At 71.7% G+C, this 56,385-nt stretch carries 52 protein-coding genes (2 of these 52 running past the window's edge); 24 read left to right on the top strand and 28 right to left on the bottom strand.

Annotated elements, in window-relative coordinates; all coding sequences use genetic code 11:
- The 4 genes from qcrB to F0U47_RS13650 form a co-directional block, all read right to left on the bottom strand.
- Positions 1–233, bottom strand: the 5' portion of a protein-coding gene (qcrB, locus tag F0U47_RS13665; protein ID WP_438362073.1) for a cytochrome bc1 complex cytochrome b subunit. 1,315 nt of this gene lie to the left of the window's left edge; the window shows 233 of its 1,548 coding nt (coding positions 1–233); it begins with the start codon at positions 231–233; its stop codon lies off the left edge, out of view.
- Between the two features lie 80 nt (positions 234–313).
- Complete coding sequence (arfB, locus tag F0U47_RS13660) at positions 314–712, bottom strand: alternative ribosome rescue aminoacyl-tRNA hydrolase ArfB (protein ID WP_246159621.1); 399 nt, start codon at positions 710–712, stop codon at positions 314–316.
- Positions 713–799: 87 nt separating this feature from the next.
- The gene (locus F0U47_RS13655; RefSeq protein ID WP_149751029.1) at positions 800–1,819 is read right to left on the bottom strand and encodes a 1-aminocyclopropane-1-carboxylate deaminase; all 1,020 of its coding nucleotides are present in this window, start codon (positions 1,817–1,819) and stop codon (positions 800–802) included.
- An 18-nt stretch (positions 1,820–1,837) separates the two neighbouring features.
- Positions 1,838–2,503, bottom strand: a complete 666-nt coding sequence (locus F0U47_RS13650; RefSeq protein WP_149751028.1) for a GntR family transcriptional regulator — start codon at positions 2,501–2,503, stop codon at positions 1,838–1,840.
- 173 nt (positions 2,504–2,676) lie between these two features.
- Between F0U47_RS13650 and F0U47_RS13645 the strand changes: the two genes are divergently transcribed.
- The 3 genes from F0U47_RS13645 (at position 2,677) to F0U47_RS13635 (ending at position 7,440) form a co-directional block, all read left to right on the top strand.
- Positions 2,677–5,547 (top strand): helix-turn-helix transcriptional regulator, encoded by a 2,871-nt coding sequence (locus F0U47_RS13645; protein ID WP_188111351.1) that lies wholly within the window; start codon positions 2,677–2,679, stop codon positions 5,545–5,547.
- Positions 5,548–5,635: 88 nt separating this feature from the next.
- Positions 5,636–6,406 carry an SDR family oxidoreductase gene (locus F0U47_RS13640; RefSeq protein WP_149751026.1) on the top strand — a complete coding sequence of 257 codons (771 nt, stop codon included), beginning with the start codon at positions 5,636–5,638 and terminating at the stop codon, positions 6,404–6,406.
- Positions 6,407–6,456: 50 nt separating this feature from the next.
- Positions 6,457–7,440 (top strand): methyltransferase, encoded by a 984-nt coding sequence (locus F0U47_RS13635; protein WP_149751025.1) that lies wholly within the window; start codon positions 6,457–6,459, stop codon positions 7,438–7,440.
- A gap of 133 nt (positions 7,441–7,573) precedes the next feature.
- On the opposite strand, the gene F0U47_RS13630 is transcribed toward F0U47_RS13635, so the two are convergent.
- Entirely contained in the window at positions 7,574–8,050 is a 477-nt protein-coding gene (locus F0U47_RS13630; RefSeq protein WP_188111350.1) for a cupin domain-containing protein, read from the bottom strand.
- 172 nt (positions 8,051–8,222) lie between these two features.
- On the opposite strand from F0U47_RS13630, the gene F0U47_RS13625 reads away from it, so the two are divergent.
- The 3 genes from F0U47_RS13625 to serA are packed head-to-tail and all read left to right on the top strand — an operon-like array spanning position 8,223 to position 11,424.
- Positions 8,223–9,518, top strand: a complete 1,296-nt coding sequence (locus tag F0U47_RS13625) for an AAA family ATPase (RefSeq protein WP_188111349.1) — start codon at positions 8,223–8,225, stop codon at positions 9,516–9,518.
- 42 nt (positions 9,519–9,560) lie between these two features.
- The gene (locus F0U47_RS13620) at positions 9,561–10,184 is read left to right on the top strand and encodes a methyltransferase domain-containing protein (protein WP_149751023.1); all 624 of its coding nucleotides are present in this window, start codon (positions 9,561–9,563) and stop codon (positions 10,182–10,184) included.
- A 46-nt stretch (positions 10,185–10,230) separates the two neighbouring features.
- Complete coding sequence (serA, locus tag F0U47_RS13615) at positions 10,231–11,424, top strand: phosphoglycerate dehydrogenase (protein ID WP_149751022.1); 1,194 nt, start codon at positions 10,231–10,233, stop codon at positions 11,422–11,424.
- A 10-nt stretch (positions 11,425–11,434) separates the two neighbouring features.
- On the opposite strand, the gene F0U47_RS13610 is transcribed toward serA, so the two are convergent.
- On the bottom strand, positions 11,435–12,667 hold the full coding sequence (locus tag F0U47_RS13610) for a nuclear transport factor 2 family protein (protein WP_223162772.1): 1,233 nt from the start codon (positions 12,665–12,667) through the stop codon (positions 11,435–11,437).
- Positions 12,668–12,751: 84 nt separating this feature from the next.
- Between F0U47_RS13610 and F0U47_RS13605 the strand changes: the two genes are divergently transcribed.
- Positions 12,752–13,651 carry a LysR family transcriptional regulator gene (locus F0U47_RS13605; protein ID WP_149751020.1) on the top strand — a complete coding sequence of 300 codons (900 nt, stop codon included), beginning with the start codon at positions 12,752–12,754 and terminating at the stop codon, positions 13,649–13,651.
- Between the two features lie 44 nt (positions 13,652–13,695).
- Here the strand turns inward: F0U47_RS13605 and F0U47_RS13600 are convergent, their stop codons facing one another.
- Positions 13,696–14,124, bottom strand: a complete 429-nt coding sequence (locus F0U47_RS13600) for a CBS domain-containing protein (protein ID WP_149751019.1) — start codon at positions 14,122–14,124, stop codon at positions 13,696–13,698.
- 99 nt (positions 14,125–14,223) lie between these two features.
- Here F0U47_RS13600 and F0U47_RS13595 point away from each other — a divergent pair, with 99 nt between their 5' ends.
- Positions 14,224–14,685, top strand: coding sequence for a nitroreductase family deazaflavin-dependent oxidoreductase (locus F0U47_RS13595; RefSeq protein ID WP_149751018.1), 462 nt, complete (start codon positions 14,224–14,226; stop codon positions 14,683–14,685).
- A 196-nt stretch (positions 14,686–14,881) separates the two neighbouring features.
- Positions 14,882–15,919 carry an AraC family transcriptional regulator gene (locus tag F0U47_RS13590; protein WP_223162771.1) on the top strand — a complete coding sequence of 346 codons (1,038 nt, stop codon included), beginning with the start codon at positions 14,882–14,884 and terminating at the stop codon, positions 15,917–15,919.
- Between the two features lie 13 nt (positions 15,920–15,932).
- Here the strand turns inward: F0U47_RS13590 and F0U47_RS13585 are convergent, their stop codons facing one another.
- Both F0U47_RS13585 and F0U47_RS13580 read right to left on the bottom strand, forming a co-directional pair.
- Entirely contained in the window at positions 15,933–16,508 is a 576-nt protein-coding gene (locus tag F0U47_RS13585) for a DUF6529 family protein (protein WP_149751017.1), read from the bottom strand.
- A 53-nt stretch (positions 16,509–16,561) separates the two neighbouring features.
- The gene (locus F0U47_RS13580) at positions 16,562–17,362 is read right to left on the bottom strand and encodes an isocitrate lyase/PEP mutase family protein (protein ID WP_149751016.1); all 801 of its coding nucleotides are present in this window, start codon (positions 17,360–17,362) and stop codon (positions 16,562–16,564) included.
- 186 nt (positions 17,363–17,548) lie between these two features.
- On the opposite strand from F0U47_RS13580, the gene F0U47_RS13575 reads away from it, so the two are divergent.
- Genes F0U47_RS13575 through F0U47_RS13565 form a run of 3 tightly spaced genes read left to right on the top strand, consistent with a single transcriptional unit; the run spans position 17,549 to position 19,794 of the window.
- Positions 17,549–18,229, top strand: coding sequence for a phosphodiesterase (locus F0U47_RS13575; RefSeq protein ID WP_149751015.1), 681 nt, complete (start codon positions 17,549–17,551; stop codon positions 18,227–18,229).
- A 36-nt stretch (positions 18,230–18,265) separates the two neighbouring features.
- Complete coding sequence (locus F0U47_RS13570; RefSeq protein WP_149751014.1) at positions 18,266–19,309, top strand: NAD-dependent epimerase/dehydratase family protein; 1,044 nt, start codon at positions 18,266–18,268, stop codon at positions 19,307–19,309.
- Positions 19,310–19,335: 26 nt separating this feature from the next.
- Positions 19,336–19,794, top strand: a complete 459-nt coding sequence (locus F0U47_RS13565) for an SRPBCC family protein (RefSeq protein WP_149751013.1) — start codon at positions 19,336–19,338, stop codon at positions 19,792–19,794.
- 8 nt (positions 19,795–19,802) lie between these two features.
- Here the strand turns inward: F0U47_RS13565 and F0U47_RS13560 are convergent, their stop codons facing one another.
- On the bottom strand, positions 19,803–20,681 hold the full coding sequence (locus tag F0U47_RS13560) for a Gfo/Idh/MocA family protein (protein WP_149751012.1): 879 nt from the start codon (positions 20,679–20,681) through the stop codon (positions 19,803–19,805).
- Positions 20,682–20,711: 30 nt separating this feature from the next.
- Positions 20,712–22,232 carry a fatty acid desaturase gene (locus F0U47_RS22120; RefSeq protein WP_149751011.1) on the bottom strand — a complete coding sequence of 507 codons (1,521 nt, stop codon included), beginning with the start codon at positions 22,230–22,232 and terminating at the stop codon, positions 20,712–20,714.
- Positions 22,233–22,413: 181 nt separating this feature from the next.
- Between F0U47_RS22120 and F0U47_RS13550 the strand changes: the two genes are divergently transcribed.
- Complete coding sequence (locus tag F0U47_RS13550; RefSeq protein ID WP_188111348.1) at positions 22,414–23,766, top strand: helix-turn-helix domain-containing protein; 1,353 nt, start codon at positions 22,414–22,416, stop codon at positions 23,764–23,766.
- Between the two features lie 7 nt (positions 23,767–23,773).
- On the opposite strand, the gene F0U47_RS22035 is transcribed toward F0U47_RS13550, so the two are convergent.
- From F0U47_RS22035 to F0U47_RS13530, 5 genes are all read right to left on the bottom strand, one after another.
- The gene (locus F0U47_RS22035) at positions 23,774–23,896 is read right to left on the bottom strand and encodes a hypothetical protein (RefSeq protein ID WP_281290995.1); all 123 of its coding nucleotides are present in this window, start codon (positions 23,894–23,896) and stop codon (positions 23,774–23,776) included.
- 279 nt (positions 23,897–24,175) lie between these two features.
- Entirely contained in the window at positions 24,176–24,733 is a 558-nt protein-coding gene (locus tag F0U47_RS13545; RefSeq protein WP_149751009.1) for a manganese efflux pump MntP, read from the bottom strand.
- A 141-nt stretch (positions 24,734–24,874) separates the two neighbouring features.
- Entirely contained in the window at positions 24,875–27,850 is a 2,976-nt protein-coding gene (locus F0U47_RS13540; protein ID WP_149751008.1) for a bifunctional [glutamine synthetase] adenylyltransferase/[glutamine synthetase]-adenylyl-L-tyrosine phosphorylase, read from the bottom strand.
- Between the two features lie 25 nt (positions 27,851–27,875).
- Positions 27,876–29,213: a glutamine synthetase family protein gene (locus F0U47_RS13535; protein WP_149751007.1), complete on the bottom strand. Its 1,338-nt coding sequence runs from the start codon at positions 29,211–29,213 to the stop codon at positions 27,876–27,878.
- Between the two features lie 9 nt (positions 29,214–29,222).
- Complete coding sequence (locus tag F0U47_RS13530; RefSeq protein ID WP_149751006.1) at positions 29,223–29,906, bottom strand: helix-turn-helix transcriptional regulator; 684 nt, start codon at positions 29,904–29,906, stop codon at positions 29,223–29,225.
- A 115-nt stretch (positions 29,907–30,021) separates the two neighbouring features.
- On the opposite strand from F0U47_RS13530, the gene F0U47_RS13525 reads away from it, so the two are divergent.
- On the top strand, positions 30,022–30,492 hold the full coding sequence (locus F0U47_RS13525) for a hypothetical protein (protein ID WP_149751005.1): 471 nt from the start codon (positions 30,022–30,024) through the stop codon (positions 30,490–30,492).
- Here the strand turns inward: F0U47_RS13525 and F0U47_RS13520 are convergent.
- Positions 30,485–32,548: an NAD(+) synthase gene (locus tag F0U47_RS13520; protein ID WP_149751004.1), complete on the bottom strand. Its 2,064-nt coding sequence runs from the start codon at positions 32,546–32,548 to the stop codon at positions 30,485–30,487. The genes F0U47_RS13525 and F0U47_RS13520 overlap by 8 nt on opposite strands.
- A 61-nt stretch (positions 32,549–32,609) precedes the next feature.
- Here F0U47_RS13520 and F0U47_RS13515 point away from each other — a divergent pair, with 61 nt between their 5' ends.
- The 3 genes from F0U47_RS13515 (at position 32,610) to F0U47_RS13505 (ending at position 35,296) form a co-directional block, all read left to right on the top strand.
- Entirely contained in the window at positions 32,610–33,113 is a 504-nt protein-coding gene (locus F0U47_RS13515) for a VOC family protein (protein WP_149751003.1), read from the top strand.
- A 112-nt stretch (positions 33,114–33,225) separates the two neighbouring features.
- Positions 33,226–34,053 carry a 3-methyl-2-oxobutanoate hydroxymethyltransferase gene (panB, locus tag F0U47_RS13510; RefSeq protein WP_149751002.1) on the top strand — a complete coding sequence of 276 codons (828 nt, stop codon included), beginning with the start codon at positions 33,226–33,228 and terminating at the stop codon, positions 34,051–34,053.
- A gap of 43 nt (positions 34,054–34,096) precedes the next feature.
- Complete coding sequence (locus F0U47_RS13505) at positions 34,097–35,296, top strand: PQQ-dependent sugar dehydrogenase (RefSeq protein WP_149751001.1); 1,200 nt, start codon at positions 34,097–34,099, stop codon at positions 35,294–35,296.
- A gap of 1 nt (position 35,297) precedes the next feature.
- Here F0U47_RS13505 and F0U47_RS13500 read toward each other — a convergent pair whose 3' ends face one another.
- The 10 genes from F0U47_RS13500 to F0U47_RS13455 all read right to left on the bottom strand — a co-directional run bounded on the left by F0U47_RS13500 (position 35,298) and on the right by F0U47_RS13455 (position 47,433).
- Positions 35,298–37,322, bottom strand: a complete 2,025-nt coding sequence (locus tag F0U47_RS13500; RefSeq protein WP_149751000.1) for a M3 family metallopeptidase — start codon at positions 37,320–37,322, stop codon at positions 35,298–35,300.
- A 21-nt stretch (positions 37,323–37,343) separates the two neighbouring features.
- Complete coding sequence (locus tag F0U47_RS13495; RefSeq protein ID WP_149750999.1) at positions 37,344–38,516, bottom strand: hydroxymethylglutaryl-CoA reductase; 1,173 nt, start codon at positions 38,514–38,516, stop codon at positions 37,344–37,346.
- 19 nt (positions 38,517–38,535) lie between these two features.
- Positions 38,536–39,189, bottom strand: a complete 654-nt coding sequence (locus F0U47_RS13490) for a thymidine kinase (protein WP_149750998.1) — start codon at positions 39,187–39,189, stop codon at positions 38,536–38,538.
- An 18-nt stretch (positions 39,190–39,207) separates the two neighbouring features.
- Positions 39,208–40,407 carry a hypothetical protein gene (locus F0U47_RS13485; protein WP_149750997.1) on the bottom strand — a complete coding sequence of 400 codons (1,200 nt, stop codon included), beginning with the start codon at positions 40,405–40,407 and terminating at the stop codon, positions 39,208–39,210.
- Positions 40,404–40,937, bottom strand: a complete 534-nt coding sequence (locus F0U47_RS13480; RefSeq protein ID WP_149750996.1) for a SigE family RNA polymerase sigma factor — start codon at positions 40,935–40,937, stop codon at positions 40,404–40,406. Before F0U47_RS13480 ends, F0U47_RS13485 begins: the two co-directional genes overlap by 4 nt.
- An 82-nt stretch (positions 40,938–41,019) precedes the next feature.
- Positions 41,020–42,156, bottom strand: coding sequence for an alkaline phosphatase family protein (locus F0U47_RS13475; RefSeq protein ID WP_149750995.1), 1,137 nt, complete (start codon positions 42,154–42,156; stop codon positions 41,020–41,022).
- Positions 42,153–42,746: a DUF5998 family protein gene (locus tag F0U47_RS13470; RefSeq protein WP_149750994.1), complete on the bottom strand. Its 594-nt coding sequence runs from the start codon at positions 42,744–42,746 to the stop codon at positions 42,153–42,155. The genes F0U47_RS13475 and F0U47_RS13470 overlap by 4 nt, the downstream gene beginning before the upstream one ends.
- A gap of 51 nt (positions 42,747–42,797) precedes the next feature.
- Positions 42,798–45,506, bottom strand: coding sequence for a bifunctional acetate--CoA ligase family protein/GNAT family N-acetyltransferase (locus tag F0U47_RS13465; RefSeq protein WP_149750993.1), 2,709 nt, complete (start codon positions 45,504–45,506; stop codon positions 42,798–42,800).
- A gap of 167 nt (positions 45,507–45,673) precedes the next feature.
- Positions 45,674–46,336: a response regulator gene (locus F0U47_RS13460; protein WP_149750992.1), complete on the bottom strand. Its 663-nt coding sequence runs from the start codon at positions 46,334–46,336 to the stop codon at positions 45,674–45,676.
- Complete coding sequence (locus tag F0U47_RS13455; protein ID WP_188111347.1) at positions 46,333–47,433, bottom strand: sensor histidine kinase; 1,101 nt, start codon at positions 47,431–47,433, stop codon at positions 46,333–46,335. Before F0U47_RS13455 ends, F0U47_RS13460 begins: the two co-directional genes overlap by 4 nt.
- A 107-nt stretch (positions 47,434–47,540) precedes the next feature.
- Between F0U47_RS13455 and F0U47_RS13450 the strand changes: the two genes are divergently transcribed.
- The 5 genes from F0U47_RS13450 (at position 47,541) to F0U47_RS13430 (ending at position 53,647) form a co-directional block, all read left to right on the top strand.
- A complete protein-coding gene (locus tag F0U47_RS13450; protein ID WP_149750990.1) occupies positions 47,541–47,981 on the top strand; it encodes a hypothetical protein in 441 nt (146 codons plus the stop codon).
- A 128-nt stretch (positions 47,982–48,109) separates the two neighbouring features.
- Positions 48,110–50,599, top strand: a complete 2,490-nt coding sequence (locus tag F0U47_RS13445; RefSeq protein ID WP_149750989.1) for a DNA gyrase/topoisomerase IV subunit A — start codon at positions 48,110–48,112, stop codon at positions 50,597–50,599.
- A gap of 4 nt (positions 50,600–50,603) precedes the next feature.
- Positions 50,604–51,392, top strand: a complete 789-nt coding sequence (locus tag F0U47_RS13440; RefSeq protein ID WP_149750988.1) for an LppX_LprAFG lipoprotein — start codon at positions 50,604–50,606, stop codon at positions 51,390–51,392.
- A gap of 8 nt (positions 51,393–51,400) precedes the next feature.
- On the top strand, positions 51,401–53,146 hold the full coding sequence (locus F0U47_RS13435; RefSeq protein WP_246159619.1) for an MFS transporter: 1,746 nt from the start codon (positions 51,401–51,403) through the stop codon (positions 53,144–53,146).
- A 9-nt stretch (positions 53,147–53,155) separates the two neighbouring features.
- Positions 53,156–53,647 carry a beta-class carbonic anhydrase gene (locus F0U47_RS13430; protein ID WP_149750986.1) on the top strand — a complete coding sequence of 164 codons (492 nt, stop codon included), beginning with the start codon at positions 53,156–53,158 and terminating at the stop codon, positions 53,645–53,647.
- Between the two features lie 13 nt (positions 53,648–53,660).
- Here F0U47_RS13430 and F0U47_RS13425 read toward each other — a convergent pair whose 3' ends face one another.
- Positions 53,661–55,778 carry a DNA gyrase/topoisomerase IV subunit B gene (locus tag F0U47_RS13425; protein ID WP_188111346.1) on the bottom strand — a complete coding sequence of 706 codons (2,118 nt, stop codon included), beginning with the start codon at positions 55,776–55,778 and terminating at the stop codon, positions 53,661–53,663.
- 216 nt (positions 55,779–55,994) lie between these two features.
- Here F0U47_RS13425 and F0U47_RS13420 point away from each other — a divergent pair, with 216 nt between their 5' ends.
- Positions 55,995–56,225, top strand: a complete 231-nt coding sequence (locus F0U47_RS13420) for a DUF7455 domain-containing protein (protein WP_149750985.1) — start codon at positions 55,995–55,997, stop codon at positions 56,223–56,225.
- A gap of 76 nt (positions 56,226–56,301) precedes the next feature.
- Positions 56,302–56,385: the start of an EamA family transporter gene (locus tag F0U47_RS13415; RefSeq protein WP_149750984.1), read on the top strand. It continues 774 nt past the right edge of the window; 84 of the gene's 858 nt are visible here — the first part of the coding sequence; the start codon lies at positions 56,302–56,304; its stop codon lies off the right edge, out of view.

Here is a 56,385-nt window from a genome sequence, read left to right as displayed (position 1 = left end):
AGGAAGACACCCGTGATCAGCAGGACCACGAAGCTCCACAGCGCGACCTCGCCCAGCATGAACGACCAGTGGTCCGGGAAGACCTTGCGCAACGACATGAGCCTCGGCAGCTTGGCCAGGCCCAGCCGGTCGTCGGCCCAGCTGGCGACAGCACCGGCCCTGCTCGGCCGGCTCGGCACGGCGGGTCCGCGGTTGCGCTGAGCGACCCCGGCGAGGTCGGGTCGAGCAGTCACGGCGTCTCCTTGAGGTCGTCTTCATCACCTGGCATGCATGAGACGAGATCGAGACGCGATTTGTGACATGACCCGCGCAGTCAGTCCTCCGGTCGCCCGCGCAGCCGCTTGGTCTCGCTGCGCCTCCTCTTCTGCCGGATGCGTCGCTGCTGGGATCCCTTCGACGGCTTGGTCGGAACCCGCCGCGGCGGCGGCGGCTTCATCGCCTCCTCGAGCAGCTCCGCGAGGCGGTCCTCGGCAGCGCGGCGGTTGCGCAGCTGGGAACGGTGCTCGGCCGCGACGACCACGACCTGGTCGCCGAGACGGGCGAGCATCCGCTGCTTGAGCCGGTCGGGGAAGGCGTCCGAGCCGGCGAGGTCGAAGGACAGCTGCACCCGGGTGTCGGTGGTGTTGACGTTCTGGCCGCCCGGTCCCGAGGAGCGGGAGAAGCGCCAGGTCAGGTCGGCGTCCGAGATGACGTGGTGGCGGACGGTGATCACCGCGGCTCCCACCGCGTCCTTGCGCCGGTGACCTCCCGCGGCACCTGGTCGCGGTTGGAGAGGGTCACGAACCCATCATGCCTGCGCTCAGCCGAAGATCCCGCTGTAGGCGTTGAGCGCCGGCTGCCCGCCGAGGTGCGCGTAGAGGACGTTCGAGGCCGCGGTGATCTCGCCTGAGGTGGTCAGGTCGATGAGCCCGGCCATCGACTTCCCCTCGTAGACGGGGTCGATGATCATGCCCTCGAGGCGACCGGACAGGCGGATCGCCTCGATCGTCGACTCGACGGGGATCCCGTAGAGATCACCGGCCCATCCCTCGAGGACGGTGATCTCGTCGTCCCGCAGATCCCGGTCGAGGCCGATGAGCCCGGCGGTGTGCCGTGCGATGCGCGCCACCTGGTCGCGCGTCTTGTCGAGGGTCGCCGACGCGTCGATCCCGAGCACCCGCCGGGGTCGACCTCCGGCGTCCTCGAGCGCGGCGAAGCCGGCGACCATCCCGGCGTGGGTCGAGCCGGTGACCGTGCAGACGACGATGGTGTCGAAGAAGACGCCGAGTGTCCGCTCCTGCTCCGCGACCTCGTAGGCCCAGTTGGCGAAGCCGAGGCCACCGAGGTGGTGCTCCGAGGCGCCGGCAGGGATCCCGTACGGCTTGCCGCCCGCCTTCTCGACGTCCGTGATCGCCTCGTCCCACGAGGAGCGGATCCCGATGTCGAAGCCGGAAGGGTCGAGGCGTACGTCGGCGCCCATGATCCGCGACAGCAGGATGTTGCCGACCTTGTCGTTGACCGGGTCGTCCCAGTCGACCCACTTCTCCTGGACGAGACGGCACCTGAGGCCGAGCTTCGCGGCGACGGCAGCGACCTGGCGGGTGTGGTTGGACTGGATGCCGCCGATCGAAACGAGCGTGTCCGCACCCTGGGCGAGGACGTCGGGAACGATGTACTCGAGCTTGCGCGTCTTGTTGCCCCCGAAGGCGAGGCCGCTGTTGCAGTCCTCCCGCTTCGCCCAGATCCGGGCACCACCGAGGTGCTGGGTGAGGCGCTCCAGGGGGTGGATCGGGCTGGGCCCGAACGTGAGCGGGTAACGCTCGAAGTCATGGATGGGCATCGGGCTCTCCTTGCGGGGTCAGGTCGTCGGCTCGGGGGCGTCGGCGAGGCTCGCGAGGAGGGGCTTCAGCGTCTCCCAGGTCGCGTGCGAGACGGCGGCCGCACCCTCCACGTCACCCGCCTCGCACAGGTCGACCAGGTCGTCGTGCAGCCGCACCGAGCCGCGGCCGCCCAGGGACGCGAAGCGGAGCCGTTCGAGCCGGCGCAGCACCGGTGTGTACTGCTCCAGGACGCTCTCGAGCGCGGTGTTCGCGGCAGTGCGCACAGGGATGCCGTGGAACTCGTCGTCCGCGGCGATGGCGCCCTCCGCATCTCCGCGCCGCAGCGCTGCGGCGAACCGCTTGTTGGCCTCCCGCATCGCAGCCAGGTCCTCGGCCTGCAGCTGCGGCACCGCCTGCTCGACAGCCAGCCGGTGCATGGCCGCGACCACGGCCTGCGCGTCGTGGATGACGCGAGCGTCCAGCGTCGCGACCGTCGTCGACCGGCCCGGCGCAGCACGGACCAAGCCGGCCTGGCCGAGCTTGAGGAGGGCCTCGCGGACCGGGGTGCGACTCACGCCAAGCCACGTCGCGAGGTCGTGGTCGCGCAGTCGCTCTCCCGGCAAGAGCGTCCCGTCCACGATCGCGTCGCGCAGCCGCGCGTAGACGTCGTCGCGGAGGAGCGACCGTGGCGCCGGAACGGGCATGCAATATATTGCACATCGCGCGCGGGTCGGCCGTCAAGTCGGCGAGGCATTCGCGCATTTTCTGCGGGACCGACCCGCCAGGCCGAACGGGGGGATACTCACAAGGTCCGGACGAGAGGTCTGTGGCACCCAGATCGTCGGCTTGGAGGCCGCGGGTGGTTCGAACAGAGCTGGTGGGACGAGACCGTGAGCTCGCGCTGCTCGACGGCTGGCTGGACGAAGCCCTGGCCGGCAACCCCCGGGTGGTGCTGTGCAGTGGTGAGCCAGGGATCGGGAAGACCCGTCTGGCGGAGGAGCTGGCCCAGCTGGCGCGGGCGAGACGGGTCCCGGCGGCGTGGGGGCGGGGTGTCGAGTCCGAGGGGGCGCCGCCGTACTGGCCCTGGCAGGAGGTGATCAGGAGCACCGCGGAATTCGTCGACGTCGTCGACCTGGCCGACGGGAGCCTGCTGACCGACCACGTCCGCCACCTCCTGCCCGGACGGCTCCCGGCCGGCAGCGGCACCGCCGACGCCGGCTCCTCGGAGGTCCGGTTCGCGCAGTTCGACGGCGTCAGTCGGCTCTTGCGCCAGGTCGCCGGCCGCACTCCCCTGGTGGTCGTCCTCGACGACGCCCAATGGGCAGACCAGCCGTCGCTGCTGCTGCTCCAGCACGTCGTGCGCACGCTGTCGGACGAGCGACTTCTCGTGCTGGTGAACCACCGCGACACCGAGAACGGTCACTCGGCGCTGCTGACCGGGATGCTCCGGGACGGGCCGACCCGCGCGATCCGCCTGTCCGGACTCGGCGAGGCAGAGGTCGGCCGGCAGCTCGCCCTGGCCCTGAGCCACGACGTCGACAGCGCCCAGGCGGCGAAGATACGAGCGCTCACGGGCGGCAATCCGTTCTTCGTCGGCGAGATCGCCAGGGCGATGGACGACGCGCACGCCCCGAACCGAGGATCAGTCGTCACCGTGAGCGTTCGCGACGCGATCGCGACCCGCCTCCGACGGCTGTCGCCCGGCTGCGTCGAGCTGCTCCAGGCAGCCTCGATCATCGGTCGGGAGGTCTCCGCTCCTCTTCTCGCCGCGGTGGCCGACCTCCCCGTCGCCACCTGTCTCGGCCGGATCGACGAGGCGGTCGACGCCGGCCTTCTCGTCACCGGCGCGACGCCCGCCAGGCACCAGTTCGTGCACGCGCTGGTCCGGGACGCGATCGAGGCCGGGCTGCCGACCCCCGAGCGGGTCCGGCTGCACCACAGGGCGGCGCTCGCCATCGAGGAGGTGTACGCCGGGCAGCTCGAGCTGCACCTGTTCGACCTCGCTCGACACTGGGCGGTGGCAGCAGTGCAAGGCGATGCCAGCACCGCGGTCACCTGGATCCGACGGGCGGCGGAGGAGGCGCTGAACCAGCTCGCGTTCGAGGAGGCGGCCCGGTTGTTCCGCCTGGCGCTCGACGTCGGAGGAGGCGCGGTCAGCGACGACGACCGGTGTCGGATGCTGCTGGCACTCGCCGGAGCCCTGGGCGCCGCCGCAGACTTCCCCGGGAGGCTGGACGCATGCCTGCAAGCCGCTGCGATCTCTCGCCGGACCGGTTCCGCGGAGCTGCTGGCGGAGGCTGCTCTCCTCCTCGAAGGCGTCTTCGGGCATCCGGACACGGACCTCGCGGCGAAGCGGCTCGGCGAAGAAGCCTTGCGCCTGCTGGACCCCGCAGCCACGCCCCTGCGTGCCCGCGTCACCGCCCGGGTCGCCGAGGCGTGCATGTACCTCGGGGACGCCGAGCGAGCCGAGCGCGCCAGCGAGGACGCGCTGGCGCTCGCCCAGGACTGTGCCGACCGCGGCGCCATGGTCGCCGCTCTCCACGCCCGCCGCCTGGTCTGCGAAGGGCCCGACGGCGTGGAGGAACGGGAGCGCCTGTCGGACTGGATGTTGAACCTGAGCTCAGCGGACCGCGACCCGCGCATCGAGCTGTGGGCCCACCTGTGGCGCGTGGATGCCTCCTTCGAACGGGGTGACCTGCTGGCGGCCGGCCGCGAGATCGCAGCGGCCGAGCTCCCCGCCAAGGAGGTGGGCGGCCGGTTCGCGCGGTGGCACGTGGTGCGGGCCCACGGGGTCCTGGCCCAAGCCCAGGGTCGCTTCGCCGACGCACGCCGGCTGGCGTCCGAGGCGTTCGACGTCATCGCGCCGACCGGTCACCCGATCGCAGCGCTGCCGCGAGCCGCACTCCTGCAGATGGTCGGTCACCACGTCGGCCACGACCACCAGACGATGGCGGCCAACCAGGTGACGGAGGCCCCCGTCGACAGCAGGCCCTTCACCCGGAGCGGCTCGGTCATGCTGGTCCTCGGCCCGGCGTACCTGCTGGCCGATCTCGGCCGGGTGCCCGAGGCGGCCGACCTCTACCGCTCGCTCGGTCCGGTTGCAGGGTGGCGGCCCACGCCTCACGCGACCCTGGCGGCGTACGCGCTCGGCATCGCCGTCGCCGTCGCCCTCGACGAGCCGGACGACGTCGCGCGGCTGCGCGCGCTGATGGCGGGACACCGCGGACGGCACGTCGCGAGTGGCGCAGGTGCGGTCGCCTACACGGGACCGGTCGAGCTGTGGCTCGGGATCGCCGGCCGTCATCTGGGCCTGTACGACGAAGCAGCCGCCGATCTCGAGGAGGCAGTCCGCACCTGCGCGATCAACGGCGCCAAGGGCTACCACGCCGAGGCCCTTCACGAGCTCGCCGCGACCTTGGCCGCTCGAGCAGAGGGGCGGGACCTTGCCCGGGCACGTTCCCTGGTCGCCGACGCCGCGAGACGCGCCACCGAGCTGGGGATGGCGCTGGTGGCTTCGCGGAGTGCGCAGCTCATCCAACAGCTGACGGACGAGGGACCGTCGAACCCGCTCACTCCGCGCGAGCACGAGGTCGCCGAGCTGGTGACGAAGGGGCTCACCAGCCGTGAGATCGCCGGGCGGCTGTACCTGTCGGAGCGCACGGTCCAGAACCACGTGCAGCACATCCTCACCAAGCTGGACCTCTCGAACCGCAGCCAGATCGCCGTCTGGGTGACCATGCAGAAATGAGTAGTGGGCATGAGCAGTTCTGCGGACGCCGCCGGCTGCCGTGATCCCTAGCGTCGGGACTCCACCAGCTCACGCAACGGGAGTCCCCATGAGTGCCCTCACCGACCGAGTCGCCATCGTCACCGGCGCCAGCTCCGGCATCGGCCGGGCGACGGCGCTGCTGCTCGCCCGCGAAGGGGCGAGCGTGGTCGTCACCGCCCGCCGCGAGGAGGAGCTCGACTCGCTCGTCTCCCAGATCGAGGGGAACGGCGGGCGGGCAGTCTCCGTCGTCGGGGACATCCGGGAGGAGAAGGTCGCCGAGCACCTGGTGGACCTGGCCGTCGAGCGCTTCGGCGGATTGGACATCGCGTTCAACAACGCCGGCACCAACGGCGAGATGGCACCGGTGGCCGGCCTGACCCTCGAGCAGTGGCACGACACCGTCGACACGAACCTGACGAGCGCGTTCCTCGGGGCCAAGCACCAGGCGCCGGCGATGCTCGCGCGCGGCGGCGGCTCGATCATCTTCACCTCCACCTTCGTCGGCCACACGGTCGGGATGCCCGGCACCGCCGCCTATGCAGCGAGCAAGGCCGGACTGATCGGCCTCACCCAGGCGCTCGCGGTCGAGCTGGCCGACGGGGGCGTCAGGGTCAACACGATCATCCCGGGCGGCACGGACACCCCGGCCAACGTTGCGAACGCGCCCGGCGCCCCACCGCAGGTGCGGGCGTTCATGAGCTCCCTCCACGCCCTCAAGCGGATGGCGAAGCCGGAGGAGATCGCCCAGGCGGCGCTGTACCTCGCCTCCGAGGCGTCGAGCTTCGTGACCGGCACCGCGCTCCGCGTCGACGGCGGCCTGTCCATCAGCCGCACCTGATCAACGTCCAGCGGTTGCCTGCGAGCGCCGCACCAACCGAGGAGAGCACCATGGCACCGCAACCGCACGAGACGATCTGGAACCTGACCAACGCGGTCGTAGCCTCTTCCGCCCTGCACACGGTGGCGGAGCTCGGCGTGGCCGACCAGATCGGCGACGAACCCGTCAGCAGCAAGGACCTCGCGGCCGCGTGCGAGGTCGAGGCCGAGGCACTCGACCGGGTGCTGTGCCTGCTGGCGGCGAACGGGGTCTTCGAGAGACGGGGGGACGGTTACCAGCACACGGACGCCTCGCGCCTGTTGCGGACCGACCACGCCATGTCGATGCGTGAGTTCGCCCGGATGATGGGCCTGCCGGTCATGCGGAGCTCCTTCGACCGGCTCGACCACTCCGTCCGGACCGGCCGCCCCTCCATCGAGCTGGTCGCCGGTGCCGGGCTCTGGCCCTACCTCGAGTCCCACCCCGAGGACGCGGAGATCTTCGGCCGGGCGATGACGTCGAAGGCGGCCGGTGACACCGCAGCCGTCCTGCGGGCGTACGACTTCAGCCGCTTCGACACGATCGCGGACATCGGCGGCGGCCGCGGCCACCTGCTTCGTGCGGTGCTCGATGCCGTGCCGGCGGCCGAGGGGATCCTGGTGGACCTGCCCGACGTCATCGCCTCGCTCGATGTCGGTCGCGACCGCATGACCACCCGCGCAGCCGACTTCTTCGTCGACCCGCTGCCGACCGCGGACGCCTATCTCCTCATGGAGGTGCTCCACGACTGGCCCGACGCCGAGACCGCCGCGATCCTCGGCGCCGTACGTCGCGCGGCCTCGCCCGGCGCGCGGGTGCTGATCATCGAGAACGTCCTCGTGGACGCCGGCGCCGATCGGCGGGGGCACACGCTCGACGTGATCATGCTGGCGATCACGGGTGGGCGCGAGCGGACCGGCGACGAGCTCGCCGAGCTGCTGCAGGGCGCCGGCTTCTCGAGCAGCACGGTGATCGAGACCGGCGGCCCGCTGCGCATCGTCGAGGCCGTCGTCTAGACGCACCGTCGGGCAGGCAGCGCCGGCCCGTGCCGGGGCGAGGTCACCGCTCGGCGCGGATGGTCGCGACGCGGAGTCGTCGTCCTTCGCAGACCGTGGTGACGAGACGGGGACGTCGTCGGCGGTCGCTCGCTCAGAGGTAGGTCTTCGGCACCGGGCCGAGAACCTCCACGTTGCTGCGGGCCGCGATCTCGTCGAGCAGCTCGGGAGTCACGGTCCCGGCCGCTTCTGCCTCGGCCAGCTCCTCGAAGTACTGGACCATGGCAGCGGGCGAGAAGAGGTTCAGCTTCTTGCCGGCACCGGCCGAGACGACCTTGAAGGTGTGGGGCGTCGCTCGCGGCACGTAGACGAACGTCCCGGGCGGGCACAGCGTCTGCTGGTCCTCGATGAACATCAGGTACTCGCCCTCCAGCACGAAGAACGCCTCGGCGGCATCGCGATGGAGATGGAGCGGCGGGCCGAAGTCCGGTGGCTCGCTCTGCGTCTGCAGCAGGGTGAGCTCGCCGTCCGTCTGCGCCGCTGTCGCCAGGACGACGGCCTCGAAGTTGCCGAGGTCGAGGAGCCGGCCCTCCCCAGGAGGGACGATGAACGCCTCGCTCATGTCGGCCATGGTTCTCCTCGAGCGTGCTGATGGCAACCGGGTGCGCCGCCTCCCTGGTCTCACCGCCGACACCCGAAACTCGTTCGCGATCCCGGGGCTGTCAGTCGGACAATGGCCGACTGTGCCCGATCCGTCGGGGCCCGTCCGTACTGTCCGGCAACGCACTCGAAAGGTGGTGACCATGGGCGACATCGACGCGACCGACCTCCTCACGGAGGCGCCCACGCCTGCCCTCAAGCTGCTCGCCGAGGCGATCGACCGCGAGTTCCAGCGGCGCGAGCCGCAGCGGCCCACCCCTTACGAGTACGCCGCAGCCCGGCTTGGCGTCGACGCGATGGAGCTGGTGGTCCTGTCGGAGTCCGTCGAGCCGGCGATCGCCCACTCGGTCGGCCGGTGGCTGTTCGAGGCCCAGGAGCGCTGGGGTGCCGAGCACGTCGGCGCTCACCCCGGCCTGCCGCCGGCCTCGGGGAGCGTGCAGGGCGCGACTGGTGACGTCCGCGCGTTCCACGCCGCGATGGTGGTGCTTCCGGCAGGTGCGCTGACGTCGGTGCCCGTGGTGCTGCGGATCGCGACCGACCGCTACGACATCGAGGTCGAGCTCATCGGCCGGGCGCAGGACGACGACGGTCTCCAGGACGCCTTCGTCTCGCTCCTCCGCACGTGCCGCACGGCCGACTCGCCGTACCGTCTCGGTGCCTACCGGGTCACCTCCAACAACCGCGGCCTGGTGCTGACGAGGTGGACGCCGCCGGCCGCTTCGCGCGACCTGCTCAAGCTCGACGCGTCGGTGTGGGAGACCGTCGACCGCAGCGTGCACCGGGTCCTCGAGCTCGCCGAGGACCTGAAGGCGCGCGGGCTCGGGACCAGCACCGGCCTGCTTCTCGTCGGCCCGCCCGGGACCGGCAAGACCCAGCTCGGCACGGTGGTCGCCGGCGAGCTCCGCGGCACGACGACCGTGCTGGTGCCCGGCACCTACGTGACCGAGCACTATCTGACCGAGCTCTTCGACCTCGCCGCCGACCTGGCGCCGTGCCTGATCCTGATCGACGACCTCGACCTGATCGCAGGAGAGCGTGGCCAGACCAACCCGCACCGGCTCCGTGAGTTCCTCAACGTCATGGACGGTGGGCTGGCCGACCGCACCGGCGTCGTCGTGATCGCGTCCACGAACGACCACCGCAAGATCGACAAGGCCGCGCGGAGGTCGTCCCGCTTCGACACGGTCATCACGATGGAGCCGCCGGGCGTCGAGGGTCGGCTCGCGATCCTGGAGCGCTACCTCGCCTGGTGCGACACCGAGCTGGACCTCCACGCCGTGGCCAGGGCGACGGACGGCGCGACCGGGGCCGACCTGAAGGAGCTCGTCCGCGCGACCGTGCTTGAGACCGCCGACCACGTGACGACGGACGCCCTCCTCGCGCGGGCGAACGCCGGAGGCTGGCGGTCCCGCCGCCCGGCCGCGGGACAGTACCTCTGACCCGTACGGTGGTCGGCGACGAGTCGACGACAGGGAGGTGGCATGAGCGACGGGTTCGACCGGGACTCCTGGGAGCGGCGGTGGTCGCAGGTGCTGCGCGAGCACGGCGACAAGGTGGCCGGCCGGCCGCCGAACGCCTACCTGGTCGCCGATGTCGGGGGGCTCGCCCCCGGCCGGGCGCTGGACGCGGGGTGCGGGCACGGCGCCGAGACGCTGTGGCTCGCCGCGGCCGGGTGGGAGGTCACGGCGGTCGACTTCTCGCCCGCTGCTCTCGACCACGCGCGGGCGACGGCCGGGCGCATCGGACCGGACGTGGCCGATCGCGTCGAGTGGGTCGAGGGCGACCTCGGCCGATGGACGCCCCAGCCGCACAGGTACGACCTCGTCTGCTGCCTCTACGTCCATGTCGCGGACTCGCCGACGGAGATGGTGAGCCGACTCGCCTCCGGGGTCGCTCCGGGCGGGACGCTGTTCGTCGTCGGCCACCTGCCGGTCGACCCGGCGACCGGCGAGCCGACCCCCGCGGCCGGACAGCGACAGGTGACCATCGCGGACGCTCGCGCCGCGCTGGACGCCGCCGCGTGGAACATCCACGCCGAGGAGCGGGTCCGGCCCGAGGCCGGCACGGGCGTGGACGCCGTCGTACGCGCGGTCCGCCGCAGGTAGCGCCCTCCCTCGCACGCCCCGCGGCGCTGCCCCTACGGTGGTCGTCGTGAAGGCTCTCGTCCTTGAGAACATCCATCCGGCGGCCGTCGACATCTTGGAGAGCCGCGGCTACGAGGTCGACGCGCGTCCGGGCGCCCTCTCCGAGGGCGAGCTGATCGCCAGCCTCGACGGCGTGAACCTGCTCGGGATCCGCTCGAACACGACCGTGACCGCACGAGTCCTGGCGGAGGCCCGCGGCCTTGAGGCGATCGGCTGCTTCTGCATCGGCACCAACCAGGTCGACCTGGGAGCGGCGGCGCAGCAAGGCATCGGTGTCTTCAACGCGCCCTACTCCAACACCCGGAGCGTCGTCGAGCTCGTGATCGGCGAGATCATCGCGCTCGCCCGGCGCCTGCCCGAGAAGATCCAGCGGATGCACGACGGGGTCTGGGACAAGTCCGCCCGCGGCAGCCACGAGGTCCGCGGACGGACCCTCGGGATCGTGGGGTACGGCAACATCGGCACCCAGCTCTCCAATGTCGCCGAGGCGCTCGGGATGTCCGTGGTCTTCTACGACAAGGCCGACCGCCCGGCGCACGGGAACGCGCGTCGTACCCACTCGCTCGCGGAGCTGCTCGCCGTCGCCGACGTCGTCAGCCTCCACATCGACGGCCGGCCCGGCAACGCCGGCTTCTTCGGCGCCAAGGAGTTCGCGGCCATGAAGCCGCGGTCCCTCTTCATCAACGCGTCGCGCGGCATGGTCGTGGACTACGACTCCCTCCGCGACCACGTGCTGTCGGGGCACATCGCAGGCGCCGCGGTGGACGTCTTCCCGGTCGAGCCCAAGGCCCAGGGCGACCCCTTCGACTCGGTGCTGCGCGGGCTCGACAACGTCATCCTGACCCCGCACGTCGGCGGCTCGACCCAGGAGGCTCAGCAGGAGATCGGCTGGTTCGTCGCCGAGAAGCTCGCCCGGTTCGCCCTCGAGGGCAGCACCGCCCTGTCGGTGAACCTCCCGCCGGTGCTGCCGCCCGCGCTGACCCCGGGACACCGGCTCGGCTTCCTCCACCACAACGTCCCGGGCGTGCTCGCCGAGCTCAACGCGGTCTTCGCCGCTGCGGGCGACAACCTGATCGACCAGCACCTGTCGACCACCGGCGGACTCGGCTACGTGGTCACCGACGCGTCGGAGCCTCTGTCCACCGAGGCCGTCGAGCAGCTACGCCGCTCCGAGCACTGCCTGTGGGTCCGCACCTGGTGACGGTCCTCGGTCAGGCCCGGTCGTAGACCTTGTTGGCGATCCGCCACTCGTCGCCGACGCGGACGAGCAGGAACAGGTCGGTGAAGACGGCGGGCCCGTGCCGCAGCGTCATCGCGGCGGTGGCCACGGCGCCGGCCACCTCGACGCGGTCGATGCGGCGCCTGCGCTGATCCTCGTCGTCGGCCGGCCGGCCCGGGAACAGCGCGCAGTACTCCTCGAGGCTCCAGGACACGAACGCACCCTCCCGGACGCCCTCGACGTGGGCGGTGGGCAGGAAGGCCCGGCGGTGGTGGGCGGCGTCGCCCGTCGCATGGCCGGCGACGTAGGCCGCGAGTGGGGCGAACACCTCGGCAGGAGCGACGACCTCCGGCGCGATCGTGAGCCCGTGCGGTCCGGTGTCGGCGTCCGGCCGGGTCACGCACAGCGCGATGATGTCGTCATCCGGTCCGACCGCTCCTCCGGCGAGCGCTGCGGCGACCTCGTCCCGGAGTCGCCCGGCGGCGGGGGCACCGGCGGCCAGCAACGCCAGGTCCTTGGCGAGCGCACCCACCGTGAAGTCGGCGTCGGAGAAGTCGCCCTTCTCCAGCGCGGCTCGCTTGCTGGTCACCAGCCGGCCGAGCAGCGTCCGCTCGAGGACTGCCAACGCCCGGCCGGCGCCGATGCCGAGCTGAGCGGCGTGGACCCGGCTGTCCCGGAGACCGAGCAGGCCGCTCGCGAGCACGCCGTTGGCCAGCAGCTTCGCCGCGGCTGCGTCGGCCACCCCGCCACACGGCACCACGTCGCCGAGAGCCTCGAGGACTGCAGTCACGGCGGCGTCGTACTCCCGATCGGCACCGAGGAGGACCGTGAGGTCGCCGCCGAGCACCGCCGGCACGGAGCCCAAGACCGGCGCGTGCACGTAGCCGGCGCCGGTGGCGGCGACATCCGCAGCCAGGGCGACGGCGTCGGAGACGCCGACCGTGCTCGTGTTGACCACGGTCCGGTCCGCCAACCCGTCGCGCACGGCGCCGACGACCGCCGCGCACGCGGGCCCGTCGAAGAGGCACAGCACGACGACGTCGGCCGCCGCGACTGCCGCCGGGGCCTCGGCGACGCCGGGGATCTCGTCCAGCGTCCGGCCCGAGCGCGACCAGGTCACGACCGGGTGCCCTCGGCCGTGGAGCCGGCGTGCGGTTGCGGCACCCATGCGGCCCAAGCCGAGAACGGCGACAGAGGGAGCGGCGGAGGCTGCGGAGGTCGTCACGGCGCCCATCGTCCGAGACCGCGAACCCTGCCACAAGCGACGATCGCGCAGCACTCCCATGCCTGATCTGCATAGGCTGCTGCCATGCAGCTCACGGCCTGGCGGACGTTCCTGACGGTGTGTCGGCTCGGCTCACTCTCAGGCGCGGCTGCTGAGCTGGGCTACACGCAGTCCGCGGTCTCACGTCAGGTCGCCGCGCTGGAGCGCAGTGTCGGCACGACGCTCCTCGAGCGAGGCGCCCGCGGCGTCGTTCCCACCGCTGCGGGTGAGGCGTTCCGTCACCACGCCCGAACCGTGGTCGCCGAGGCGGACCGGGCGGTCCGCGCCGCTCGTGATGCGCGTACGACGAGCGCACCCGTCGCCCTCGGCGCGACCCCGTCCGCGGCAGCGGCGGTCGTCCCGGCGGCGTTGCGTCGGGTCCGCGAGGAGCGGCCAGACCTGACCTGGACACTCGTCACCGGTCTGACCCGCGAGCTCACCGGGTCCGTCGCAGCGGGTGACCTGGACGTCGCCGTCGTCACCGACGCCCCGCCCGGCCTTCCCCACGACGACCGGGTGGAGCGAAGGTTCCTCGGCACCGACGCGATGTGCGTGATCGTCCCCGAACACCACTCGCTGGCCGGCGCCGGCGGGCCCGTGCCGCTCACCGACTTCGCCCGGGCGACGTGGGTCGAGGACAACGAGGGGTCCGAAGCGCTGCTGCGGACCGCGGCGGCGCGGGCCGGGTTCGACCCCCGGCTCGAGCTGACCGCGGCCGACCTGACCGGCAAGGCCGCGATGGTCGCGGCCGGGCACGCGGTCGCGCTGGTGCCGGGCCTGCTGGGGCGCGCCCTTCGCCGCGACGTCGTCGCGGTCGCGATCGCGGATGCGCCCACACGCGGTCACTACGCGATCTCGCCGCGCCGGCAGCCGGGTCCTGCCGACCCGGTGGTGGCCGACGTGATCGAGGCATTGGAGATCGTCATGAGCGCCCGCGCGGACTGAGCAGCGGGCGCTCATGAGGACGGGCGGCGGCAGGCCGCCGTGACTCAGCTGTTCGGTGCGGCGCCGCTGATCGCCTCGACCAGCTCGCCCACCATCTCCTCCGGCAGGTGCTTGGCGATGTCGGCCTGGCTCACCATGCCGATCAGCTCGTGGCCGTCAATGACGGGCAGCCGCCGTACGTGGTGCTGCGTCATCGTGTGCAGCGCTTCCTCCACGCTGTCGTCGGCGCCGATCGTGACCGGCTTGCCCTCGGCCAGGGCCTCGACCTTCGTCGCGCTGGGGTCGCCACCCTCGGCGACGCAGTGGACGACGATGTCGCGGTCGGTGATGATGCCCTTGAGCCGGTTGTCCTCGCCGCAGATCGGCAGCGCGCCGACCTCGAGGTCCCGCATCTTCTTGGCCGCGTCGACGAGCGTGTCGGTGGTCTTCGCGCACTCGGCGTTGCCGGTCATGATGTCGCGTGCGGTGGTCATGGTCTCTCCTCCTCGTTGGCTCCCCGGTGCGGACTCCCCCTTGCGTCGTACCCAGGCCGGCCGCGCCCATCCGGTCCTCCTAGTGCCATGCTCGGACCCATGAAGCTGCCCTCTCCCCCGAGCCAGCGGGACGTCTTCCTCAAGACCCTCGACGTGCACCAGGCGATCTACGAGCACTCCCGCGGAGTGCTCGGGCACCGACTGCTGATGGGGATGCCGACGCTGCTGCTGCGGACGACCGGCCGGAAGACCGGCCTGACCCGGACGACGGCCCTGGTCTACGCCAAGGACGACCGCCGGTACCTCGTGGTGGGCTCCAACGGCGGCGCGCGGCGCGACCCGGCGTGGGTCCTCAACCTCGAGGCGGACCCGGCGGTCGAGATCCAGGTCGGCGTACGACGGATGCCGTCGACCGCGACCGTCGCGCGGACCGACGACCCCGACTACGAGCGGATGTTCGCGCTCTGCAACAAGGCCAACCGCGGGACCTTCGCGAAGTACCGGGCGCGCACGGACCGACCGCTGCCGATCGTGATCCTGAGGCCGCGGACGGCCGGCTGACGGTGCTAGCGAAGGATGGCGAGCACCCGGACGACGCTCGTGACGGACGAGCGAGCAACCTCGATGACGGAGGAGAGATAGACGCGAGGCATGTTCCGACCCTCCAGGTGTGTGGCGGTGGCTACCTCGAAGGTAGGTCGCTCGTCCTGGGCGCGGACAGGTGACCAGCGGCCACAGAGTTACTAGATTCGGCCAGGTGACTCCCAGCGACGGCACGAGTCCCCTCGCTCCCCGTTCGCCCATGGGCGCCCTCATCCTCGCCCGACTCGGGATGGAGCGGGGCCTTGCTGAGAACGCGGTGCTCGCCGGCTCGGGTCTCACCCTGGCCGCGATGGAGGCGCCGGACTCGGAGGTGAGCGCCGAGGCCGAGACCGCCGTCATCAGCAACCTCGCCTCGACGGCCGGACCCGGCGCGACCTGGGGCCTCGACGCCGGCTGCCGCTACCACCTCACGACGTTCGGGATCTGGGGGTTCGCGCTGATGAGCGCGCCGACCGTGCGGGCGGCGGTCGACATCGGGCTGCGGTTCATCGACCTCACCTATGCGCTCACCGCGCCGTACGCCGACCTCGACGGCGCCGACCTGCGGATGACCTTCCGGACACCGGCGCTTCCCGACGACGTCGCGTGCTTCATCCTCCAGCGCGACATGGCCGCGGTGCACACGATCCAGACGGAGGTGCTCGGCCGGGGCGCCCGCTTCCGCCGGGTGACCTTCACGCAGGAGCCGGCGTCGCCGGAGGCCGCCGCTCGCTTCACGGAGGTCTTCGGCGTGACGCCGGAGTTCGGCGCGGCCGCGAACACGGTGGTCTTCGACCCCGGTCTGGTCGACCAGCGGCTGCCGCAGGCCGACGAGCGCACCACCGCTCTCGCCCAGGCCCAGTGCCGCGCGCTGCTCGACCGCCGGAACGCCCACGCCGGCCTGGCCGGACAGGTTCGCGACCTCATCCTCGCCCGGCTTCGGGACGTGCCCTCGGCCGGCGAGGTGGCGACCGCGCTCAACCTCAGCGAGCGGACCCTGAGGCGACGGCTCTCCGAGGAGGACACCTCGGTGCGCACCCTGGTCGACGAGGTGCGGGCGACGCTGGCGGCCGAGTTCCTCGCCTCCGGGAGCCTGACCGTCGCCGAGATCGCCGACCGGCTCGGCTACGCCGAGATGTCGAGCTTCTCGCAGGCGTTCCGCCGCTGGCACGGCGTCAGTGCCCGGCAGTTCGTCGCCGCGCGCACGCCGTGACGCGCCCGGCGGCCTAGGACGGCCAGCCCTTCTCGTCGAGGTACCAGCCGGCCGAGGTCAGCACGACGACGACCAGCAGCGAGAACAGCAGGCCGCCGGCGACGGGAAGAAACCATCCCGGCGCGCGCCTCGACCGCACCGCCATCACCTTCACCACCACCGCACCGAAGACCGCGCAGGCGAGGACCTCGTGGACGACCCCGCGCAACGGCACCTCGTAGCCGTGGGCCGTCGTGCCGGTCTGGAAGCCGAACGCCCAGATGCAGTGGTAGCCGACGAACACCGCCAGCAGGAGGGCGAGCGTCCCGGAGAGGCGGTGCGCCGTACCGAGCCAGGACGGCGCCTTGATGCCGAGCTTGCCGTACATCCAGAGGGCGCCGACCACCTGGCCGACGGCGAGCACGCCGATCGCGACCGAGACCACGACCTTCATGTCCCGGACGTCGTCGAAGCCGAGCGTCGTGGTGGCGTCGAGCGTCGGGTCGTGCACCTTGCCGAAGACGCCCAGCAGGAGGGCGACCACCGCGCCAGCGACGAAGGCGGCGAGCGGGACGACCATGCCTTTCTGCGGCACCGCGGTGTCTGCCATCGGACCAGCATCCTCCGGCGCCGACCGCCGCGGAAGAGCCTGCCCGCGGCCGGTCAGGTGCTGCTGAACAGCGCGTCCACGTTGGGGAGCCCCTGGAACCGCGACACCGTTCCCTCGTCCGCGAGCTCGCGCGACGCCTCCAGGAAGCCACCCCACGCCGTCCGCGCCAGGGTGCCTCCGACACTGATCCGGCGCACGCCGAGCTCGGCGGCCTCGGCGACCGTGATGAAGGGAGCGTTGATCAGCAGGTTCACCGGCTTGGGCTCGACCGCGGCCACGACGGCGGCCACGTCCTCGGCGGTCTCGATCCGCGGCGCGTAGAGACAGTCGGCACCGGCGTCGGCGAACGCCCGCAACCGACGGATGGTCTCGTCGATGTCGGGACGGCCGACGACGAAGCCCTCCGACCGCGCCGTGAGGAGCACGCCGGAGCCGGACTCGTCGATCGCCTGCCGCGCCGCGCGCACGCGGTCGACCGCGAGCTCGAACCCGAACAGGGGCTCGTCGTCGTCACCGGTGGAGTCCTCGACCGACAGTCCCGCGACGCCGGTGGCCGCGGCCAGCTTGACGTGGGCGGCGACCTGCTCCGGCTCGACCGCGAACGCGTTCTGGAAGTCGGCATTGACCGGCACCGCGACGGCGTCCGCGATCGCGGCGAGGTGGTCGAGGCTCTGCTCGAGCGTCAGCTCGTTGTCGGCGAGTCCCAGGGTCCACGCCGCTCCGGCGCTGGTCGTCGCCAATGCGGGGAAGCCCATCCGCTCGAGCGCCCGGGCACTGCCGACGTCCCACGGATTCGGCATGACGAAGCACCCTGCGGAATGGAGGTCGTGGAAGGCAGCGATCCGTTGGTCCATGCGCTCACTTCATCACCTGCGCAGGACACCGCGCCAGCGCCGGCCTGGTGCGCCGGACGGCTCCTCAGGTCAGGTGCAGGCCGAAGACGTCGAGGTCCGTGAAGAGCAGGGCCGGACGAGGGCGGCGAGGAAGATGGGCCGGGCGGTGAGCAGGCTGACGTCCACCGGGAGGGGTACCACCTCCGCGTGGAACCCCCGCGAACACCGAGCGTCCCCGGTCTCGCGAACGACGCCGCCGGCGCCGTCGGCGAGCTCCTCGCCGGAGCGTCGCGACAGCTGACGAAGGTGCGCTCCGATCCCAAGCCCCTCCACCCCAGCGGGGTGGTGGTGACGGCGAGGCTCGTCCGCACCGGCAGCGCCGGGATCGCCGTGCCCTGGCTCGAGATCGCCGGCACCCAGGAGGTCGTGGTCCGGATCTCTCGCGCCATCGGGCTTCCGGGCGCCGTGCCGGACATCCACGGGCTCGCAATGCGCGTGCCCATCTCGGGACGCACCCACCACGCCGACCTGTTGTTCGCCAGCACCGGCCTGGGCCGGGTCACCCGGTTCATGCTGACGGCGGGCCGCGAGATCACCTCCCGTCCGCTGACAACGCTGCTCCCCTACCGCAGCCCGCGCGGCCCGCTGCTCATCGGCGCCTGCCCCGGGGGCGGGGACCCGCTGCGGTTCCAGCTCCTCTGGTCCCGGTGGCTGGGTCCCTGGGTGCGGTTCGCCGAGCTCACGGTGCACAGCACGACCGGCCCCGACCCCGACATCTCCTTCGACCCGATCGCTAACCCGCTGCCCGGTCTCCAGCACTACGAGTGGGTACGCCGACTGCGCGCGCCGGCGTACCGTGCCGCGCGCGAGGCCACCGGTCGCGCCTGACCGTCTACCCCGGCGACGAACGGGCACCTCCCCGTCATGCACGTGGTGGTCACCGGCGCGACGGGGAACGTGGGATCGCGCCTCGTCGAGCGGCTCGCGGCCGATCCCGCGGTCGACCGGGTCGTCGGCATCTCGCGCCGGCCTCCGATGAGCCTCCCGAACGGCGTCGAGTGGCGCAGCGTCGACGTCGCGGAGCGCGTGCCGTCCGACCTGCTGCGCGGTGCCGACGCGGTGGTCCACCTGGCGTGGCTGTTCCAGCCGACCCGGGACCCGGCCACGACCTGGCAGGCCAACGTCGAGGGCAGCGCCCGGGTCCTCGACGCCGCCGCCGAGGCCAAGGTCGCCACGTTCGTGCATGCGTCGTCCGTCGGCGCCTACAGCCCCGGACCCGGGCACCCCGTCGACGAGTCCTGGCCGACGCACGGCGTCGCGACCGCGGCGTACAGCAGGGAGAAGGCGTACGTCGAGCGCATGCTCGACGTGTTCGAGGAGCGGCACCCGGCCACCCGCGTGGTCAGGCTGCGCCCCGCGTTCATCTTCCGCCGCGAGGCGTCGGTGCAGCAGCGGCGCCTGTTCGCCGGCCCGCTGGCCCCGACGAAGCTGCTGGCGAGGGTCGGGCCGCCTGTGGTGCCGGATCCCGGCGCGACGCTGCAGGTCGTGCACACCGACGACGTGGTCGAGGCCTACCGGCTCGCCCTCCTGGGGGACGCGTCCGGAGCGTTCAACATCGCGACCGACCCCACGTTGGACATCGACGCGATCGCCCGTCTCCTGAGCCGGCCGACGGTGGGCGTGCCTGCGCGGCTCACCCGGGCCCTCGTCGGCGCTGCGTGGTCGGCGCACCTGGTGCCGACCGCGCCCGGCCTGCTCGACCTGCTCCTCCAGATCCCCGTGATGCGCACCGACCGCGCACGGGAGGTCCTGGGGTGGGAGCCCACGATCGACGCGCACGCGACGTTCCAGGCGCTGTGGGAGGGCTTCCGCACGGCCGAGGGCGGGCCCACGCCGCCGCTCGCGCCGGGCACGAGCGGCCGCTTCCGCAGCCACGAGTTCCGGACCGGGATCGGCGCCCGGCCCTGACCCGTCGTCGCGTCCTAGGCTGAGGCATGGCTTCCTTCACCCTGACGCGCGACGCGGTGGTCGACGCCCCGCCGGCGCGGGTCCACGCGATCCTCGAGGACTTTCACGCCTGGGAGGCGTGGTCGCCGTGGGAGGAGATGGACCCCCACCTCGAGCGCAGCTTCTCCGGCGCCGACAAGGGCGTCGGCGCCCACTACGCCTGGAGCGGCAACAAGTCGGTCGGCAAGGGCAGCATGGAGATCACCCGGTCGACCCCGGAGCGGATCGAGATCGACCTCGAGTTCGTCGAGCCCTTCAAGGCGAGCAACCAGACGGCGTTCGACCTGACGCCGGCCGCGGGCGGCACGCGCGTCGAGTGGACGATGACCGGCGAGCGCAATGTGCTCATGACCCTCATGGGCAAGCTGTACTTCGACAAGGCGATCGCGAAGGACTTCGACCGGGGCCTGGCCAAGCTGCGGGCCGTGGCCGAGGCCCAGCCTTAGGCCCAGCCCTAGGCGCCGAGCTGGCGCGCGGCGTCGTCCAGCAGGTCGACGACGTGCACGCCGAACTCCGCGTCGAGGGGGTGTCGGGCTCCGCTCCGCGCGGACTCGGCGAGCTCCTGCAGCGCCGTACGGTAGGCGTCGAGGAAGGCGCCCTCCGGCCGCAGCGGCATCGGGAGCACGCCGTGCTCTCCCCACACCGCCGCCTCGAACCCGCACGCGGCAGGAGGCGCGAACGCCGTCAGCGTCGCGGTGCTGGTGGCGCCTGATGCGTGGGTGAACGCGAGCACCACCAGGTCGGCCGGACCCCCGGTCGCACGCACGCGCTCGATCGGCCCGAGTGCCCCCGTCAGCGTCGAGATCGCGTGCGGGCCGACGTCCCACAGCGCCCCGCGTTCGTGTCGCCACGGCGAGGAGCCGAACGGGTTGCCCGGCTCCTGGAGGGCGGCGAACCAGCGCAGCCACCCGCCCCGCCACCCGCCGAGCTCCTGGACCTCGGTGAACCAGGCCCGGGACTGGGCGATGAACCGATCGGTGTGGAACACGACCGAGGCGACCCCGGCGGCGTCGACCGCCTCGCGCACTGCGCGTGCCTGCGCGGGGTCGGCGGCGAGAGGCTTCTCGAGGAGGAGGTGCCGGCCGGCCTTCGCGACCCGCACCGCCAGCTCCGCCTGGACCGTCGGCGGCACGGCGAACGCCACGGCGTCGACGTCCGCGACCAGCGCGTCCACCTCGGCGTACGGGTGCGTGCCGAGGCCGGCGGCGAGCGCGGTCGCCCGCTCGGGCGAGCGGCCCCACACGCCGACCAGCTCGATGCCGGGCGCGCCGGCGAGCGCCGGGCCGTGGACGGTCTCCGCCCACGGCCCGGTGCCGATCAGTCCGAATCGCATGCGCCCACTATCCCGCAGGCGCCGCGAGGGTCAGCGGGCACGGACCTCGAGGGTCTCCGGGTCGACCGGCACGAAGTCGACCTTCTCGCGGACCCCGCAGTCGGGGCAGCACCAGTCGTCTGGGATGTCGTTCCACGCCGTGCCGGCAGCGAAGCCCTCGTGCTCGTCGCCCGCAGCGACCTCGTAGACGTAGGAGCAGCCGGGGCACTTGGCGGCCAGCACCTCGGTCTGGAAGTCCTGCACGGTGATGTCGTCGCCGACGGTGGGCTCGTGCTCGACGGCGCCGTACTTCGCGTAGTACTTCGCCTGCTTGCGCGGCTGGATGTTGGCGAGCGTCACGTCGCCGCCGAGGTGGGCGACGACCCGCTTGTCCATCACCGCCCGCCAGAGCGGAGGGACGGCGGCCATCACGATGCAGCCGGCGTAGCCCATCGGCAGCGTCGGCGACTCGTCGAACGAGCGCAGCGCCTGGTAGCGCCGGGTCGGGTTGGCGTGGTGGTCGCTGTGCCGCTGGAGGTGGTAGAGGAAGACATTGGTCACGATGTTGTTGCTGTTCCACGAGTGCGAGGGGTTGACCCGCTCGTAGCGCTGCCTGCCCTCCGGGCCGACCTTCTGCCGGAGCATGCCGTAGTGCTCGAGGAAGTTGACGACCTCCAGCAGCGAGAAGCCGACGACCGCCTGGAGCAAGAGGTACGGCGCGATGCCCCACCCGAACAGCGCCAGCAGGGTCCCGAACAGGACCGCCGACATCAGCCAGGCGTTGAGCACGTCGTTGCCGAGGTGGAACGGGTGGGTGCCCTTGCGCTGGTAGCGCTTGGCCTCGAGCCGCCACGCACTCCTGAGGGAGCCGGCCACGGTGCGCGGCCAGAACTGGTAGAAGTTCTCGCCCAGCCGGGACGAGGCCGGGTCCTCCGGCGTGGCCACCCGGACGTGGTGGCCGCGATTGTGCTCGATGTAGAAGTGGCCGTAGAAGCTCTGTGCGAGAGCGATCTTCGAGAGCCAGCGCTCGTTGGCCTCGCGCTTGTGGCCGAGCTCGTGGGCCGTGTTGATGCCGATGCCGGCGATGCAGCCGACCGAGAGGGCAAGCCCGATCTTGTCGACGACCGACAGGTCGAGGTCGGCCAGGAGCTTCGGGCTGAGCGTGTCGGCGATCCAGCCGGTCGCGCCGACCAGGTCCGCGCTCCAGGTGAGCGGGTTGATGCCGGCGATCATCGCCATCGCGGCGAAGAGGCCGAGGTACTGGATCGGCAGGTAGAGGTAGGTGATCCAGCGGTAGTACTTGTCGCTCTCGAGGGCCTCGATCAGGTCGTCGGGCGGGTTCTCGGCGTCGAGGCCGAGCGCTACGTCGAGGATCGGGATGATGACGAAGACGAGGAGGGGGCCGACCCATAGGGCCGCGCTCCAACCCAGCAGCGTGTAGCCGGCGAACGCGATGAACGCCAGGCTCGGCACCACCAGCCCGAGCATCCACAGGTAGCGCTTCTTGTCCTTCCAGCCCGAGGTCTCCCCCGGCGGCTGGGCGGACGTCGGTTCCGTGCTCGAGGTCGCCATCGACTCGTCGCCTCCTTCGCCCGCCGCTCAGCGGGGGCGGTCCGGTGAACTTGACAGAAGGCTATCGTTTGTAAAACGTCTTGACAAGGCCCTTCTTTTTGTAAAGCCCCGCTTCGCTGTGACTTCGCCAGGATCCCGTCACCTCGCCCGCGTTGGCCCGTTTTTTGTCACAATGAGTCACATGCACCCGACCAACGCCGAGCTCCTGCGCTCGGTCGACCTGGCCGACCTCGGCGCACGGGTCCGCGCCGCGCGGGTCGCCCGCGGCCTCACCCAGACCGAGCTGGCGGGCGGCGAGGTCTCCGTGGGCTACATCTCCCGGATCGAGAGCGGCGCCCGACGCCCCCAGCCGGCGGTGCTGACCAGTATCGCCGGCCGCCTCCGCATCCCGGTGGAGCAGCTGCTGCGCGGCGTCACCGCGAGCGAGTACGACGAGATCCGGCTCGGCCTCGACTACGCCGAGCTCGCGCTCGAGTCCGGCGAGGCGGTCGAGGCGGAACGCCAGGCGCGCGAGCACCTCGCCCGCGCAGAGCAGGCCTCGCTCGCGGACCTCACCGACCGGGGTCGCTATCTCCTCGCCCGCGCGCTCGAGGCGCTGGGCGACCTGGACGGGGCGATCACCGAGCTGGAACGGCTCACGACCGAGACCTCCGGCCTCGTCCTGATCCAGAGCGGCATCGCCCTGAGTCGCTGCTACCGCGAGACGGGGGACCTCGCCCTGGCGGTCGAGATCGGCGAGCAGATCGAGTCGCAGATCGCAGAGACCGGGCTCGGCGGCTCCGACGAGGCCGTCCAGCTCTCCGTGACCGTCGCCGCTGCCTACATCGAGCGCGGCGACCTCAACCGCGCCAACCGGATCTGCACGGCGGCCGCCCAGCGCGCCGAGGGACTCGACACTCCGGGGGCGCGGGCGGGCGCGTACTGGAACTCGAGCTTCATCATGGCCGAGCGCGGCGACGTAAAGGCTGCCCTTCCTCTCGCCTCGCGGGCCCTGGCGCTTCTTGCCGAGGGACGCGACGTCCGCAACCTCGCCCGCCTCCGGATCCAGATCGGCCAGCTCCAGCTGCGGATCGATCCGCCGGACGTCGAGGCAGCGCTCGACCACCTCACTCGCGCACGGGAGGAGCTGGCGTCCTCGAGCGCGAGCGAGGTCGACCGTGCCCGCAACGAGGTCGCTCTGGCCCAGGCCTACCTCGCGTCCGGCGACCCCGAGCTCGCTCTCACCACAGCAGCGGCGGCGCGGGCGGCCTGCGGAGAGCGCGCCAACCAGGTGGCCGCGGAGGCGATGGTCGTGACCGGTCAGGCTCATGCCGCGCACGGCGACGCTGCGGCGGCCCGCGCGTCGTACCAGGACGCGGTGATGCTGCTGACGGGCGCAGGCGCCGACCGGTCGGCCGCCCAGCTGTGGTTCGAGCTGGCCGACCTCCTGGAGGACGTCGGCGACTACGACGCCGCGCGCGAGGCGTATCGAAGCGCCGCCGCCACCAGCGGACTGGTCTCACGGCGCAGCAGCCGCCAGACCTCCCGCGCCTGATCCGCGATCAGCAGCAGAGCGATCCGAGGCTCGGCGAGATCGGTTTCGCGTCGGCCGGCGCAGCCACGCCCACGGTGGTGACCAGGGCGGCGACGAGGGCGGCGATGGCGAGCCTGACGGTCTTGTTCATGGTTCTTCTCCCTGCGCTGGAGCGGTCGCGCCGAGCCCGCGATTCGGACTGAGACCAAGCCTGTCACATTTAGTCACATCAGCAAGGCAAATCTGTGCTAACGTCCTGATTACGGGATGAAGAGCCGTCCGACGGATCGCTGCTTGTGCTCCCCCCACGGGTGGCGATCCGCCGGTCTTCGAAGTCCTGACCGGGCAAGTCGCCCAGCCCGGAGATCGACCCCCTGTCGCTGGAGCCGACGGGGGGTCGAGGGCTTTTCGGCGCCTGGCCGCCGACCGATTATCCCAGCAGGTGCGCCAGCAGGATCCGCAGTCCGATCGCGACCAGGATCACGCCGCCGACAAGGGTCGCCCAGCGGCCGAGCCGCTCCCCCACCCGGGCGCCGATGAAGACGGCGGCCAGGGACAGCACGGCAGTGACCACGCCGATCACCGTCACCGCCGGGGCGACGTCGACCTCCAGCACGCCGAACGTGACGCCGACGGCCGCCGCGTCGATCGAGGTGGCGATCGCCAGCGGGGTGATGGTCCGCAGCGACACGTTCGCCGTCGCACCGTGGTCGTCGTCCTCGAACGACTCCTTGATCATGTGCGCTCCGATGAGCGCGAGCATCCCGAACGCGATCCACGGCGTCGCGGCGCTCACGGCGTCGGCGAACTTGAACGCCAGCGCCCATCCGAGCACCGGCATCAGCGCCTGGAACAGCCCGAACATCGCGGCGATCAGGAGCGCGTCGCGCCAGCCGGGACGGCGCAGTCGCAACCCCTCGGCGAGGGAGACGGCGACGGCGTCCATCGCCAGGGCGAACGCCAGCACGACGACCTCGAAAGGTGTCACCCGAAACAACCGTCCTCGTGCGCGAACCGTCCCCGGAAATAGGGGTCGGGCCGTGACCTCTGGGGGGGTCGGTCACGGCCCGACAGCCCCATCATTACACACCCGATCCGGGAACAGGTCATCCCCCTCGGGACCCAACAATCATTCCCAGAAAACGCGATCCACGACGGCTCGGGCACGCCGTGTGACGCGCAGATAGTCGTTGACCATGGCGTCGGACTGGTCCAGGGGATAGCCCAGGATCCCGGCCACCGCGCGGCGTTCCCGGGACGGCCGCGGCATCTGGTCGACGGGCTTCCCGCGGGCCAGGGTGGCGGCGTTCCGCACCCTGCTGACCGTGCGCCAGGCAGTGGCCAGCACCTCCGCGTCGTCCCGCGTGAGGAGACCTGCCTCGGCGGCGGAGGCGAGGGCGGACAGGGTCTGCGTGGTGCGGAGCCCCGCGACCTCCGCGCCGTGCCGCAGCTGCAGGAGCTGCACCGTCCACTCGATGTCGGCCAGCCCGCCGCGGCCGAGCTTGAGGTGCAGCGAGGGGTCCGCACCTCGGGGCAGCCGCTCCTGGTCCACCCGCGCCTTGATCCGGCGGACCTCGATGACGTCGTCCTCCGCGAGGCCGGACGGCGGGTAGCGCAGCGGGTCGATCAGCGTGGTGAACCGGTCGCGGAGCTCTCGGTCGCCGACGACGGCATCGGCCCGCAGCAGCGCCTGCGCCTCCCACACCTTCGACCACTTCGCGTAGTAGGCCGCGTAGGAGTCGAGGCTGCGGACCAGCGCTCCCTGTTTGCCCTCCGGCCGCAGGTCGGCGTCGACGACGAGCGGCGGGTCGCCCCCGGGCAGCGCCAGCGTGCGGCGTACCTCCTCGGCGACGGCCTTGGCGTACGACGCCGCCTCGTGCTGGTCGACGCCGTCGAGCGGGTCGTGCACGAACAGCACGTCGGCGTCGCTGCCGTAGGACAGCTCGAACCCGCCGTAGCGGCCCATCGCCACGATCGCGAGCCGGGTCGGGGCGGCGGCGAGCCCCCGCTGCGCCCGGACCGCGTCCTCCACCACCGCCAGCGTCGCCTCGAGCGTCGCGTCGGTGATGCGGGAGAGGGCATTGCCGACATCGGCGACGTCGATGAGGCCGAGCACGTCGCCGGCGGCGGTCCGCAGGAGCTCGCGGCGGCGCACGGCGCGGACGGCCTTGATCGCGCGGTCCGGGTCACCCTGCCGCCTGCCGGTCGCAAGCATCTCCTCCGTCAGCGCCTCGGACGTCTTGGGCGCGAGGTCGCCGCCGAGCAGCTTGATCCCCTGCGGCTCCCGCTCGAGCAGGTCCGAGCAGTAGCGCGAGGTGGCCAGCAGGTGGGCCAGCCGCTCCGCGATCTCGCCCTCGTCGCGCAGGGTGGTGAGGAACCACGGCGTGCGGCCCAGCGCCTCGCTGATCCGCCGGAAGCCGAACAGGCCGGCGTCGGGGTCGGCACCCTCGGCGAACCACTGCAGCATCGCGGGGAGCAGGGCGCGCTGGATGTTGGCGGTGCGGGTGACCCCGGACGTCATCGACTCGAGGGTGCGCAGCGCAGCGGCGGGGTCGGCGTACCCGAGAGCGGCGAGCCGGGCACGCGCCGCCTCCGACGACAGCCGCGCCTCGTCACCGGAGATCCGGGCGACGGCGGAGAGCAGCGGGCGGTAGAAGAGCTTCTGGTGCAGCCGGCTGACCTCGCGGCGGTGGTGCTGCCAGGTGCGGATCAGCCGGGCGTCGGGCTCCTTGAGGAAGCCGAGGCTGCGCCCCAGCCGGCGGAGCGAGGCCTCGTCGTCCGGGACGAGGTGGGTACGACGCAGCCGGTGCAGCTGGATGCGGTGCTCGAGCTGGCGGAGGAATGCGTAGGCGTGGTGGAGCGCATCGCCGTCCTCGCGCCCGACGTAGCCGGCCCGGGTCAGCTCGGCGAGCGCGCTGAGCGTCGCCGACATGCGGATCCGCTCGTCCGCCCGTCCGTGGACGAGCTGGAGCAGCTGGACGGCGAACTCCACGTCGCGCAGGCCGCCGACCCCGAGCTTGAGCTGACGGTCCGCCTCCTTGGCGGGGATGTGCTCGATCACGCGGCGGCGCATGGCCCGGGCGGCGTCGACGAAACCCTCCCGGTCCGCCACCGACCAGACCATCGGCGAGACCATCTCCACGAACTCCCGTCCGAGCTCGAGGTCACCGGCCACCGGCCGCGCCTTGAGCAGGGCCTGGAACTCCCACGCCTCCGCCCAGCGCTCGTAGTAGCCGCGGTGCCCGGTGATCGTCCGACTGAGCGCGCCTGCCTTCCCCTCGGGGCGGAGCGCGGCGTCGACGGGCCAGATGGTGCCCTCGCTGGTGTGGGCAGAGCAGATCTGCATCAGGTGCGCGGCCAGCTTGGCGGCGGTCCGGGCAGCGGCCGTCTCGTCGGCACCCTCCTCGCGAGGGGCGTGCACGAAGATGACGTCGACGTCGGAGACGTAGTTGAGCTCGTGGCCACCGCACTTGCCCATCGCGATCACGGCGAGGCGTACCGAGTGGGCCGCCTCGCCGAGGGACGCCCGAGCGACCGACAGTGCGGCGTCGAGCGTGCCGGCCGCGAGGTCGGAGAGCTCGGCCGCGACGTCGTCCACGCCGGCCTGGTGGGTCAGGTCGCGCGCGGCGAGGGGCAGCAGCAGCCGGCGGTAAGCCACCCGGAGCGCGTCCACGGCCTGCGCCTCCGGCAGTGTGGCGACCGGCTCGGGCGTGTGCGGGTCGGCGCCGACGGCCTCGATCAGCGCGGCCCGGATCGCCCAGGCCGCGGGCCGACTGGTGCCCAGCGTCGGGTCGGTGAGGACCCGCCAGTGGTCGGGGTGCGCGACCAGGTGATCGGCGAGAGCGGCGCTCGCGCCGAGGACCCCGAGCAGCCGCATCGCCGTACCCTCGTCGGCCGCGAGGGCACCCAGCAGCTCGTCGCGGTCGTCGACGGCGTCGGCGAGGCGGACCAGCGACGTCAGGGCGGCGCCCGGCTCGGCCGACCGGCCCAGGATCGCGACCAGCTCCCGGCCGGTCGCCCCGAGCTCGGCCAGCTCCTCGAGCGCGCGGTCGGCGTCGGCGAAGCCCTGCTTGAGCACCTCGCCGCGCAGCGTCGCCCGATTCATGCGGTCACCGTAGCGACCGGGCGTCTCAGAGGACCGGGAGCATGCGGTCGCGCTCGAACGCCGAGACCTGGCCGCGGTACTCGTCCCACTCGGCCCGCTTGTTGCGGAGGAAGTAGTCGAAGACCTGCTCCCCCAGCGTCTCGGCGAGGAGCTCGGAGCGCTCTGCGATCTCGATCGCCTCGTTGAGGTTCTTGGGCAGCGGGGCGATGCCGAGGCTGCGCCGCTCGGCCTCCGAGAGCGCCCAGACGTCGTCCTCGGCCTCCCGTGGCAGGTCGTAGCCCTGCTGGATGCCCTTGAGGCCCGCCGCGAGCACGGCCGCGAACGCGAGGTAGGGGTTGCAGGCGGCGTCGATCGTGCGCAGCTCGACGCGGGTGGACTGTCCCTTGAGCGGCTTGTACATCGGCACGCGGATCATCGCCGAGCGGTTGTTGTGGCCCCAGCAGACGTACGACGGAGCCTCGCCGCCGAACATCATCCGCTTGTAGGAGTTGACCCACTGGTTCGTGACGACGCTGATCTCGCCGGCGTGGTGGAGCACCCCGGCGATGAACTGGCGACCGATCTTGGACAGCTGGTACTCGGCGCCGGCCTCGTAGAAGGCGTTCTGGTCACCCTCGAACAGCGACAGGTGGGTGTGCATGCCGGAGCCCGGCTGCTCGGTGAAGGGCTTGGGCATGAACGTCGCCCAGATGCCCTGGCTCAGCGCAACCTCCCGGATGACGGTGCGGAAGGTCATGATGTTGTCGGCCGTCGACAGCGCGTCGGCGTAGCGCAGGTCGATCTCCTGCTGGCCGGGCCCGCCCTCGTGGTGGCTGAACTCCACCGAGATGCCCATCGCCTCGAGCATGGTGATGGCCTCGCGGCGGAAGTCGGAGCCGTCGGAGTGCGCGGCGTGGTCGAAGTAGCCGCTGCGGTCGATCGGCACCGGCTCGACGCCGGGCTGCGGGTCGTCCTTGAAGAGGTAGAACTCGATCTCGGGGTGCGTGTAGAACGTGAACCCCTGCTCCCCCGCCTTGCTGAGCGTCCGCTTGAGCACGTTGCGGGGATCGGCGAACGACGCCGAACCGTCCGGCATCACGATGTCGCAGAACATGCGCGCGGTCGCCGGGCCCTCACCCCGCCACGGCAGGATCTGGAAGGTGGCCGGATCCGGCTTGGCGAGCATGTCGGACTCGTAGACCCGGGCGAAGCCCTCGATCGCCGAGCCGTCGAACCCGATGCCCTCGGCGAACGCGCCCTCGAGCTCGGCCGGCGCGACCGCGACCGACTTGAGGAACCCGAGCACGTCGGTGAACCACAGCCGCACGAACCGGACGTCACGCTCCTCGAGAGCGCGGAGAACGAAGTCTTCCTGCTTGCCCATGGGGAGAGCCTAGGGGGTCGCCGCGGGGTCCTTCGTCTCGATCCTGACGCAGCAGCCCCGGGGCCCGGGACCGGTCGCGGTGCGCCGGACCCGGTCGTCGCTTCCGAGCACCGAGCAGAGGCTCGCCACGAACCGGTGGTTGACCGAGCAGACGAGCTCGGCGTGGTCGGCGGCCAGCCGGTCATAAGGGCAGTTGCCGAGCCGGACGCCGTCCTCGTCACGCGGCTCGTAGCCGAGGCGGGACAGGGTCTCGGTGACCGACGGCGCGTCGCTGTACGACGTCGCGACGGTCCGGGCCGCGGCCTCGGCGGCGTCGTCCAGTGCCGCTGCCATCGGCGTGCCGTCCAGCGCCCGCTCGACGGCGTCGGCCAGGACCTGACCGGCGAGGTCGTAGCGGCGGCTGGGAAGGCTGACCGACACCTCCTTGCGCGCCCGTCGGTAGAGCTTGGCCGGGCGGCCGGCTCCGGGACCGGTGCGGCCGGTGAGCCGCCGGAACTCCGCGACCAGCAGCCCCTCGTCGACGAGCCGGTCCAGGTGGAACTTGGCGGTGTGCCGTGGGACCTCGACCCCCTCTGCCGCCTGGTCACGGCTCACGGCGCCGGGCTGCTCGGCCACGAACCGGTAGAGCGCCCGTCGCAGCGGGTCTGCCAGGGCCGCCACGGTCGCCGCGCGCCGCCCGAACGCCTCGTCCATCGCCTGCTCCCTCCAACCCTCTCTACCGGACAGAAGTCTTGCCCAAAGAGCGTCCCAGGTCTACCGTCAAAGACGACGTCTCTTACAAAGAGACCGCTCGAGAAAGGGAAACACCATGGTCACCATGCACCGGCAGGACGACCTGCTGCACGACATGCGTGAGGAGCTGCACGACCTGACGCACTTCTCCGAGATCACGGCCGACCGCAAGGGCCGCCTGACCCTGTGGCTCACGTTCATCGCGCTGCCCCTGGTCTGGGGCGTCGACATGATCTTCGACTTCATGGGCGTCGCGTGGGAGGCCCACGTCGCGTCCTGGGCGAACGACGCCTTCCCCGGCACCGCGAGCGACCTGATCCTGTGGGTCGGCGTCGTGATGATCGCCCTTGCTGTGTGCGTCGCGGTCGCGCCGCACATCGGCGGCGACCTGCTCGGCCTCGCCATCGCCCTGCTCGCCGTCAACCTGATGTGGGTCGACGGGGCCGCGCACCTCGTGTTCGGGATGATCGCCCTCGCCCTGTGCTGCTTCGCGATGGCGCGGATGGCCCACGGCGACCGCGACCGGGAGGTAGGCCCGGTCAGCTAGGGACGTTCGCCTCGAGCTCGGCCAGCCATGCCGCCGCGCTGGCGTCGGACGGCATCCGCCAGTCGCCGCGCGGTGACATGGTCCCGCCCGCGCTCACCTTGGGGCCGTTCGGGAGCGCCGACCGCTTGAACTGGCTGGCGAAGAAACGCTTCACGAAGACCTCGAGCCACTTCCGCACGGCGGGGAGGTCGTACGACGTCCGCGCCGCCTCCGGGAACCCCGGCGGCCATTCCCCTGCCGCCGGGTCCTTCCACGCGTGCCAGGCGAGGAAGGCGATCTTGCTCGGGCGGTAGCCGCGCCGGATGACGTGGTAGAGCGTGAAGTCCTGCAGCGCGTAGGGCCCGACCGAGTCCTCGGTCGCTTGCGGCTTCCCGCCCTCCTCGGTCGGGATCAGCTCGGGCGTGATCTCCTGCTCGAGGATCTCCCGCAGGACGACATTGTCCTCGTCGCCAGCATGTCCGGGCTGCCCGTCGTGGAGCTGGCTGCTGTCGATCACCCACCGGATCAGGTGCTGGATCAGGGTCTTGGGCACGCCGGCGTTGACGTTGTAGTGCGACATCTGGTCCCCGACGCCGTAGGTGCACCAGCCGAGGGCGAGCTCGGACAGGTCGCCCGTGCCGAGCACGATGCCGCCGCGGTGGTTGGCGAGCCGGAACAGGTAGTCGGTGCGCAGCCCCGCCTGCACGTTCTCGAAGGTGATGTCGTAGACGGCGTCGCCCTCGCTGTAGGGGTGGTCGAGGTCCTTCAGCATCTGCTCGGCCGCCGGCTTGATGTCGATCTCGGCGAAGGTGCAGCCGAGCGCGGTCGAGAGCCGGGTGGCGTAGGACTTCGTCGTGTCGCCGGTCGCGAAGCCCGGCATCGTGAACGCGTGGATGTCGCTGCGCGGCCGTCCGAGCCGGTCCATCGCCTTCGCCGCGACGATCAGCGCGTGGGTCGAGTCCAGGCCGCCGCTCACGCCGATCACGACCTTCGGCTGCCCGATGGCCGCGAGCCGCTGCTCCAGGCCCGAGACCTGGATGTTGTAGGCCTCGTAGCAGTCCAGGGCCAGCCGGGCCGGGTCGTCGGGGACGAAGGGGTAGCGGTCGACCTTGCGCATCAGCCCGATGTCGCCGGCCGGCGGCGACAGCTCGAAGTCGACCCGACGGAACTCAGCGCCGTCGATCCCGGCGCCCCGGCGGTTGTCGTCGAAGGTCCCCTGCCGCAACCGTTCCTGGCGCAGCCGGTCGAGGTCCACGTCGACCACCGTCGCCCGCGGTCCGTCGGGGAACCGCTCGCTCTCGCCGAGCAGCTCACCGCACTCGTAGACCAGGGTCTGGCCGTCCCAGGAGAGGTCGGTGGTCGACTCCCCCTGGCCGGCGGCGGCGTAGACGTAGGCAGCCGAGCAGCGTGAGCTGGCGCTCCGCGCCAGCAGCTTGCGGTCCTCGGCGCGGGCGATCGTGATCGGGCTGCCGGAGATGTTGACGAGCACCGTGGCGCCGGCCAGGGCGGCCTCCGCGCTCGGCGGGATCGGCACCCACATGTCCTCGCAGACCTCGACATGGAGGTTCAGGCCGGGCACGTCACCGGCGGCGAAGATCAGGTCGGGGCCGAGTGGGACGTCGCACCCGGCGACCCGGATCTCCTCGCCCCGGAACTCGTCGCCGGGACCGAACCAGCGCCGCTCGTAGAACTCCCGGTAGGTCGGCAGGTAGGACTTCGGCGCCACCCCGAGGACCCGACCACCGTGGATGACCACGGCGCAGTTGAGCACCCGGCTGCCGTGCTCCAGCGGCGCCCCGACGACGATCACCGGTCGCAGCGCCGCGGACGCCGTCACGAGCTCCCCGATCGCGTCGTGGACCGCCGCCAGCAGGGTGTCCTGCAGGAACAGGTCGTCCACGGCGTAGCCGGTCAGGCCGAGCTCGGGGAACACCGCCACCGCGACGCCCTGCTCGTGCAGCTCCCGGACCTGCTCGATGGTCCGCGCCGCGTTGGTCTCCGGGTCCGCGATGGCGACGGGAACGGTGCATGCCGCCACCCGCGCGAAGCCGTGGGCATAGGCCGAGTAGAAGTCCACGGGGCGAGTCTAGGGATCGGTCCCGCGATGAGTACGACGCCGCGGGCCGGTCGACACCGCTATGACGATCTCCACCACCGGCTCCACCACCATCGCCCCGTGCCTCTGGTTCGACGACGACCTCGAGGACGCGGCCCGGTTCTACACGGGCATCTTCCCGAACTCCTCGATCGGGCACCTGACGCGTTACAACGCCGCCGGTCCTGGCGAGCCGGGCCGCGTGATGGCCGGTGAGTTCACGCTCGACGGGCTGACCTTCCGGGGGATCAACGGGGGGCCGGCGGAGTTCGGGTTCAGCGAGGCGATCTCGTTCTCGATCGCGTGCCGCGACCAGTCCGAGGTCGACTACTACTGGGACGCGCTGGTCGACGGCGGCCAGGAGTCGGTGTGCGGCTGGCTCAAGGACCGGTTCGGCGTGTCCTGGCAGATCGTCCCGACCCGGCTCTACGAGCTGGTGTCCGATCCCGACCCGGCCCGCGCGCGGGCCGCCACCGAGGCGATGCTGCGGATGCGCCGGATCGTGGTCGCCGAGCTCGAGGCGGCGGCCGACGCAGCAGCCGGGTGACGCAGCACACAGCGCACGCCGGGTCGTTCCGGGTCTAGCCTCGTCGTTGTTCCTGACAACGTCCGTGGACCCGCACCAGGCGGGCTGCGAGATACAGATGAGGAGCTCGACGATGAGCGAGGAAACCGCGCCGTACGGACCCACGATCAAGCGGATCCGGACCCACCACCTGCGGGAGATGAAGGCGCGTGGGGAGCGCTTCTCGATGCTCACCAGCTATGACCAGCTGACGGCACAGATCTTCGACGAGGCCGGGGTGGAGATCCTGCTGGTCGGCGACAGCGCCTCCAACAACGTCCTCGGCAACACCACCTCGCTGCCGATCACGGTCGACGAGCTGATCCCGCTCACCCGGGCCGTCAGCGGTGCCGTCGAGCGGGCGATGGTCGTCGGCGACCTGCCGTTCGGGTCCTACCAGGCGTCCCCGGAGCAGGCGTACCTCACCGCGGTGCGCTTCATGAAGGAGGGCGGCGCCCACTGCGTGAAGCTCGAGGGCGGCGTCGAGATGGCGCCCCAGATCGAGCGGATGACCCGCGGCGGCATCCCGGTCATGGCCCACATCGGGTTCACCCCGCAGTCCGAGCACGCCCTCGGCGGCTATCGGGTGCAGGGCCGTGGCGACGCCGCCGAGCGCCTGCTTCGCGACGCGGAGGCCGTGCAGGAGGCAGGCGCCTTCGCCGTCGTCATGGAGATGGTCCCCGGCGACGTCGCGGCCGAGATCACCCGCAAGCTGGAGATCTCCACCATCGGCATCGGCGCCGGCAAGGAGTGCGACGGCCAGGTGCTGGTGTGGCAGGACGCGTTCGGGCTGCGCACCGGACGGATGCCGCGCTTCGTGAAGCGGTACGCCGACGTGCGGTCGGTCCTGCTCGACGCCGCCAGGGCCTACGACTCGGACGTGAAGTCAGGAGCGTTCCCCGGCCCCGAGCACACCTTCTGAGGGAGCCGTTCCTCGGGTGCCCCGGCCCACGTAACGTGGCGCCATGCGCAAGCTCGGTGTCACCTTCGTCGCTCTCGTCCTGCTCGCCGCGCTCCTCCCGAGCGCCGCGAGCGCGTCGTACCTGAAGCTCCGGCCCCGTTCCGATGCGGAGCAGGGCGCGAAGCTCAGGGACGACGGTGCCCGTCGTGCATTGCCCGCGCTCCGGGTCACCACGATGGCGCGCGGTCTGGACGTCCCGTGGGACGTGCGCCCGATCGGTGAGGGCCGCTTCCTCTTCACCCAGCGGGACCGGGCAAGCCTGACGCTGCTGCAGGCCGACGGCGGCACGCGGCGGATCGGGTTCCCGAGCCGGCGCGTGTGGGTGTCGGGCGAGACCGGGCTGATGGGGCTCGCGATCGACCCCGGCTTCGCCGAGAACCGCCGGATCTACACCTGCCAGGGCTGGAAGCTGCCGGGCGGCGACAAGGACATCCGGGTCATCGCGTGGACGCTGGACCCGGGCATCACCGCCGTCGGCCGCCCGGACGTGCTCGTCAAGGGACTGCCCACCGTGACCGGGCGGCACGGCGGCTGCCGCCTCCTGATCGCCCGCAACGGCGCGCTGCTGGTCGGCACCGGCGACGCCGCGGTCAGCTCCAACCCGCAGAACCTCCGCTCGCTCGGCGGCAAGACGCTGCGTCTGGATCCCGGCACCGGACGCCCCTGGCCGACCAACCCCTTCGCGGGCGCCGACAATCGGAAGAAGCGCTACGTCTTCACCTACGGCCACCGCAACGTGCAGGGACTCGCCCAGCGCCGCGACGGCACGCTGTGGTCGGTCGAGCACGGCACCTCCCGAGACGACGAGATCAACCGGCTCGGCCGCGGCCGCAACTTCGGCTGGGACCCGGGGCCCGGCTACGACGAGTCGGTGCCGATGACCGACTTCTCGCTGCCGGGGCGCCAGTGGGGCGCCCGGTGGAGCTCGGGCAGCCCGACCATCGCCACGTCGGGTGCGGCGTTCGTCCGGGGACGCGGTTGGGGTGGCTACGGCGGCGCGCTCGCGGTGGGCTGCCTCGCCGGCCAGCGACTGATGTTCGCCAAGTTCGACGACGCCGGCCGCCTCCGGTGGACCCGCGCCCCGGAGCGGTTGCGCGACTTCGGCCGCCTCCGCGGCGTGACCGCCTACCGCGGGTCGCTCCTCGTCACCACGTCGAACGACGGCGGGACGGACCGGATCCTGCGGGTCCGCCCCGCCCGCTGAGTCACACCAGCCCGCGGCGCTCCAGCAGCGGCTCGATGGGCGCCGGGCGGCCTCGCCACTCGTCGTACGACGCCAGCGGGTCCTTGGTGCCCCCGATGCCGATGACGTACTTCCGGTAGAGGTCGCCGTTCTCACGGGTGAGGCCGCCGTTCTCCTCGAACCACCGGACGGTGTCCGCGTCGAGCACCTCGCTCCAGATGTAGGAGTAGTAGGCGGAGGCGTAGCCCGAGCTCATGCTGTGGGCGAAGTACGGCGTGGAGTAGCGGGTGGGGACCGCCGGGTTGTCGAGCCCCACCGCGGCCAGCGCCTCGGCCTCGAACCTCAGCACGTCCTCGGGGTCGGTCGGCACCTGGTCGGGGCCGAGCTCGTGCCAGGCGAGGTCGAGGAGTGCGGCCGCGAGGTACTCGCTGGTCTTGAAGCCCTCGTTGAACGTGGAGGACGCCTCGATCCGCTCGATCACGTCGGCCGGGATCGGCTCGCCGGTCTCGTGGTGCACGGCGTAGTTGGCCAGCACCTCCGGCCACAGCATCCACATCTCGTTGACCTGCGAGGGGTACTCGACGAAGTCGCGGAACACGGCCGTGCCGGCGAAGCGGGGGTACGTCGCGCGGGCCAGCAGGCCGTGCAGCGCGTGGCCGAACTCGTGGAACAGCGTGCGGGTCTCGTCGTAGGTCAGCAGCGTGGCCTCGCCCGGGGCGGGCTTCGGCACGTTGAGGTTGTTGTAGACGACCGCGGTATCGGTGCCGGCGAGCTCCGAGCGGCTGACGAAGCTGCTCATCCACGCGCCGCCGCGCTTGGAGTCGCGGGTGTAGAGGTCGAGGAGGTAGAGACCGACCGGCGTGCCGGTCTCCTCCTTCACCTCGAACACCCGCACGTCGGGGTGGTAGCCGTCGAGGTCCGGCCGCTCGGCGAAGGTGAGCCCGTAGAGCCGGTTGGCGGCGAAGAACACGCCCTCCTGCAGCACCCGCTCCGCCTCGAACCACGGTCGCAGTGCGGCCAGGTCGACGTCGTACTCCGCGGCGCGGACCTGCTCGGCGTAGTAGGGCCAGTCGTGCGCCTCGACCGGGAAGCCGGCCTGCGCCGACAGCGCGGCCTGCTCGCGCCGGGCGTTGCCGGCAGCGGGAGCGGCGAGCCGGGCGAGCATCTCGCGGACGGCGGCCGGGGTGCCGGCGGTGTTGTCCTTCGTGACCAGCTCCGCGTGGTTGGCGAAGCCGAGCAGCAGGGCCCGCTCGGCGCGCAGCCGCAGGATGTCGAGCGCGATCTGGCGGGTGTCGTGGGCACCGCCCCGACTCCCCCGCGACCGCTGCGCCTCCGACAGGCGACGGCGCACGTCGCGGTCGGTGAGCGCCGCGAGGTGCGGGTGCGCGGTCGGCAGCACCAGGGTCAGCAGCCACTTGCCCTCGAGGCCGCGCGATGCGGCAGCGGCGGCCGCCGCCGAGACCTCGCCCGGCGTCAGGCCGTCGAGGTCCGCCTCGTCGTCGATCACGACCGCGAGGTCGTTGGTGTCGGCCTGCAGCGTGATCTCGAACGCCGTCTCCTGCGCCGAGATCTGCTCGTTGAGCTTGCGCAGCCGGGCCTTGTCGTCCTCCTCGAGCGCGGCCCCGGCGAGCGTGAACTCGACGACGTAGCGCTCCACCAGGTAGCGCGCCTCCGGGTCCAGCGTCTCCCGCTGCTCGTGGACCGCGAGCAGCCGCTCGTAGAGCGCGGGGTCGAGGGCGATCGCGTCGGAGTGCGCGGCCAGCTTGGGGGCGTACGACGCCCTGAGCTCGTCGATCCTCTCGTTGGTGTCGGCGCTCGCCTTGTTGCCGAAGACGCGGAGCACCCGCGCCAGGCCCTCGCCGCTCCTCTCCAGTGGCACGAGGGTGTTGTCGAACGTCGCCGGATCGGGATCGGCGGTGATCGCGGCGACCGCCTCCCGCTGGGCGGCCATGCCCTCGTCGATGGCCGGGGCGAAGTCGTCGTCGGTGAAGTCGGCGAAGCGCGGCAGCTGGTAGGGCAGGTCGCTCGGCAGCAGCAGGGGGTGCATGCCCTGCACCCTATGCGGGGCTCAAGGCCGGTTGCGACCGAGATCGTCGTGGGCCTGCACCCACTCCTCCGCCACCACGGCCGAGCCCAGCGACAGCTCGCCGGCGAGCACCGTGGCAGCGATGATCTCGGCCAGCTTGCGCACCTTGCCGGACCCGTAGCAGTCCATGATCTCCAGGCACTCGCGCTGCGTGGCCAGTCCCGTGCCGCCGCCGTACGTCGCGATGATGAGCGACGGCAGCGTGACCGAGGCGTAGAAGTCGCCGTTGGGCAGGAGCTCGGAGAAGCCGTAGAGCGCCGAGCTCTCCGCGACGTTGGCGACGTCCTGCCCGGTGGCGATGAAGATCGCGGTGATGCCGTTGGCGGAGTGGTTGCCGTTGTTGTTGGTCACCGACATGATCGCGCCGAGCTGGCCGCGCATGCGGGCGGCGTAGAGCTTGTCGGTGCTGACGTGCATCTGCTCCTCGACCAGCGCGGCCGGCAGCGTGATCTCGGCGACCACCCGCTTGCCGCGGGTGTGGAGCATGTTGACGACCGAGGTCTTCTTGTCTGTCGCGAACTGCCCCTCGAGGAGGAAGTGCAGCTCGCCCGGGTAGTTCTGCTTGATCCAGGCGCAGGCCGCGAACGTCGCCTTGCCGGTCATGTTCTGCCCGGCCGCGTCGCCCGTCGTGTAGTTGAACCGGGTGTAGAGCAGTTTGGAGACCGAGAACTTCTGGATCTCGACCAGCTTCCCGGAGGTCGTCGTGGTCTGCGCCGCAGCGGCGATCGGCTCGAAGTTCTCGTCGAGCCACGCCGCGAACGTCCTCGCCTCGCGCGCGCTGTCGAAGCTGAACACCGGGGCGCGCTGCATCTTGTCGTCGAGCACCGTCGTGGTGATGCCGCCGGCCTCGCGGCACAGCTTCATGCCCCGGCTGTACGACGCCACCAGCGTCCCCTCGGTCGTCGCCAGCGGGACCAGGAACTCCCCCTGCGCGTGCTCGCCGTTGACGAGGAGGGGCCCGGCGAGGCCGATCGGCACCTGCGCGACGCCGAGGAAGTTCTCGATGTTGCCGGGGAGCGCGGCCGGGTCCAGCGAGTAGCTGCCGACGTGCTCGAGCGTGCTGTCGGTGCGGCTGCGGACCAGCTCCTGGCGGGCCTTGATCGCGGCTGCGGAGTAGTCGGCGTCCCGGTCGCGCGGGATCCTCAGGTCGGTCATGCCCCCAGTAAAGCGGTGGTCAGCCGAACGGCAGCGGGTCGGGGGCGAGCGAGACCGCCCGCGCGCGTGCCGCAGTGAGACCACGACGGTGGTGCTGGCGGCAGAGCACCTCGTAGGAGACGACGGTCGGCTCGTCGACCGGCACGTCGACGTCGCCGACCACGATCACCTCGCCCTCGGTCACCATCACGCCGTCCTCGGTGCGCGCGTTGTGGGTGGCCCGCTTGCCGCACCAGCACAGCGCCTCGACCTGCAGCACCTCGGTGCGGTCGGCCAGCTCGACGAGCCGCGCCGACCCCTCGAACAGCCGGGTCCGGAAGTCGGTGAGGATCCCGAAGCAGAAGACGTCGATCTGGAGCTCGTCGACGACCTTGGCCAGCTGGTCGATCTGCTCACGCGTGTAGAACTGCGCCTCGTCGCAGACGAAGTAGTCGATCCGCGCGCCCTGGGTGAGGGCGTCGACCGTCGTACGCCAGAAGTCGAAGTCGGGCGTGACCTCGCTCGCCTCGACGGTGAGGCCGAGCCGCGACGACACCCTCGCCACACCCGCGCGGTCGTGGGAGGTGTAGAGCCGGCCGACCCGGCCGCGCGCGGCGTGGTTGTGGTTGGTCTGCAGGGCGAGCGTCGATTTCCCCGCGTCCATCGTGCCCGTCCAGAAGGTCAGTTCCGCCACGCGGGAAGGATGCCAGATCTACTCGTCGGGCTCGGCGCTGGCGCTCGACTCGACGGCGATCTCGGAGGACTCGGAGAACTCCGACTCCTCGCCGCCGAAGCTGACCACTCCGAGGAGGGACGGCGCTGGAAGAGCCACTCGACTGCCGGTCAGCTGAAGCGTGGAGACATCGGAGCAGCCCCCCGTGGGCACCTCACACTGCAGCAGCACGATCTCGTCGTCGTCGTCGACCTCCCCGACCACCATCAGCGTGTCGCCGTCGAGCCAGTCGTAGCCGACCGCATCGCCGTCATAGCCGGTCTCGATGGGGTGCTGCTCCCCTGACCCGATGTCCACGACCGTCGCCCTCTCGAGCCCCGCTCCCCAGCCTCCGTCGGGCGAGAGCGTGCCGAGGCTGCCGGCGTCACGCCACCCGAGGACGACGTTGCCGCCGCTGTCGACGACGTCAGTGCCGAGGTCCCCCCCGGCCTCGTCCTCGGCCCAGTGCAGGCTGAGCCCGGACTCGGCGTCCACGACGTAGGTCGGCGCGTCCGGTCCACCGAGGACCCGCACGGCTCCGGTCTCGAGGTCGGTCGCCACGGTGCCGCGCCGATCCAGCCAGTAGGCCGTGTGACCGTCGATCGCCATGAAGAACGCGACGTCGGGGATCTCGCCGCCCTTCATGGCGGCGTCGGTGTGTTCGTCGTAGCGCTCCTCCGCGCCGGTTCCGACGTCGTAGACGACGAACGCCGGCTTGGAGCCGGAGTCGTCCACCCAGCCCACCAAGGTGCCGTCGGCGTCGCCGACCAGGCCAGGGAGGTCCATCTCATCCTCGCCACCACTGACAGTTCCGATCCGCACCGGATCCGAGCCGCTGTAGCGGTAAATGCCGTTGTCCTCGCCCTGGAAGACGATCCCCGCGCTCGTCCGCACGAGCGTGACCACGGGCACCCCGAGGTCGACGGTCCCGTCGGGGAGATGGAGCGTGCTGCCCTCGGTCCACATCGGGACGTCGGTCCGGAACGGGGTGTCGACGAAGTCGGTCCTCCGGTCGCCGTCGCCGCCGAGCAGGGCCGCACCCGTGACCACGACAGCAAGTGCGGCGACCCCGGCGACACCGGTTGCCACCCGGCGCCGGCGCACCGTCCGGTCACCCGCGGCGGTGATCGCGTCGAGGTCGACGACGGCGAAGTCGCGGTCCGCCTCGCGGTCCATGAGGGTCTTGAGCTGCTCGGTCATGCCGGCACCTCCTCGGTGCTGATCAGGTCGGAGAGGTCGATCTGGTCACCCATGAGGGCGCGCAGCTTGCCGAGCGCAGCAGCGGCCTGGCTCTTGACGGTGCCGACCGCGCACCCGAGCACCGAGGCCGTCTGCGCCTCGGTCAGGTCCTCGTAGTAGCGGAGGACGACGACCGCGCGCTGGCGGGGCGGCAGCTGGGCGAGGGCCTGCATCAGCGACATGCGTACGGCGACCGCGTCGGCGTGGCCGGCGTCCGTGGAGTCGGGCACGTGGTCGGCCGGGCGCTCGCCGTACCAGCTCTTCTTGCGGAACCACGTGATCGCGGTGGTCGTGATCGCCTTGCGGGTGTAGGCCTCGGCGTTCCCGGTGTCGCGGAGCCGGGGCCAGGCGACGTAGGTCTTGGTCAACGCCTCCTGGACCAGGTCCTGGGCGAGGCCGACGTCACCGACCATCAGGTACGCAGCGCGGTGCAGCGCCCCCGAGCGGGCGGCGACGAACTCCGCGAACGCGGCTCTGTCGCGAGCAGCCATGGTCCCTCCGACTCCCGAGGGCGACCCGTCGCGCCCCGCTCAACCACCCTGACGACGCTAGTCGCCGGAAAGGTTCGGTGGGTCAGTCCACGAGAAGGGGGATCAACATCTCGTCGTCGGTGAGCGAGCCGTGCATGCCGATCAGGCGGCGCTCGTAGGGGAACCCGTCGGTCGAGAGCACCGCGGTGTTCCCCCGGCTGGCGACCACCACGTCGCCGATGCGCGGCAGGACGGAGGGATCGACCCGGCCGAACCAGCCGCGGCCGATCACTTCCGCGCGCGTGAGCACCTCCGCCTGGTCGCCCAGGATCGCCCGCCAGGCGTCGGCGACGTCGGGCGCGGCGCCCTCGACGCAGTAGAGGTGCCGGAACCGGGCCTCCCCGCCGACCTGGGCGACGCCCGCGCTCAGCCCTGGGCTCTCGGCGACGTCGACCCGTCCCTCGAGCGGCACGTCGACCATGCCGTGGTCGGCGACGATCAGCAGCCGCCGGTCGTTCGGCAGCGCCTCCCGGAGCTGCTCGGCCTCGCGGTCGATCATGACCAGCTGCTGGAGCCAGTGGCTGGAGGCGACGCCCCAGCGGTGGCCGGTCCAGTCGAGGTCGCCGTCGTAGACGTAGGTCAGCGACGGCCGCGCCGAGGACGCGGCGACCACGGCCGCGATCCGCTCACCGACCCGGTCGACGCCCACGTAGTCGGCGCCGCGATGGGCCGCCATGGTCAGCCCGCTGCCGTTGAACTCCCGCTTGTTGACGACGCTCACCCGCACGCCGTCGAGCTTCAGCTTCGAGAAGGTCGTCTGGTGCGGCTGCCACTCCATCGGGTCGACGTCGGCGTCCCAGACCAGCGCGTTGAGCAGGTCCTCGGTGCCGGGCACCCGGGTGGTGAAGCCGACCAGGCCGTGCCCGCCCGGCACCAGCCCGGTGCCGAGCGAGGTGAGGCTGGTCGAGGTCGTCGACGGGACGCCGGCCGTGCCGATGGTGGCGCCGCCGAGCAGCGAGGAGAGGTACGGCGCCGCCTCGGCGTTCCGCAGCAGCAGGTTGGCGCCGAGACCGTCGATCAGGAAGACGACGTACGACGCCGCGCCGGGCAGGTCGAGTCCCCGCGGCACGTCGCCGAGCGAGTGTCCGAGCGCGGCGGCGACGGCCGGGACGACGTCACCGAGCGACCGGTCGCCGTACGCCGGCTCGCAGAAGCCGTCCGGCGATGCCGAGGCGTTCACCCGCGGGTGCGCGCCGACAGCGACGCAGCGAACGAGAGGAGGCCACCGACCGCGTCAGAGCCGTCGGCAGCCGCCGACACCCGGAGCGAGAAGTCGTCGGACGAGAGGGTCCCGGTGTAGCCGTGGTCGGCCTCGCACTGCGGGTCGTTGCAGCCCGCCGGCTCGAGGTCGACCCGGTGCACGGCACCCCACCCGATCGTGAGCACCGCCTCGACCGGCGGCCGGGGACCGGCGGTCGGGTTGGTCGTCATCCGGGTCACGACCACCGACGAGACCGCGCTCAGGTTGACCGCCTCGGTCGACGTGGACGTGTAGGGCTCGGGCAGCAGGTCGTCGCCGGCGTGCTCGTCGGTGTGGGCCAGGATCAGCCGGGTCGGGGTCAGCACGATCACGCTCTGGTGGCGGCGCACCTCGTCGCGCTCGAACGTGGGCTCGTGGTGGACGTAGAACGAGACGACCTGCTCGCCACCGACCGCCTCGGTCACCGCGTCCGCCACGACCTCCGGGTAGTAGCCGGTGCGGTCGAGCGCCTCCCGGAGCTCGCGGGCTCTGTCCCGGTCTTCGGAGGTACGGGCACGGAGGTCAGGCATGCTCGCATCCTGTCACGCCCGACCGAGCCGTCGTAGGGCGCGTCGGCGAGGTCACCCGGGCAGGGTCTGGGTCACGTCGGGGAGTCGGCGCACCAGCGAGTCCGGGCGGGGATCGCGCACGGGCGCCAGCCGGACGTTCGCCCGCAGCACGGTCACCCCGGCGGGGCCCGCGAGCGCCAGGTCCAGCTCGAGGGCGCTGACCTCCGGGAGGTCGTTCTGGAGGTGGGCGATCTTGGCGATGAGCTGCTCGATCGCGGCGACGTCGACCGGCTCGGCGCCCCGGTAGCCGAAGAGCAGCGGGGAGCTCTTGACCTCCCGGACCATCGCTGCGACGTCACGCTCGTCGAGCGGCGGGATCCGGTAGGACCAGTCCCCCAGCAGCTCGATGATCGGCCCGGAGATGCCGAACGACACCACCGGCCCGAACAACGGGTCCTCGAAGGAGCGGATCGAGATCGGCACGCCGGCGGGCGCGTTCTTCTGCACCACGAAGCCCGCGTCAGCGGGCTCCTTGACCAGCAGGTTGAGCGTCTGCCAGGCCTCCCGCATCTCGCTCGCGGTGTCGATGTTGCGCCACACGTGCTGGCGGTCGGGGCGCTCGCGCACCTCCTCGCGCGTCGCCTTGAGCACGACGTCCCAGCCGAGGCTCTTCGCGGCGCCCTGCGCCTCCTTGAGGGTGTCGACGGGGATGGTCGGCCAGACCTCGATGTCGTAGGCCGCGAGCAGCTCGCCCACCTGCGCGGGGTCGAGCACCACCTCCTCCGGCCGGTCGAGGAGGATCCGCTGGACCATCGCCTTCGCGATCGGTGGCTGCACGTCGCCCGGGTCCGCGGGGACGCTCTCGGGGTTCCGCAGCCACACGGCGTACTCGACGACCCGGGCGAGCGCCCGCACCGCCGCCTCCACGGCGGGGTACGACGGGACGGAGCCCCGGCCGGCGGTCGAGCCGGCGACGTCGGGCACCCGCAGCAGCTCCGGGATGCCCTCGGCGCCGAGGAACGACGAGACCAGCGGCTTGTCGGACTGCTCCCCCACCGCGGCCAGGACGTTGGCGACCTCGTCGCCCGACACGTTGAGCGGCGGGATGTAGACCGCGATCACGGAGTCGACGTCCGGGTCGTCGATCGCGTCGTCGAGCGCGTCCTCGAAGTCCTCCGCGGTGGCGTCGGACCCGAGCGCGACCGAGCGGTTGACGACCAGGCCGACCGCCGAGGCGGCGTCGGCCGCCAGCAGCCCGAGCGCGTCGGAGTTGCCGACGATCGCGACCCGCCGGCCGCGCGGCAGCGGCTGGTGCGCGAGCAGCTGGGCGACGTCGAACATGTCCTCGAGGGTGTCGACCTGGATGATGCCGGCCTGGCGGAACATCGCGTCGACCGCGGCCTGGGGAGCGGAGATCTGGCGCACCGTGTGGCCCATCGGGACACCCTGCGTCGTACGCCCCGAGCGGACGGCGACGATCGGCTTGCGGAGCGACACCCGCCGGGCGATCCGGGAGAACTTGCGCGGGTTGCCGATCGACTCGAGGTACATCATCACGACCTCGGTCGCCTCGTCCTCCTCCCAGTACTGGAGCAGGTCGTTGCCGGACACGTCGGCGCGGTTGCCCGCGCTGACGAAGGTGGAGATGCCGAGCCCGCGGTTCTTGACCTTCTCCAGGATGGCGGACCCGAGCGCACCGGACTGGCAGAAGAACCCGGCCCGCCCGCGGGCGGGCATCACGGACGACAGCGAGGCGTTGACCGAGACCGCCGGGTCGGTGTTGATCACGCCGAGGCAGTTGGGCCCGATCAGGCGCAGGCCGTAGGAGCGGGAGAGGCCGACCAGGTGCCGCTGCCGGCGGCGGCCCTCCTCGCCGGTCTCGGCGAAGCCCGAGGAGATCACGATGAGGCCGTGCACGCCCTTCGCGGCGCAGTCGAGCACGACATCGGTCACCGCCTCGGCGGGCACGGCGACGATCGCGACGTCGACGTCGTCGGCGATCTCGTTGACGGACTTGTACGCCGGCATGCCGCTCACCGCGCTGGCCGACGGGTTCACGACGTAGACCCGGCCCGTGAAGTCGGCGTTGACGAGGTTGCGCACGAGCAGCTGGCCGATCGTGTCCTGCCGGCGGCTGGCGCCGACGATCGCGACCGACGCCGGGTTGAAGAACCGGTGGATCGACGCCGACTCCGCGACGTGCTCGCGGTCGTGCATCACGCCGATCGCGGTGTCGGTGGGGTCGATCGGGAACTCCAGGGTGATCACGCCGTCGGCGTACCCGCTCGCGACGCGGTAGCCCGCGTCGCGGAACGTCTGGATCATCCGGGTGTTGTCGGGCAGCACCTCGGCCGTGAACCGCTCGACCCCGCGCTCGCGGCCCGCCTGGGCGAGGTGCTCGAGCAGCAGCTGACCGATCCCGCGGCCCTGGTGCTGGTCCTCGACCAGGAACGCGACCTCGGCCTCGTTCGGTCCCACCACGTCGTAGCGGCCGACGGCGATCATCCGCTCCTGGAGCAGCATGACCAGGGCGACCCGGTCGCGGTGGTCGACGTGCGTGAACCGGCGAATGTCGCGCTCCGACAGCCTCGGCATCGGCGAGAAGAACCGGTAGTACTTCGACTCGTCCGACACCCGCGCGTAGAACTCGGTCATCAGCTGCTCGTCGTCGTCCCGGATCGGCCTGATGTGGGCCGTCCGCCCGTCCCGCAGCAGGACGTCGGCCTCCCAGTGGGTGGGAGGGGTCCCGATCTCCTCGGTAGGCGTCCCGGAATCGGTCACGGGTGTGAATCTACCGGCGACTGCTGTGGCAGGGCACCTCGCTCGGGGGCCGTCGTCTCCCTGCCGCTGGTGCTGGTGCTGGTGCTGGTGCTGGTGCTGGTGGCCAGTCTGGTGGCCGCGGCGGTTTGACGCCAGGTCGGTGAGACGTCCGCGCTCGAGGGGCCCTCTCAGCCACCCGGCGTCACCAGCCCTGACTCATAGCCGAAGATCACCGCCTGGATCCGGTCGCGGAGCCCGACCTTGCGCAGCACCGCCATCACATGGGTCTTCACGGTCGCCTCGCTGATGAAGAGCCCGGCGGCGATCTCCCGGTTGGAGCGACCGGCCACCATCAGCAGCAGCACCTCGCGCTCACGCTCCGACAGCTCGGCCAACCGCGCTGCAGCGTGCCGGTTCGGCTCCCGCGTGCCGGCGAACTTCTCGACGACCAGGCGGGTCACGGCCGGGGCGAGCAGTGCGTCCCCGCTGGCGATGGTGTGCACGGCGGAGATCAGCGCCTCCGGTGCGGCGTCCTTGAGGAGGAACCCGCTGGCTCCCGCGCGCAGCGCACCGAAGACGTACTCGTCCAGGTCGAACGTGGTCAGCACCAGGACCCGCGGCAGGCCGCCGCCACCGGCGACCACCTGACGGGTCGCCTCGATGCCGTCCAGGTGCGGCATCCGGATGTCCATGACCACGACATCCGGACGCAGCCGGCGGGCGGCCTCGACCGCGGCCCGGCCGTCGCCCACGTCGGCCACGACCGAGAGCTCAGGGTCAGCCTCGAAGATCTTGCGCAGCCCCTCGCGGACCAACGGCTGATCGTCAGCGAGGATCAACCGGACGGTCACGGCGCCGGCTCCAGCGGAAGCCGGGCGAGCAGGCGCCAGCCACCGTCCGGGACCGGTCCGGCCTCGAGCGTGCCGCCGTACAGGGAGACCCGCTCGCGCATCCCGGCAAGGCCGTGTCCGCCGCCGTTCTGCGCGGCATGAGCGGCCCGGCCGTCGTCGGTCACCTCCAGCTCGACCGAGTGCGGCAGGTAGCGGATGCGGACGCGCGACCGGCGCCCGTCGGCGTGCTTGAGCACGTTGGTCAGCGCCTCCTGCACGACGCGGTACGCCGAGATGTCGACGCCCGGCGAGACGGGTCGCGGCTCGCCCTCGGTCTCGACGTCCACCCGGAGGCCGATCGGGCGCATGCGCTCGGCCAGGGCCGGGATCTGGGCGAGACCGGGCTGGGGGCTCAGGTCCGGCTCTTCATCCTCGGTGCGCAGGACGCCCAGGAGGCGACGCATCTCCTGCATGGTCTGCCGGCCGGTGCGCTCGATCTGGGTCAGCACCCGGGCCGTCTCCGGCCTGTCGTCGCCCAGCGCGAGCCGTTCGGCTCCGGCCTGGATGGTCATCAGCGAGATCGCGTGGCCGACGGCGTCGTGGAGCTCCCGGGCGATCCGGGTGCGCTCCTCAGCCACGGCGTACCGCTCGGCATGCGCCCGTTCCGCCTCGAGCTGGCGGGCGAGCTGCTCACGGGAGTGCATCAACCGGCCGCCGGCGAACACGCCGACCATCAACGGTCCCAGCACGGCCATGTCGAAGGGACTGTGCGCGGTGACGGCCGCCAGTGCGACCACGCACGACCACACCGCCTGCCGCCGCGGGAGGTAGGCGCCGAGCGACCAGAAGACGAGACAGACCGGCAGCAGCTCGGACTGGGGCTCCAGCGCCCACCCCCAGCGACCGACCAGTGCCTGGAGCAGCCACGCCCCCAGCACGATGGCGGCGACCAGCACCGGTCGGCGCTCACCCCACAGCTGGGGAACGGTCATCGCCAGCGCGACCGGGACGCTCAGCTCCAGCGGGACGTCCTGGTGGGTGGTCAACACCTCGAGCAGCACGCCGACGACGAGCACGAGGACGAGCGCGTCCCGGCCTCGGGTTCGGACGGTGCTCACCCGCCCACGGTAGACCGGCCGACCGGTCGCCGGATCCACCTTGCGGTGGATCGACAGCCCGTCCGGCAGTGGATGTGCCCGGGCGTCGGCGTACCTAGCGTCGAGCCATGAACACTTCATCGAAGCTCTTCCGCGCCTCCGCCGCCGCCCTGGCTGCCGGCGGACTCTGCTGGGTCCTCAAGTTCGTCGTGATCGCGGCGACCGACGGCGCCGTTTCCGGGCTCCCCGAGACCCTCACCGCCATCCTGTACATCACCGCGGTCACCCTGATGGCACTCGGGATGGCCGGCCTCGGGGTCGCCCTGCTGTCCCGCCGGCACGTGCTCGTGCGCGTTCTGGGTGCCGTCGGCGGCATCGTCGCCTGGGTGCTGTCGTATGCGGTGATCGCCGCCGTGGTGAACGCCCTCGCCACCGACTCGGGCCCGTCGTGGCTCCGCGAGGAGCTCGAGATCGTGGTCACCGGGGCCGTGCTGATGACCGTCGGACTGCTGCTGGCGCGTCGCGCGTCCGACCGTCCGCGCACCGGCGTCGCTCCGATGCAGGGCTGACGCCCACCGTCGTCACCACAGCGAACCCGCAGTCTGCTCCGGCCCGCTGACCCTGCTGAGACATGGTCGTCCGGTGCGTGCCTGCGGGTCGCCGCGGAATCCCCGGGGCCGCCGGGGAGAATGGCCGCATGGCACGGCGTACGACGAAGAGCCCACCCCCCGAGGACTTCGAGGAGCACATCCTCGACACCGACATCCGCGACGAGATGCAGTCGTCGTTCCTCGAGTACGCCTACTCCGTCATCTACTCCCGCGCGCTGCCGGACGCCCGCGACGGCCTCAAGCCGGTGCAGCGCCGGATCCTCTACACGCTGGGCGACATGGGGATCCGCCCCGACCGTGGTCACGTGAAGTGTGCCCGCGTCGTCGGTGAGGTGATGGGCCGGCTCCACCCCCACGGTGACGGAGCGATCTACGACGCCCTCGTGCGGATGGCGCAGCCGTGGGCGATGCGGCTCCCGATGGTCGACGGCCACGGCAACTTCGGTTCCCCCGGCGGTGACGACCCGCCGGCCGCGATGCGTTACACCGAGTGCCGGATGGCGCCGCCGGCCGCGGCGATGACGGAGTCCATCGACGAGGACACCGTCGACTTCCGCCCCAACTACGACAGCCGCGAGATGGAGCCGTCGGTCCTGCCCTCGGCGATCCCCAACCTGGTCGTCAACGGCACGACCGGCATCGCCGTCGGCATGGCCACCAACATGGCGCCGCACAACCTGGTCGAGGTGGTCCAGGCGCTGCGGCACCTGATCAAGCATCCGGGCACCGACGTCGACGGGCTGATGCGCTTCATCCCGGGGCCCGACCTGCCCACCGGCGGCAAGATCGTCGGCCTCGACGGGATCCGCGACGCCTACGAGACCGGGCGCGGCACGTTCCGCATGCGCGCCACCGCGCGGATCGAGACCATCGGCCGCCGCAAGGGGATCGTCGTCACCGAGCTCCCCTACGGCGTCGGCACCGAGAAGGTCGTCGAGCGGATCAAGACGCTCGTGCAGACCAAGAAGCTGCAGGGCATCGCCGATCTCAAGGACCTCACCGACATGGCGAACGGCCTCCGGCTCGTCATCGAGGTGAAGAACGGCTTCGTGCCCGAGGCGCTCCTGGAGCAGCTCTACAAGCAGACACCGCTGGAGGACACCTTCGGCATCAACAACGTCGCCCTCGTCGACGGTCAGCCCCGCACGCTGGGCCTCAGGGAGATGCTGACCGTCTTCCTCGACCACCGCTATGACGTCATCCGCCGGCGCTCGCAGTTCCGGCGCAACAAGAAGGCCGATCGCCTCCACCTCGTCGACGGCCTGCTGATCGCCCTCCTCGACATCGACGAGGTCATCCAGGTGATCCGGACCAGCGACGACTCGGCTGCGGCGAAGGAGCGGCTGATCTCGGTCTTCGACCTGTCCCAAGCGCAGGCGGACTACATCCTCGAGATGCAGCTGCGCCGGCTGACCCGGTTCTCCCGGATCGAGCTGGAGAAGGAGCAGGAAACCCTCCGGCGCGAGATCGAGGAGCTGGAGGCGATCCTCGCCGACGAGGGCCTGCTCCGCCAGGTGGTCAGCGACGAGCTCGGCCAGGTGGCGAAGACGTTCGGCACCCCTCGCCGTACGGTGCTGCTCGAGTCGGCCGGCACAGGTGCGGTCACCGCGGCCGCCGCGCCGCTGGAGGTGCCGGACGACCCGTGCTTCGCCCTGATGTCCTCGACCGGCCTGCTCGCCCGGACGAGCAGCGACGAGCCGGTCGGCTCCGGTGGCTCCCGGGCCAACCACGACGTCGTCGTCTCGGCTGTCCGGACGACGGCCCGCGGGGAGGTCGGTGTGCTGACCTCGGCCGGGCGCCTGCTGCGACTCGTCGTGCTGGACCTGCCGGCGATCCCGCCGTCCGCCAACGAGTCGAACCTCCAGGGCGGCCTGCCGCTGACCGAGATCCTGTCGCTGGATGCCGGCGAGCGCGCGCTCGCCCTGTGCTCGCTCACCACCGAAGGACCGGGCCTCGCCCTTGGCACCCGCCAGGGCGTGGTGAAGCGGGTCAACCCGGAGGTCCTCGGCAAGGACGAGTGGGACGTCATCGGCCTCAAGGACGGCGACGAGGTCGTCGGCGCGGTCGAGCTGCGCACGGGCGAGGAGGAGCTGTGCTTCGTGACCTCCGACGCCCAGCTGCTCCACTACCCGGCGTCCGGCGTGCGACCCCAGGGGCGGTCCGGCGGCGGCATGGCCGGCGTGCGCCTCACCGCGGGTGAGCGGGTGACCTGGTTCGGCGCGCTCGACCTGGCGTCGTACGCCGACGGCGCGGTGCTCGTCACCGTGTCCGGGTCGTCGACCGCCCTCCCCGGCACCGAGCCCGGCTCGGTGAAGGTGACCGACTTCGCGGAGTACCCGCCCAAGGGCCGCGCCACCGGCGGCGTCCGCTGCCACCGGTTCCTCAAGGGCGAGGACACCCTGGTCTTCGCCTGGGCGGGGCCGGCTCCCGCCCGGGGCGCCGCCGCGAGCGGCGCGCCGGTCGACCTCCCGGACGCCACCGGGCGTCGCGACGGGTCGGGGGTGCCCGGTAGCCAGCCGCTGGCTGCCGCGTCCGGACCGCTGTCCGAGATGCTCACCGCCGCTGTGTCAGGGTGACGCCATGACCCTTCGAGACGGCTCGTCCCTCGCCTCCTCGGCGACCGCCTCCCTTCTTCGCCGGATGGCTGCAGGCGCCCTCATGGGCGGCCTCGCGATCACGTCCCTCGCCGGCTGCTCCGGCGGCGACGACCCCGTCACCGAGAACACCGAGCTCGACGACGACGGTGACGGCGAGGTCACCCCTGAGGAGGTGATGGCCGGCGCGAAGGAGAAGCTCGATGCGACCAGCGGGGTCACCATCAGGCTGAGCACCGACGACGAGCCGGACGAAGGCGACTACCTGGCCAGCGCCGAGGGCACCCTGATCGCCGACCCGCCGGCGTTCGAGGGCGACGTCGCGGGGCGCGTGATGGGTGCCGAGGCGAGCGACATCGCCGTGGTCTCGGTGGGCGGCAACCTCTACGTCGAGGTGCCCGTCCTCGGCTGGCAGATCTACGAACCGGGCGACTTCTGCGCCCCCGACCCCGCGGCCCTGCTCGACCCCGACACCGGGGTCTCCCCCGTCCTCACCGCGACCGAGGGCCTGGAGGAGGGCGAGAGCGAGCTCGGCGGAGACGACAACGAGGAGACACTGACCCCGTTCACCGGCACCGTCCCCGGTGACACGGTGCGCAACATCCTCCCCTGCGCCGAGGGCGACGAGTTCGACGCGAAGTACCGCGTCGACGCCGACGGCTTCCTCACCGAGGCCGAGATCACCGGAGAGTTCTTCCCGGGCATGGCCGCGATCACCTACGTCATCGCCGTCGAGGAGTACGACGTCGAGCAGGAGATCTCGGCCCCGGAATGAGCGCACCGGTGGAGGGACACGCCGACGCCGCGCCCGACGCACGGTCCCGGCTGCTCCTGGCCTTCTGCGCCGCAGCGGTCGCCTTCGCGGCGATCGACACCTACGTCGTGGTGCTCGCCCTGCCCGAGATGATGGCGACGGTCGGCATCCCGGTCGACGAGCTCCAGCGCGCCGCGCCGATCGTGTCGGGCTTCCTGCTCGGGTACGTCGCGATGCTGCCCCTCATCGGCCGGATCGCCGACCTGCGGGGGCAGGTGCCGGTGCTCGCCGCCTCGCTCGGTGTCTTCGCGGTGGGATCGCTCGCGACGGCCGTCGCCCCCGACCTGGTGACGATGGTGGTCGGCCGCTTCCTCCAGGGCGCGGGCGGCGGCGGGCTCGTACCGGCGACGATGGCGCTCGTCGCCGCGATGTACCCCGTCGAGCGCCGTGGCCTGCCGCTCGGGCTGGTCTCGGGCGTGCAGGAGATCGGGAGCGTGCTCGGGCCGCTGTTCGGCGCCGTGGTGCTCTCGTTCACCTCGTGGCGCGGGATCTTCGCGATCAACCTCGCCGTCGGCGTGCTGCTGTTCGTCGCCGTACGAACCCTGTGGCGGGCCCCGGCGGGAGACGCGCCGCATCCAGAACGACCCGGACGCCCCGGCCGGCCCGACCTGCTCGGGGGCGCCCTGGCTGTCGTGCTCGTCGGTGCCGCGCTGGTCGTCTTCCTCCAGCCGGCCGACCTCAAGCGCGACCTCACCTGGGGCCAGCTCTTCATCCCGTACGTCGACGGCGGCAACGCCTGGGTGACGCCGATCGGGCTCATCACGATCGGGGCGTTCGTGGCGCTGCTGCTCCGTTGCCTGCTCGCCCGCCGCCCGCTCGTCGACCTCCGCGGCTGGTTCCGCTCCGCCGTCGAGGCCGACCTGGTCGGCGCGACCCTTCTCGCGGTCAGCCTCGGGGGCATCGTGCTGGCGTTCGCGAGCGCCGACCCCGAGGTCGCGGTGTTCAACCCGAAGGGCGGGTGGTTCCTCGCCGGGTCCGTGCTCGCCGGGGCGGCGTTCGTCGTCCACCTCCTCCGGGCCGACGCCCCGATCATCCCCCGGTCCGCGCTGGCGGCGGCCCCCGCGTGGGGGTCGCTCGTGGTCAGCTTCCTGGTCGGCTGGGCGCTGATCGCAGCCCTCGTCGACATCCCGCTGTTCGCCCGGACGACCACCCATCGCGACTCCCAGCTCGGGGCGGCCCTGGTCCTGCTGCGGTTCCTCGCGGCCCTGCCCGTGGGCGCCGTCGTCGGCGGCTACCTGATCCGCCGCCTCCCGGCCGGCGTGATTACGGCGGTGGGGATGCTGCTGGCCGCCGGCAGCTTCCTGTGGATGGCGCAGTGGGGCGCGACCAGCCTCGACGGGTTCGCCTCGAACGTCCCCCTCGTCGTGGGTGGTCTCGGCTTCGGGCTGGCACTGGCGCCGGTCAACGCCGCGATCCTCTCCACGACGAGCCACGACACCCACGGGCTCGCGAGCGCGCTGGTCGTGGTCGCACGGATGGTCGGGATGCTCGTCGGCATCTCCGTGCTCACGACCTGGGGCCTCCACCGCCTCCACGTCGAGCACGAGAAGCACCCCGACCTCGGCCTGGTCGACCTCGCCATCGTGCAGGAGCAGTCGGTCTTCACCGGTGCCGCCGCCGCGTCACTGCTCGCCGCCGTGCTCGCACTGGTGCTGTTCCGCCGCGCCCCCACCCGAGGTCTGGACACTGCCGAGGTCCTCCGCACGGGCGGATAAAATCCCGCCATGGGATTCGACGACCTCCTGGCAGCCAACCGTGAGTTCGCGGTCGACTTCGACCTCGGCGGCTTCGATGGCGTGGCCCACGCGGGCCTCGCGATCGTGACCTGCATGGACTCGCGGATCGACCCCCTCCGGATGGTGGGCCTGAAAGCGGGCGACGCCAAGATCTTCCGCAACCCGGGCGCGCGGGTCACCGATGCGGCGCTCGAGGCGCTCGTGCTCGGAGTGCACCTGCTGAAGGTCGACCGGATCATCGTGGTGCCGCACACCCGGTGCGCGGTGGCGACCAACACCGAGGGCGAGCTGCGGGCCCGGGTGGCCGAGTCGGCCGGTCAGGACGCCTCCTGGCAGGCCTTCCACGTCGTCGAGGACCAGGCTCGCGCCCTGGCCGAGGACGTGCAGAAGGTCCGCTCGCATCCGCTCATCCCCGACACCGTCGAGGTCGGCGGCTTCCTCTACGACGTCGACACCGGCCTGCTGACCCAGAAGGTCTGACCCGCGCCTCCGATCAGGCGTCGAGCGCCTCGACGTCGACTTCGTAGGCGCCCTGGACGATGAACTCCTTGCGCGGCGCGACGTCGGAGCCCATGAGCAGCTCGAACACCTTCGCCGCGCCCTCCGCGTCGTCGACCGTCAGCCGGCGGAGCGTGCGGTGGCGCGGGTCCATCGTGGTCTCGGCCAGCTGGCTGGCGTCCATCTCACCGAGGCCCTTGTAGCGCTGGACGGGGTCCTTCCACCGCACGTTCTTCTTCTTCAGCTCGGCGAGCTTCCGCTGCAGCTCGTCGTCGGAGTAGGTGTAGATGTACTTCTCCTGCCCCTTGCGCGGGTTGGAGATCTCGATCCGGTGCAGGGGCGGCACAGCGGTGTAGACCCGGCCGGCCGAGACCAGCTCGGGCATGTACTTGAAGAACAGGGTCGCCAGCAGGCACCGGATGTGCGCGCCGTCGGAGTCGGCGTCGGCCATGAAGATGATCCGGCCGTAGCGGGCCGCGTCGATGTCGAACGTCCGGCCGGAGCCGGCCCCGACGACCTGGATGATCGACGCGCACTCGGAGTTCTTCAGCATGTCGCCGATCGAGGCCTTCTGGACGTTGAGGATCTTGCCGCGGATCGGGAGCAGCGCCTGGAACTCCGAGTTGCGCGCCGCCTTCGCCGTGCCCATCGCCGAGTCACCCTCGACGATGAACAGCTCGGTGCGGTCCATGTCGTTGCTGCGGCAGTCGTTGAGCTTCGCCGGCAGCGTGGAGGACTCCAGGGCGTTCTTGCGCCGCTGGGTCTCCTTGTGCTGGCGGGCCGTGATGCGGGTCTTCGCGGCGGCGGCGACCTTCTCCATCAGCAGCTTGGCCTGGGCCTTCTCGGCGCGCTTGGTGGAGGTCAGGAATTCCTTGAGCTGTTGCGCTACCACCTTCCGGACGGACGCCCGTACAGCGGACGTGCCGAGGATCTCCTTGGTCTGGCCCTCGAACTGGGGCTCCGCCAGCCGGACCGTGACGATCGCGGTCAGGCCCTCGAGGATGTCGTCCTTGATCACGTCGTCGTCGTTGACCTTGAGCGCCTTCGCGGCGCGCATCGCGTCGTTGAAGGTCTTGGTCAGGGCGGCCTCGAACCCGGCGACGTGGGTGCCGCCCTTCGGGGTCGCGATCACGTTGACGAAGGAGCGGACCTCGGTCTCGTAGCCGGTGTCCCACCGGGCCGCGATGTCGACCGTGAGCTCGCGCTCGACGTCCTGCGGCGTCATGTGGCCCTGCTCGTCGAGCATCGGCACGGTCTCGGTGAAGGTGTCGGTGCCGGTGATCCGGAGCACGTCGGTGACCGGCTCACCGTGGCTGAGGGCCTCGGCGAACTCCGAGATGCCGCCGTCGTGGCGGATCTTCTCCTCGAAGAGCTCCGGGCCGCGGAGATCGCGCACCACGAGCTCGAGCCCGGGCACGATGTAGGCCGTCTGCCGGGCCCGGCCGACCAGCCCGTCGAGCTCGAACCGGGCGTCCTTGGTGAAGATCTGGCGGTCCGGCCAGAACCGGATCCGGGTGCCGGTCTTGTCCTTGCCGACCCGCTTGCCCTTGCGGGTGAGGCCCGACCGCGCCTCGAACGCCGCCTTCGGACCCTCGCCGTCGAACACGCCGGGGATGCCCCGCCGGAACGACAGGCCCTGCTGGGACGGGGCCCGGTCGACGTCGATGTCCATCCGGGACGACAGCGCGTTGACCACCGACAGTCCGACGCCGTGGAGGCCGCCGGACGCGTTGTAGGAGCCGCCACCGAACTTGCCGCCGGCGTGCAGCTTGGTGGCCACGACCTCCACGCCCGGCAGGCCGGTCTTGGGCTCCTTGTCGGTCGGGATGCCGCGGCCGTCGTCGTACACCTCCACCGAGTCGTCGGGGTGGAGCGTGACCTCGACCCGGCGCGCGTGGCCTCCGAGCGCCTCGTCGACGCCGTTGTCGATGATCTCCCACAGGCAGTGCATGAGGCCCCGGGTGTCGGTGGAGCCGATGTACATGCCCGGCCGCTTCCGGACTGCCTCGAGCCCCTCGAGGACGAGCAGGTGGGCGGCGTTGTACGTCTTGTCGGTGATGGCGGGCTCCTGGTTGAAACAGCGGCGATCTGGGTACGAATCTACCTGCGACACGCCGAGGTTCGATGCAGGCACACGGGCTTGCGCAGGGTCACGATGTGGAGCAGCAGGAGCCTTAGATAACAAGGGTGTTTCGGGGCGTGAATATCCCGATCGGCGTCAAGACTGCCGTGAAAGGATGGAAGTGCCCGGGAACACACGGCAGCAGCGGGAATCTTGGGAGTCCTCGCTACGTTGATCCCGGCACCGACCGAGGAAAAGAGGCACAACATGACAACTGCTGTTGCCCCCAGCGCACGTCTGACCGCAGAAGACCGTTGCGACCGCTGCGGCGCCCAGGCGTACCTCCGCGTCGAGCTTGCGTCCGGCGGCGAGCTCCTGTTCTGCGCTCACCACGCTCGTGAGCACGGTGACAAGCTCAAGCAGGTCGCTGTCACGGTCCACGACGAGACCCACAAGCTCAGCAGCACGCCGGCGCCGGCGCCGGAGGACGAGCTCTGAGCGGTCCCCCGATCCTCATCGGAGGCCCCGGACAGGTGTCCGGGGCCTCCGCCTTTCCCGTCTCAGGACACGCCTGATGGGCGTGGTCCTGGCCCTGGGCGCGGCGATCGCCTACGGGTTGTCCGACTTCATCGGCGGCCTGGTGTCCCGCCGTACGACG

It is taken from the genome of Nocardioides antri (assembly GCF_008373765.1).
Classification (GTDB): domain Bacteria; phylum Actinomycetota; class Actinomycetes; order Propionibacteriales; family Nocardioidaceae; genus Nocardioides; species Nocardioides antri.
This window is presented reverse-complemented; position numbering and strand designations above follow the sequence as displayed.

Excerpts from the sequence above, each read along its gene's own strand:
- F0U47_RS13485 (WP_149750997.1), bottom strand. The coding sequence starts at position 40,407 with ATGACCGAGCAGCTCAAGACCCTCATGGACCGCGAGGCGGACCGCGAC.
- F0U47_RS13480 (WP_149750996.1), bottom strand. The coding sequence starts at position 40,937 with ATGGCTGCTCGCGACAGAGCCGCGTTCGCGGAGTTCGTCGCCGCCCGC.
- F0U47_RS13550 (WP_188111348.1), top strand. The coding sequence starts at position 22,414 with ATGCACCCGACCAACGCCGAGCTCCTGCGCTCGGTCGACCTGGCCGAC.
- F0U47_RS13450 (WP_149750990.1), top strand. The coding sequence starts at position 47,541 with ATGAACACTTCATCGAAGCTCTTCCGCGCCTCCGCCGCCGCCCTGGCT.
- F0U47_RS13640 (WP_149751026.1), top strand. The coding sequence starts at position 5,636 with ATGAGTGCCCTCACCGACCGAGTCGCCATCGTCACCGGCGCCAGCTCC.
- F0U47_RS13655 (WP_149751029.1), bottom strand. The coding sequence starts at position 1,819 with ATGCCCATCCATGACTTCGAGCGTTACCCGCTCACGTTCGGGCCCAGC.
- F0U47_RS13540 (WP_149751008.1), bottom strand. The coding sequence starts at position 27,850 with ATGAATCGGGCGACGCTGCGCGGCGAGGTGCTCAAGCAGGGCTTCGCC.
- F0U47_RS13570 (WP_149751014.1), top strand. The coding sequence starts at position 18,266 with ATGCACGTGGTGGTCACCGGCGCGACGGGGAACGTGGGATCGCGCCTC.
- F0U47_RS13445 (WP_149750989.1), top strand. The coding sequence starts at position 48,110 with ATGGCACGGCGTACGACGAAGAGCCCACCCCCCGAGGACTTCGAGGAG.
- F0U47_RS13430 (WP_149750986.1), top strand. The coding sequence starts at position 53,156 with ATGGGATTCGACGACCTCCTGGCAGCCAACCGTGAGTTCGCGGTCGAC.
- F0U47_RS22035 (WP_281290995.1), bottom strand. The coding sequence starts at position 23,896 with ATGAACAAGACCGTCAGGCTCGCCATCGCCGCCCTCGTCGCCGCCCTG.
- F0U47_RS13420 (WP_149750985.1), top strand. The coding sequence starts at position 55,995 with ATGACAACTGCTGTTGCCCCCAGCGCACGTCTGACCGCAGAAGACCGT.
- F0U47_RS13585 (WP_149751017.1), bottom strand. The coding sequence starts at position 16,508 with ATGGCAGACACCGCGGTGCCGCAGAAAGGCATGGTCGTCCCGCTCGCC.
- F0U47_RS13650 (WP_149751028.1), bottom strand. The coding sequence starts at position 2,503 with ATGCCCGTTCCGGCGCCACGGTCGCTCCTCCGCGACGACGTCTACGCG.
- F0U47_RS13630 (WP_188111350.1), bottom strand. The coding sequence starts at position 8,050 with ATGGCCGACATGAGCGAGGCGTTCATCGTCCCTCCTGGGGAGGGCCGG.
- F0U47_RS13580 (WP_149751016.1), bottom strand. The coding sequence starts at position 17,362 with ATGGACCAACGGATCGCTGCCTTCCACGACCTCCATTCCGCAGGGTGC.
- F0U47_RS13560 (WP_149751012.1), bottom strand. The coding sequence starts at position 20,681 with ATGCGATTCGGACTGATCGGCACCGGGCCGTGGGCGGAGACCGTCCAC.
- F0U47_RS13470 (WP_149750994.1), bottom strand. The coding sequence starts at position 42,746 with ATGCCTGACCTCCGTGCCCGTACCTCCGAAGACCGGGACAGAGCCCGC.
- F0U47_RS13595 (WP_149751018.1), top strand. The coding sequence starts at position 14,224 with ATGAAGCTGCCCTCTCCCCCGAGCCAGCGGGACGTCTTCCTCAAGACC.
- F0U47_RS13440 (WP_149750988.1), top strand. The coding sequence starts at position 50,604 with ATGACCCTTCGAGACGGCTCGTCCCTCGCCTCCTCGGCGACCGCCTCC.
- F0U47_RS13605 (WP_149751020.1), top strand. The coding sequence starts at position 12,752 with ATGCAGCTCACGGCCTGGCGGACGTTCCTGACGGTGTGTCGGCTCGGC.
- F0U47_RS13535 (WP_149751007.1), bottom strand. The coding sequence starts at position 29,213 with ATGGGCAAGCAGGAAGACTTCGTTCTCCGCGCTCTCGAGGAGCGTGAC.
- F0U47_RS13565 (WP_149751013.1), top strand. The coding sequence starts at position 19,336 with ATGGCTTCCTTCACCCTGACGCGCGACGCGGTGGTCGACGCCCCGCCG.
- F0U47_RS13625 (WP_188111349.1), top strand. The coding sequence starts at position 8,223 with ATGGGCGACATCGACGCGACCGACCTCCTCACGGAGGCGCCCACGCCT.
- F0U47_RS13515 (WP_149751003.1), top strand. The coding sequence starts at position 32,610 with ATGACGATCTCCACCACCGGCTCCACCACCATCGCCCCGTGCCTCTGG.
- F0U47_RS13525 (WP_149751005.1), top strand. The coding sequence starts at position 30,022 with ATGGTCACCATGCACCGGCAGGACGACCTGCTGCACGACATGCGTGAG.
- F0U47_RS13530 (WP_149751006.1), bottom strand. The coding sequence starts at position 29,906 with ATGGACGAGGCGTTCGGGCGGCGCGCGGCGACCGTGGCGGCCCTGGCA.
- F0U47_RS13500 (WP_149751000.1), bottom strand. The coding sequence starts at position 37,322 with ATGCACCCCCTGCTGCTGCCGAGCGACCTGCCCTACCAGCTGCCGCGC.
- panB (WP_149751002.1), top strand. The coding sequence starts at position 33,226 with ATGAGCGAGGAAACCGCGCCGTACGGACCCACGATCAAGCGGATCCGG.
- F0U47_RS13600 (WP_149751019.1), bottom strand. The coding sequence starts at position 14,124 with ATGACCACCGCACGCGACATCATGACCGGCAACGCCGAGTGCGCGAAG.
- F0U47_RS13495 (WP_149750999.1), bottom strand. The coding sequence starts at position 38,516 with ATGACCGACCTGAGGATCCCGCGCGACCGGGACGCCGACTACTCCGCA.
- F0U47_RS13505 (WP_149751001.1), top strand. The coding sequence starts at position 34,097 with ATGCGCAAGCTCGGTGTCACCTTCGTCGCTCTCGTCCTGCTCGCCGCG.
- F0U47_RS22120 (WP_149751011.1), bottom strand. The coding sequence starts at position 22,232 with ATGGCGACCTCGAGCACGGAACCGACGTCCGCCCAGCCGCCGGGGGAG.
- F0U47_RS13635 (WP_149751025.1), top strand. The coding sequence starts at position 6,457 with ATGGCACCGCAACCGCACGAGACGATCTGGAACCTGACCAACGCGGTC.
- F0U47_RS13620 (WP_149751023.1), top strand. The coding sequence starts at position 9,561 with ATGAGCGACGGGTTCGACCGGGACTCCTGGGAGCGGCGGTGGTCGCAG.